This window comes from Zwartia vadi, assembly GCF_030410375.1.
Taxonomy (GTDB): domain Bacteria; phylum Pseudomonadota; class Gammaproteobacteria; order Burkholderiales; family Burkholderiaceae_B; genus Zwartia; species Zwartia vadi.
Genome location: NZ_JAUHHE010000006.1, coordinates 113,403 through 168,188, shown reverse-complemented (window position 1 = coordinate 168,188; position 54,786 = coordinate 113,403). Strand labels below are relative to the sequence as shown.

Here is a 54,786-nt window from a genome sequence, read left to right as displayed (position 1 = left end):
CGGAATTTCATGAACGTCGACACCCTGATAGCGAGTGGAAACGGTCCCCACCCAGTCGCAACGATTAGCGGCGAGATCCGCTTCGTTCAGGACAGCGCCATGTTCGCGTGCGAAATCAGCGATCATTTTGGCTAAGCGGCCGCGATAAAAAGATTCACCTTTTGTGCGTGCGATGTCTTCAAGCGTATCGGCCTGATCGGCAAATTTCCAGATTTCACCTGCGGCTGGTGTGCGGCCGTCTTTCATGAAGGCTTCTTTAAAGCCTGGCTGGACGTGAAGCTCGGCTGCCTGATCTTTCCATTGGCGGGCAATCACCGGGCTAACAGGAAAGCCTTCACGTGCATGGCGGATGGCATCCGCGAATAAATCTTCGAAGGGCAGCTTACCGAACTTGTTTGACAGCTCGACCCATTGCGACACGACACCGGGAACGGTGACGGACTCCCAGCCGCGATGAGGCATGGTGGCCATGCCTTTGAAACGCTCCGGAGACCATGCGGCCGGTGCGCGACCCGAGGCGTTCAGGCCGTGCAGCTCTTTGCCGTCCCAGATGATGGCAAAGCCGTCACCGCCGATACCGTTCATGGTTGGCTCAACGACAGTCAAAGTGATGGCGGCGGCAAGCGCGGCATCAATGGCGTTACCACCGCGTGCGAAAGCGGCTGCGCCGGCTTGTGAGGCGAGCGGCTGCGATGTGGAGACAAGGTTGCGTGCGAGGACGGGTTGACGGCCAGATTGGAAGGGCAGTTGCCAGTTCATGAGAAGAGGGAATCCAAAAATGAAAGAGGAGAAAAATTATAAAGGGGCGCTCGAGGGCGCCCCTTGGTTTGATTCACCGCGGGTTAGGCGGTTTCGTGTAGTGCTTTTCTGACTGTAGAGAAAATCTCTTCGATCTGGCCTTCGCTCACGATCAGTGGTGGCGAGAAGGCCATGATGTCGCCTGTGAAGCGCGCCAGGACACCTTTTTCCAGGCACTTCAGGAAGACATCATAGGCGCGTGCCCCGGGGGCGCCGTCGCGTGACTCAAGTTCAACCGCGCCCATCAAGCCGAGATTGCGGATATCTTTGACGAAAGGCTCGCCACGCAAAGAATGGATTTCTTTTTCGAATTTAGGGGCAAGCGCCAGTGAGCGGTCGAACAGTTTTTCTTTACGGTAAATTTCCTGTGTTGCCAAACAAGCCGCTGCGGCTGCAGGGTGGGCAGAATAGGTGTAGCCGTGGAAAAACTCGATCGCTGTGCCGGGACCGGCGTTGACGATTGCATCGTGCACGTGGCGGCTGGCTGCGATGCCGGACATCGGAATGGCGGCGTTGTTCATTGCCTTGGCCATCGTGATGATGTCTGGTGTCACGCCAAGCAATTCGCTGGCTGTGGCTTTGCCCAAACGTCCAAAGCCTGTGATGACCTCATCAAAAATCAACAGGATGCCGTGTTTGGTGCAAATTTCGCGCAAGCGCTGCAGGTAACCCTGTGGAGGCACCAATACACCCGTGGACCCTGCAACGGGCTCGACAATGACGGCAGCGATCGTTGAGGGATCGTGTAGTGCGCACAAACGCTCAAGATCGTCGGCAAGATGCGCGCCCCAGGTTGGTTGGCCTTTGCTGTAGGCCATCTCGGCCAAATTGTGTGTGTGTGAAATGTGGTCGACACCAGGGATCAAGGCACCCGAATACGCTTTACGGTTCGCCACGATGCCACCCACAGAGATGCCGCCAAAACCCACTCCGCTGTAGCCGCGCTCTCGGCCGATCAGGCGTGTACGCTGTCCTTCGCCACGGGCGCGATGATAGGCCAGTGCGATTTTCAAAGCGGTGTCAACGGCTTCGGAGCCGGAGTTTGCAAAGAAGATTCGGTCCAAGCCAGCGGGCATGACAGCTGCGATTGCTTTAGCAGCTTCGAAAGCGACTGGGTGCGCCATCTGAAACGGTGGCGCATAGTCGAGTTCCATCATTTGCTTGTGCACGGCTTCCGTGATTTCTTCGCGGCCGTGTCCTGCGTTGACGCACCACAGACCGGAACTCGCATCGAGAACTTTTTTGTCATCGATGGTCGTGAAATACATGCCTTTGGCACTTTTCAGGATACGAGGAGCCGCTTTGAACTGCTTGTTTGCAGTGAAGGGCATCCAGAAGTTTTCCATGTCCACTTCTTTGGACAGGCTGACTTTTTCGGTAATGGCGTTCATGGAAATCTCCAGTTAGCAAGACGAATGCACCACTTTAACGGCTATGCTGAAATAATTACCAGTACAGTTGATGCGATTTATGGCAAACTGTATTGAATTCAGGGTCTAAACACTCAAAACTGTACTGGTTTGTAAGCGGGCAAACGTAATGACCAACACTTTTTCGCTTTCTTTGGATCGACAGTCTTCCCGCACATTGGTTGAGCAAATCGTCGAGGCGGTGAATGTGGCGATTGAGCGTCGCAGTTTGCGGGTGGGAGATGCCCTGCCTTCGGTGCGCGCGTTGGCGGGAGCCCATGGGTTGAGTGCTTTTACTGTGGCTGAGGCTTATCAGCGACTGGTCATCGCGGGCCGCCTGAGTGCGCGTCGAGGTTCTGCTTACCGCGTAGCCGATTCGCGGGCGACTTTGCCGAGCCTGTCCCCTGTCTGGTCAGCCCCGAGTTTGAACGCAGCATGGCTGTTGTCGGATGTGTTTGCGGATCATTCCGTACCGACCAAGGCGGGTTGCGGTTGGATCCCCGGCGAGTGGATCAACGAAAGCGGCTTGCAGCATGCATTGCGCGCGCTGAGTCGTGTGCCGGGGCCTCGCTTTGGCGGATATGGGCATCCTTTCGGGATGGCATCGCTGCGTGAGCAAATCGCAACCTCGCTGCGTCGCATTTCCGTTCCTGCGGAGACTTCAAATATTTTGTTAACGCAAGGTGCGACACAAGCTCTTGATTTAGTGGTGCGTACCTTGTTGAGGCCCGGCGATACCGTGGTTGTCGAGGATCCCTGTTATTGCAACTTGTTACAGATTTTGCAGTTAGCGGGGCTCAAGGTGATTGGTGTTGCGCGCACATCCGAAGGTCATGATGTTGAACAGCTCGAGCGCGTGCTGAAGGAAACAAAACCCAAAGCGATGTTCGTGAATACGGTATTGCAAAATCCCTCTGGCTCATCGTTGTCAATGATGAGTGCCCAGCGTTTGCTGGAGTTGGCGACCCGAGCAGGTCTGTGGATCATTGAAGACGATATTTACCGAGAGCTTGCCCCACCAGAGGCACCATGTTTGGCAGCACTCGAGGGGTTGAGTCGTGTCATTTATGTTTCCGGCTTTTCGAAAACGATTACACCAACCTTGCGCGTTGGCTTTGTTGCGGCCCATGCAGAGGTGTTAGCTGATCTCGCCCGCACCAAAATGGCGGTCGGTCTGACCTCCTCCCAGGTGACGGAGCGAATAGTGTCGAATGTCTTGAGCGAGGGACATTACGCCCGCCACATTGAGTTCTTGAAAGAGAAGTTGCGTATGGCGCACACTCATGTCGTGGAAAAAATGCAGTCACTGAATATGGAAATTTTTGACCAGCCTGGCGCGGGATTATTTCTCTGGGCGCAGTTGCCCATTGCGGCTGAACAGAGTGCGAGTGTCGCGACGAGGGCATTGGAGAAAGGGATCTGGCTCGCGCCAGGTTCTTACTTCCACCCTGGGGATCGACCCTCCAACTGGTTTCGCTTTAATGTCGCCACCTCGGACAATGACGTGTTGTGGGAGTTTGTCCAAACACTCGCTCAAACTGATCGATCAACGAGCACCTAGCGATCAACTGCCAAATAAAGCGTTTCCTTGATTTCTTCCATGACAACATAGCTGCGCGATTCGGCTGAGCCTGGCAGTCGTTTGAGGATCTCGCCAAGTAATTGACGGTATTTATTCATTTCGGGCAGACGTGCTTTGATCAGGTAATCAAAATCTCCGGAGACCAGGTGGCATTCCATGACCTCAGGAACATAGCTGAGTTCTTTTTTGACCTTTTCAAACACATCATCGGACTTGGCCGAAAGCTTGATTTCAAGGAAAACGAGCAGATTTTTACCCAGTGCGGCGGGATTGACACGGGCGTAGTAACCCATAATCACGCCCTCGCGTTCAAGCCGGCGCACCCGCTCCGAGCAGGGCGTGGCGGAAAGATTCACTCGCTCGGCAAGGTCGGTCATTGAGATACGACCATCGCGCTGCAGGACATCCAGAATTTTGAGGTCAATACGATCAAGCTCGCGCATAGCGCCTCCTAAGAGTCTTTATTTTAGTGTTTTCCTCTGGAAAGCTGTCAGAATGAAGTATTCCACCCGATTTTCATATCGTTACTGAGGGAGAGCACATGTTTATAAAGAATGCCCCGGAGTTCAATACCGCTGATGTTTTCACCGAAATGCCCGCTCATTTCCGGCGTACGGGTGTGCGCTCAGAGTGGGCGGATGTGAATCGCGGCGGCGTAGCCATGGATTCCTTCCTTGAAGGTCCGGTGTTTGACAAGGCTGGAAACCTCTATGTGACAGATATTATTTTTGGCCGAGTCTTTCGTATCGATCCCAAGGGGGAGTGGACACAGATCGTCGAATACGACGGTGAGCCAAATGGAATGAAGTTTTTGTCTGCAACAGAGTTGCTGATCACAGACTACAAAAATGGCTTGATGCGACTCAATATCGAGTCGGGCGAGATCAAACCATATTTGATTCGCCGTAATACGGAGGGTTTTAAAGGGGTCAATGACCTGACGTTTGATTCCCAGGGTAACTTGTACTTTACAGACCAGGGTCAGTCAGGTCTGCATGATCCAACCGGGCGTGTGTACCGTTTACGCGCCTCGGGTCAGCTTGATCTGCTGCTCAGCAACGTGCCGAGTCCGAATGGTCTGGTCTTGTCGCTTGATGAGCGGGTGCTCTTTGTCGGCGTCACACGTGGCAACTGCATCTGGCGCGTTCCATTGATGCCGGATGGGGGCGTGGCCAAAGTGGGGCAGTTTTTTACTTCCTATGGTCCGAGTGGCCCAGATGGCTTGGCGATGGATGCCGCGGGCAATCTCGTCATCGCCAATCCCGGTTTGGGTTATGTCTGGCTCATCAACCCTCGCGGCGAGCCGGTCGCGATCTGGTCAAGCCCACGGTCTTCTGCCGTGACTAACATTGCTTTTGGTGGAGCGGATGGAAAGAGTTTGTTTTGTACCGAGTCCGAGTCCGGGACGATTTTGACAATGCGAATGCCTCACCCCGGCGCTAAGGTGCATCAACCAAAATAGTAGAAAAGATAGTGGGTTTTGTGGGCCTGTATGCGAAAATATCAATTGATTTATCACCCTCTATTTTCGCTTCTGGCCGCTCATGAACACTGATTTTTTTAAACGTCGGCAATTTATTGCTTGTGCACTCGCTACGGCTGCGTTTTTCGGCCATGCCCCACTCGTTCTGGCAAAGGCCAATGCACCGATCTTGGTGCTCAACTCGCTGAATGCCAATGTTAGTGTGATTGACCCGGTGACCTGGACCGAGGTCAAGCGCGTACCAGTCGGCAAGGAGCCGCATCACCTCTATCTCACGCCAGACGAAAAGTCTGTGATGGTGGCAAATGCCGAGGGCGACTCGATCACGTTCCTCGACCCTAAAACTGCGCAAATTCAACGCACGATGACAGGGATTGTCGACCCTTATCACTTGCGGTTTTCTCCCGACATGAAGTGGTTTGTCACAGCGGCCAATCGTCTCAATCACGTCGATATTTACAATTGGGATAACAAAGGTGGCGAGTTCAAGCTTCAACTCGTCAAGCGAATTTCTGCGGGTAAAACCCCTAGCCATATCGCCATAGACAGCAAGAGCAAAATTGCCTACATCACTTTGCAGGATAGCAACGAGTTGACGGCAATCGAATTAGCCACGCAGAAGCGACTCTGGACGGTCAAGGTAGGAAAAATTCCTGCTGACTTGTACTTGACCCCTGACGATAAAACCTTGTTGATTGGATTGACAGGCGAGGATGGGGTCGAAGCCTATGACGTCTCCAACGGTAAAGCTGTCCTCAAAACTCGTATTCCAACGGGTAAAGGTGCGCACGCGTTTCGCTCTCAGGGAGACAAGCAGCACGTATTTGTCAGTAATCGGACCGCCAACACGATTAGCCGCATCGACTGGAAGACTCTCAAGGTTGTGGATACCTACCGTACCCCGGCAGGTCCGGACTGTATGGAAATGATGGCCGATGGCAAGACATTGCTGGTGACCGCGCGGTGGGCTGGGCAGTTAGCTGTCATCGATCTTGAGAAAAAAGCGGTCGTCAAACGCATCCCTGTTGGCAAGTCTCCGCATGGTGTGTGGACGCTCAATCATGCGAGCCGTGATTAGGCGCTCTTTGTACGGACGCGCCCTCTTGGTTGTATGCGCACAATTATTTTTTGTGTCGCCATCTGTGGTGCTTGCTCAGAATGAGACTGAGCAGAACAATCAGTTTGTTCTGGAGGTTCCTCTACCTGCACCTGAGACAAACCCTCCAGCAGAAGCTTTGGTTGAGAGTGGAGCGGTTGCGACAGCTGCACCCGCCCCGGCGGTCTGTACAAGACCGCTCTATCTAACTTTTGATACGGGCCATATGGAGATCGCACCCTTTGTCGAGGAGGTTCTGAACCGGCAACAGGTGCGCGCCACTTTTTTTCTGGCCAATGAGCGCACCCGGACAGGGGGAGGCAGTCTGGATGATGTGTGGGCACCCTGGTGGAAAAAAATGAGTGAGCAGGGGCATGTTTTTGCTTCGCATACCTACGATCATGTCTATTGGCGGGCTGACTTGCCGGATGGTCAATTCAGGGTGCGGGCGAGTGCGGGGCCCCTGGAAGGAAAAGCCCAAATTTGGTCCGCTCAGGACTACTGCCGCGAGCTGAATCGTCCTGTCGAGCGTTTTAAGGAAATGACTGGCAAGCAAATGTTGCCTCTGTTCCGTGCAGCGGGTGGTCGCACTTCGCCCGCTTTGTTAAAAGCCGCCGCCGAATGTGGCTACACCCATGTTGGCTGGTCTCCCGCAGGGTTTTTAGGCGATGAGCTGTCAAGTGAACAGTATCCTAATCAAATGTTGCTTGATCGCGCCCTGCGCAACATCCGGAGTGGCGATATTTTATTGGCGCACTTGGGTATCTGGTCTCGCAAAGACCCTTGGGCACCGGCCGTGCTGGAGCCCTTGATCCAGGGGTTGAAAGCAAAAGGATTTTGTTTTGAAACGATCGACAATCACCCAACGTATCGCGCTGTATTAAAACCTCAGTTGAAGCAATGATGATGAATACTGTACTTGAATTATTTGATTCCGCTCAGCAATGGTTGTTTGAAACGATTGTGCAGCCCGTGATGTTTCATCTTGGACTCAGTGGCTTTATTGAAGACGCCTACGATGGCACCATGTGGCTGTTGATCGGGATGCTGCAGATCGCACTGATTGCTTTAGTGTTTGGTGCCTTGCAGCGTTGGCGTCCTGTCGAGCCCATGGTGGATCGACATCAGGTGCGCATTGATATTCTGTATACGTTGATCCATCGTCTCGGTTTGTTCAGAGTGGTGTTGTTTTTTTCGGTCGTGCCCCTTTGGGACGCGCTGTCGGGGCAGGCAAGTATTTCCGGGTTCACCACATTCCACGTTGATCAGATTTGGCCAGGCGTGACAGATATCGCATGGGTCAGTTTCATCATGTATCTGTTGATTTTCGATGCGGTCGATTATTTTTATCATCGGGCCCAACACCGCTTTGCCTGGTTCTGGAGTTTGCACGCGGTGCATCACAGCCAGCGGCAAATGACAATGTGGAGCGACAACCGTAATCACCTGCTCGATAGTCTCTTGCGCGATACGGTCATTGTGCTTGTATCCAAGTTGATCGGTGTGCCACCTGGACAGTTCATTTTGTTGGTCGTATTGAGTCAATTGGTGGAAAGCTATTCGCACGCCAATATCCGGATGTCTTTTGGAAAGATCGGTGAGCGTTTGCTCGTGGGCCCAAAGTTTCATCGCTACCATCATTCAATTGAATACAACGAGTCCACTGCAGGACCTGCGCGTGGTCACAATTTTGCAGTGTTATTTCCCATCTGGGATATTTTGTTCGGTACTGCGCGCTACAACACTGGCTACGCTAAAACAGGTATCCATGATCAAGAGCCTTCAGGCGGCAACCGTGATTACGGGCGCACTTTTCTTTCACAGCAGTGGCTGGGATTGCGACGGATGTTGGGTTCCAAAACCGCGGGTTTTGAAAGTCAGCAGAAGTAAAGAGGTGAAATAAAAAACGCGCTGCGTGGATTGATATCACGCAGCGCGTTTTTTATTTGGAGGCGATCAGTCCGAGCCGAGGGACAGTTTATTTGGCATACGCTTTTCGATCGAGGACTTCAGCAGTGCCGCGCAGCGATAGAAGCCATGTGCGAATTTGCCGTAGGGCATTGTCAGGAACAAGGCCATCACAAAGCCCAGGTGTATCGCCAGGAGCAGTGCCATGGCGCCTGTGTCTCGCCAAACCAGTAGCGCGAGTCCTGTCAGACTGGTCCAGAACAGCAGTGCGATAAAGCCGCGATCCATTGGTTGTTGCGCCTTGTCTCCATGGAGAGGGGAGCGTCTCTTATTGAGCCAGAACAGACCCGCCGGGCCAATTAATAGCCCGATGCCACCGACTGTACCGAGGATCACTGGCAGGCTGGTATAGCCGTAAGGGGCTTCCCAGCCGAAAACATAGTGATAGATTGTGGCAACCGAGGTTGCGGCAAAGCACAGCATGAAGCCGTAGAAGGTAAAGTGGTGATACATGCGACGTCGTAAGGTGAACTTGTCATCTTCGTCGTTACAGCCCTCTCCATGGCCGCCGTCCAGATACTTGAGCTTGAGCGCGTAGTGCGCCGCTTCACCTACTGCGGCGCCGCTTGCTTGTCCCGGTGTGATTTCTCGCCAAAACCGAACCACTCCAATAAGGAGTGACAAAATGGAGAAGCCAAAGACCGAGCCGAATAATACGACCAGGGTATTGTGCGGGAACACAGCATAAAAATTGCCTGCAAGAGGCTCATGCCACAGTGTGCCTTGTGAGATCAGCGCCAGCACCAGAAACAAGGCGAGTCCAAATGCCGTCGCCATCGAAACGGTTAGTCCATTGCGTTTGTACAAGGCTCCCATCGCAGCGGGCCACGCAAAGTCTGTATAGGTCTCCATGCGAACTTTAGCCATTGCCTGGGGGATATTGACCATGAACTCGTGCGGAGGTGCGTACTGGCACGCGTGTAAACAAGCACCGCAGTTGTGACAGAGGTTGGCCAGATAATTCAGGTCCGCCTTGCTGTCGAACTGAAGGCGACGGGTCATGGCGGGAAACACCGCGCAGAAACCTTCGCAGTAACGACAGGCGTTACAGATTTGCATTTGTCGCGCGACTTCGGCTTCGTTTTCAGTGATGCCTTTTTTGTGCCATGTCACGGAGTGCTCAGAGGCGCCCGCGAGATTTTGTGCTTCGCGGGTCAGTGATTCAAGCTGCTGCATGCTGGACTGCTCCTTCTTTCATCTTTTTCGCTGCCAGGGCTGCTTGCGTTCCGGCGATCCGGCCAAAGGCCGTACCGATCGACATGCCAACTCCTGCTGTATAACCTTTGCCTAAGACGTTGCCGGCATTAATCTCTCCGGCAGCAAACATGTTGGGGCTGGCTTTGCCGCCAAAAAACACGCTCGCCTTTTCGTCGGTGGTCAGGCCGAAGTAAGTAAAGGTTACGCCTGGACGCACGGCATAGCCATAGAACGGTCCGGTATCCAAGGGGCGTGCCCAGTGTGTTTTTTCAGGCGTAATTCCTTCGGTGTAGCAATCATCCTGGATCGTGTGATCAAAGGTGCCGACCCGGCAAGCCGCGTTGAAACTATTGACCGTTTCCATGAAAGTGTCCACATCGAGCTCGAGCTTGCGCGCCAGCTCAGGGAGAGTATCGGCTTTGACGCCATCAAACACTGGAGGCATGAAGCGTCCAACGGATTTCGCATCAATAATGGAGTAGGCGATTTGTCCGGGCTGCATGGCGACTAAGCGACCCCATAAAGCATAACGCTTGGGCCAAAAGTCTTCGCCCTCGTCATAGAAACGTTTGGCTTCACGGTTGACGACGATCCCGAGTGAGACACAGTCGATACGTGTACAGATTCCGCCATCATAGAGGGGGGCGCGTGCATCGATTGCGACGCAATGGGCCTGTGTGGGATCGCCCATTGTGTCAGCGCCTTCGCGCATCATGACTTTGAGTACTACACCCATGTTGTAGCGGGTGCCTCGAATCAGGAAATTATCTGCCGGCCATTCGCCACGCTCGTTTTGTCCCCAGGCTTCACGCAGCCAGGCACGATCAGATTCAAAACCGCCGCAACCCAACACTACGGCATGTCCTTCGTAGCGCTTGTCACCGACTCGGGCAGCGATGAATTTTCCGTCTTTGATTTCCAGGTCGTCAACCGGGGAGTCGTACAAAATATCGACGCCGAGTTTTTCAGCGCTTCGGTAGTAGGCGTTGACGAGTGCTTTGCCGCCGCCCATAAAGAATGCGTTCGTGCGCGCGACGTGAAGCGTACCTGACAGGGAGGGCTGAAAGCGCACGCCATGCTTTTCCATCCAGGGGCGACAAGTCGAAGACTCGCGGATGACCATGCGGGCGAGTTTTTCGTTGGTGATGCCGCCGGTGACTTTAAGCAAATCTTGCCAGTATTCTTCTTCGGGGTAAGCATCGACCAACACATCTTGCGGCGCATCGTGCATGCAACGCAGGTTGCGGGTGTGCTGGGAGTTTCCTCCGCGCCACTCCTTGGGTGATGCCTCCAGTATCAGTACGCTTGCTCCGGCTTCTCGAGCCATTAATGCGCTGCACAGGGCGGCGTTACCACCCCCGACTACGACTACGTCCCACATGTTCTTGCCTCGCGGTGTTTTTTGTTCGCGTTGAGTTTGAATAAAAACGTGGCACATTGTAGGGGAATGTGGGGGTGTCGTGCGGGTAGAGGGGCGGGTTTTGGGGTATTTGGGAGTCCGCGAACCGGCTCGGCCTGCTGGCTGGGGACGCGGCGGACGGGTGGGCTTTGCCCACTTCCCTCGCTGTACGATTACTGGCTGATCGGCTCCGAACTCGGCCCGTGCGGGCCTCAGACAGGCGGAGCCGATTTGTCGCCAGTTGCTCGTCCAGCTCGGCCTGTCCTTGACGCGCCTCCAGCCAGCAGGCCGAACCGGTTCGCTTGGATCAATGTTGCTTAGGGGGGAGGGCACCGCCTATCTGAGGGGGAGAGCAACGCCTATCTGAGGGGGAGGGCACCGCCTATCTGAGGGGGAGAGCAACGCCTATCTGAGGGGGAGGGCAACCCCTATCTGTCCGTCGAGTCTTTCCACTATGGCCGAAACCTTTCTCCATGGCTCAAACTTAGACGGAAAGATACCTTCGTACATCTTCGTTATCCATTTCAGATCGGTCCCCAGACACAACGACTTCCCCTCTGGATAACACCACAAAGCGGTCGGCTAGTTCTCGTGCAAAATCAAAATATTGCTCGCACAACAGGATCGCGATATCCCCTCGGTCGCGCAGCAAATTGATCACGCGACCGATGTCTTTGATGATTGAAGGCTGGATACCCTCAGTCGGTTCGTCAAAAATAATGAGTTTGGGGTCGGCAACGAGTGCCCGAGCAATGGCGAGCTGCTGTTGCTGACCGCCCGATAAGTCACCACCCCGCCGTTTCAGCATGGCGCGAAGTACCGGAAATAAATCAAATACTTCTTCCTTGATGTCGTGGGCCTGTCGACTGGGTTTGGTTGCCATGCCCATCAAAATATTTTCCTCGACCGTCAGGCGCGCAAAAATCTCTCGACCTTGCGGGACATAGGCGATCCCCAGCTTGGCTCTGGCATGGGGGGAAAGATGACTGATTTCATCACCTAAAAAAGAAATTGAACCTGAAGAGATATGTTGAACACCCATGAGGCATTTCAAAAGTGTTGTTTTACCTACGCCGTTACGGCCCAGCAAACCTAGGCACTCGCCTTGTTTAATGCTCAAGGAGATGCCTCTCAAGGTGTGGCTGCTGCCGTAAAACTGATTGATGTCGTGAACATCCAACATGATGCTATCGCCCCAGGTACACTTCAATCACACGCGGATCTTCTTGCACTTGTTGCATGGTGCCTTCAGCGAGCACAGAGCCTTCGCACAGAACAGTGACTTTGCCGCCTTGCGCGATTTGTGTGACAAAGTCCATGTCGTGTTCGACGACAACCAGAGAATGTTTGCCGCGCAATTCGTTTAAAAGCTCGCCCGTTCGCTCTGTTTCTGCATCGGTCATTCCGGCGACAGGTTCGTCGAGCAGAAGCAATAGAGGCTCCTGAATGAGCAGCATGCCGATCTCAAGCCATTGTTTTTGACCGTGCGACAGGAGTCCTGCCAGACGCTGATGTTCGGCAGTGAGACGAAGCATCTCGAGAGTCGAAGCGATTTTGTCACGCTCTGTGCTGTTGAGTCGGGCAAAGAGAGTCGACTGAACCCCTTTATTGGCTTTCATGGCGAGCTCAAGATTTTCGAATACCGAGTGATGTTCAAAGACGGTCGGTCGTTGAAATTTTCTACCAATACCAATGTCAGCGATTTGGGCTTCGCTCAATGTCGACAGGTCGTAATTTTGACCAAAAAAAACAGAGCCAGAGGTTGCCCGCGTTTTGCCGGTCATGACATCCATCATGGTTGTTTTGCCTGCGCCGTTTGGTCCGATAATGCAGCGCAACTCTCCTACATCAATATCAAGGGACAGATTGTTGAGGGCCTTGAAACCATCAAAGACAACACTGACCGACTCAAGATAAAGAATTGCACCATGGGTCGTATCGACCCCCGAGTGTTTTGGGCGACCATAGGAAGCCTCGCCGCCCGCGCCACCTTCCAGGACTGCGTCTTTATCTGTCATGACTGTCGGTCGAGCGGTCATATCTTTAAACCCTTGATGCGATGTCCCAGATTCCGTGCCAGTCCCACAATGCCTTGTGGTAGGAAGAGGGTCACAAGAACAAAAATGAGGCCGAGCGCGTAAAGCCAGAACTCAGGGAAGACGCTCGTGAACCATGTCTTCAGACCATTGATCGTGCCGGCGCCAATGATCGGACCAATGAGAGTGCCTCGACCTCCCGTCGCAACCCAAATGACCATCTCGATGGAGTTTTCAGTCGACATTTCACTAGGATTGATAATGCCGACCTGAGGGACATATAAAGCGCCTGCAATCGCACAGAGAATGGCTGATACAGTCCAAATAAAGAGCTTAAAACCCAACGGTTCGTAGCCTAAAAAGCGCAGCCGATTTTCGGAGTCGCGAATGGCTGTGAGTACCCTGCCCAGTTTGGACTGAGTAATGGCGCGTGCGAGGATGAGCGAACATAAAAGGGTTGCAAGACTCACCCAGTACAACACTGCTCGTGTATCTGCAGACGTAATATCAAAACCAAGGATTTTTTTGAAATCAGTAAAACCGTTATTTCCGCCAAATCCTGTTTCATTGCGGAAAAATAACAACATCGCAGCAAAAGTCAGTGCCTGAGTAATGATCGAAAAATAGACACCTTTGATACGTGAGCGAAAGGCGAAATATCCGAATAGAAACGCGAACAGGCCGGGCACGAGCATGACGAGCAGCATGGCATACCAGAAGTGCTCAGTGAACGACCAGAACCATGGAAAAGTTTTCCAGCTTAAAAAACCCATGAAGTCAGGAAGAATCTCTGGCGATAATTTCGCAGCGCGCATCAGATACATGCCGTGCGCATAGCCACCGAGAGCAAAAAACAAACCATGCCCAAGCGACAAAATACCGGTATAGCCCCAAACAAGATCGAGTGCCAGAGCCGCGAGGGCATAACATAAAAACTTACCGATCAAGCTGATCGCAAAAGAGGAAACATGTAAAGCGTGACCCGCAGGAAACAGCAAGTTCAATGCTGGCAAACTTGCCAACAGGATTGCCACAGCTAAGATGGCAGTCCAGGCTTGACGCGAATAAAGACCTGCTGATTGAGCGAGCGGTGCGTGCATAGTGAATGTGCTCATTCCGCGCTCCTGCCTTTCGGCGCGAAGAGTCCTTGAGGGCGTTTTTGTACGAACAGAACAATGAAAAGCAGAATGGCGATTTTGGCGATCACGGCACCCCAGAAAGGCTCAATGATTTTATTGAGTATCCCCAGGCCAAGCGCTGCGACAACCGTTCCAGCCAGTTGACCGACGCCGCCCAGCACAACCACCATAAAAGAGTCAACGATATAACCGCGTCCGAGATCAGGGCCAACGTTGCTCAACTGAGAGAGCGCGACCCCCGCAAGCCCAGCGATGCCTGAGCCCAAACCAAAGGCCAACATATCTACACGGCCAGTTGGTACGCCGACACAGTCCGCCATACGACGATTTTGAGTAATCGCGCGAACAAATAAGCCCAGACGGGTGAAATTGAGCACAAGCCATACTGCAATCATGACGCATAAGGCAAATCCAATAATGACAAGCCGGTTATAGCTCAAGGTCAGATCACCCAAAATCCGGATGCCACCACTCATCCAGCTTGGGTTGGCAACCTCGACGTTTTGAGCGCCAAAAATGCTGCGCACCGCTTGCATCAAAATCAGACTGATTCCCCAAGTAGCAAGCAAAGTTTCGAGGGGACGACCATAGAGCCAGCGAATGACGGTGCGCTCGAGTGCCATGCCGACTATTGCAGTGATTAAAAATGCGACGGGTAATGCCGCCAAGACATACCAGTCGAACCACTGGGGTAGCCATTGCTTAAATACACCTTGGACGATGTATGTTGCATAGGCACCGATCATGAGCAGTTCGCCATGCGCCATATTGATCACACCCATCAAGCCAAAGGTAATGGCGAGACCTAATGCGGCGAGAAGCAAAACACTTCCAAGACTCACCCCAAAGAAAATATTACCTACCCAGCTGACGAGTGTTTGGTGTTGCTCGATTTGTGACAGAGCAACGTTGGCTGCGGCGCGAACTGTTTCATCGGTTTCACTGTATCGTCCTGAGCGATCCGCTTCGATCAATGCAAGCAGTGCGGGTTTGAACGCGGGATTTTTGCTTTCGCCCAATGCGATGACAGCATTACGACGCACTGAGGCCTCGGTGCTTTTCAGCGCGGCGCTGGCCAGTGCGACTTCCAGTGCGCGCCTGATGGTCTGATCTTTTTCTGTACCGAGCGCGCGCTCGATTATCGGGACCCGGGAAGGATCCGCTTCTTTTTGTAGTCTTTGCGCGGCAGCGAGACGAACGCTCGCTTGCAAGGAAAATAGTTCCGAACTGGCAAGCGCAGATTGCAACGCGCGGCGCAAGCGATTGTTGAGCGTCAGAGGCTGAGCATCGCCAGGGACGGTGATGGTTTGGCCGGTGACGGGATTAAATGCTTGCTCGCGAGTACGCGCAAGCAAGACTGTCGCGTCAGAGGTAATCAGAACGTTGCCGTCCCCCAGAGCAGCCAACACTTCGGCTGCGCCAGGAGTCGAGAGAAGTCCCAGTGCAGTAATCGCTTTGGCTCGCTCTTCGTTGCTGTCGCCAGCCAGACCGCTCAGTATTTTCCGATCGACCAAGTCGGCGGCAAAACTGAACTGCAGCGGTAAAGCTAGCAAAACGGCCAGCAACCATCTTTTCCAAGAAGGATAAGTCAAAGACATAGAGGGAGATTCTCATGTTGTGAAATTAAAGCCCTTGTTTACCTTCATTGCCAGCGATATAGGGACTCCAGGGTTGCGCACGGATGGGTCCTTTGCTTTTCCACACAACGTTGAACTGACCATTCGCCTGAATTTCGCCGATGTAGACTGGTTTATGCAGGTGATGATTAGTCTTGTCCATTTCGATCGTGTAGCCATCCGGTGCGGCGAACTTTTGTCCGGCCATTGCCGCGATCACCTTATTGGTATCGACGGACTTCGCTTGTTCGACAGCTTGCTTCCACATGTGAATGCCGATATAGGTGGCTTCCATCGGGTCGTTGGTAACCGCAGTAGCGTTATTCGGCAGATTTTTTGCTTTTGCATAAGCTTTCCACTTTGCGACAAATTCTGCGTTGACTGGATTTTTGAGAGACTCAAAATAGTTCCAGGCAGCAAGATGCCCCACGAGTGGCTTTGTATCCACACCACGAAGTTCTTCTTCACCTACAGAGAACGCAACAACAGGGACATCGGTCGCCTTTAGCCCTGCATTACCCAATTCTTTGTAGAACGGAACGTTTGAGTCGCCATTGATCGTCGAAACAACGGCTGTCTTACCGCCTGCAGAAAACTTTTTGATGTTGGCGACGATGGTTTGATAATCAGAGTGACCAAAGGGGGTATAAATTTCCTCGATGTCGCTGTCTTTGACACCCTTTGAGTTGAGAAACGCACGCAAAATTTTGTTGGTTGTACGTGGATAGACGTAGTCCGTGCCGAGCAAGACGAAACGCTTGGCGCCGCCGCCATCTTCGCTCATCAGATACTCGACGGCGGGGATCGCTTGTTGGTTTGGTGCGGCCCCTGTATAAAACACATTTTTCTCAAGTTCTTCGCCCTCGTACTGCACGGGATAGAACAAAAGACTGTTGAGCTCTTTGAAGACGGGCAGTACTGATTTGCGTGATACCGAAGTCCAGCAGCCGAAGACCACTGATACTTTATTCTGGGCGATCAGCTCCCTTGCCTTTTCCGCGAAGAGTGGCCAGTTTGATGCAGGATCCACTATGACGGGCTCGAGTTTTTTGCCCATCACGCCTCCTTTTGCATTGATTTCCTCAATGGTCATCAGTGCGACATCTTTAAGCGACGTTTCTGAAATCGCCATCGTTCCGGATAAGGAATGCAAAATTCCGACTTTGATTGTGTCTTGCGCAAAAGCAGTCGGCATCCAGCCGGCCATGGCTAAGAGACTGACGACTGTAAGTTGTTTGAGTGCGAGTCTGCGTTGCATCTTTAACTCCTGGTTCTGTGCATGCTGGGTTCGCCAGCGAAATGGGAAGACCGCATATCGACCGAAGAGGCAGGCAGCTATGCTCAAAATAGTCAAAGCAAGACTCGTGCCAGTTCCGGGTCGTTCTTATTTAATTGCAGCTGCTTGGGCGGGAGTGCCTGTGGGTAGGGGCCTGACGACGGGTGGGCTTTGCCCACTCCCCTCACAAAACACTGTGCGCATGCAGCGGCTCCGAACTCGACCCTGTCGGGTCTCAGACAGACGGAGCCGCTTTGCGCGCGCACAGTGTTTTGCTCAGCTCGTCCTAAGGCGCCTACCCATAGGCACTCCCGCCCAAGCGGACTTGAATTCAAGATTTGCGCAAGAAAATGAGGCATCAATGCCCCCCTTTGGAGCATAGGCATGCATCACAAGACGCTATTTCAATGGCGTAACATAAGAACTCGAAGACCCATCACCAAGAAAGCTCAAAACATGAATACAGATTTGACTCAAGCCCAACACGTGAACGATGAAGCCACTCTTGCCATGTCCAAGCGCATCGCGGCGATCAAGGCGCGCATGGAACAGGCCTGCTTGCGGGTCGGACGCGATCCCGCCGAGGTCACCTTGCTGCCTGTGAGTAAAACCTTTGATGATCAGGCGATTCGGCGTGCTGTGAGCCTGGGCTATAAGCGCTTTGGGGAAAATCGTACGCAAGAAATCGGCCAGAAAGCGCCACTTTTGGCCGACTGCGGGATCGAATGGGTTGTGATCGGTCAACTTCAGACGAACAAAGCCAAAGAGGTTGCTCGCATGGCCCATGAGCTTCAGTCGCTTGACCGACTCGAGCTTGCCGAGGCGCTTGAGCGTAGGCTTCAGCTAGAGGGCCGGGCGATTGATGTTCTGGTTCAAGTCAAAACCTCGCCCGAAGAGACCAAGGCCGGACTTGAGCCAAGTGGGCTGATCCCCTTTTTACGCCAGCTCAGTGGCTTTCAGACTTTGCGTGTACGCGGCCTGATGACGATGGCGATTTTGTCAGACGATCAGAGTGCCGTGCGCCGTTGTTTTGCGCAATTACGTCAGTTGCGTGATCAAGCGAGGCTTGAAGGGATCGCGGGGATCGAGCTTGAGCGCTTATCTATGGGGATGAGCGGCGATTTTGAGCTGGCGATCGAAGAAGGTTCGACAGAAATCCGGGTGGGTTCGGCGATTTTTGGCGCAAGAGATTATTCCGGATAAGTGTCAACCTGTGAGCCGTGCGGCTTACTTTAAAACAATCGTGCCTCGCATGACGGGCGAGTGTCCTGCGAACGTACACACAAAACCATAGTGTTCGCCTGGGACGAGTGTCGACACATCAAATGTGACAGAGCTTGATTCGCCCCCTCCCACTACGCCAGTATGCGCAAGAACGCGGGCGTCTTTGGGATCGACATAGCCAGTGTCGGCGCCTGCAAGCATGCCCGTGCGCGAGATTCCATCGAGGTCGCTGAGCTTGGCTAGCACCCAATTGTGTCCCATGGCAAGTTTGGGTAGGCGACCAGTATGTTTAAGTGTGACAGTAAATGTTTTGCAAGACGTCGGGATTTCAATTTTGTCTGGTGTAAAGCGTAGTGCATCGTCGCTTTGAATCGTTGTGGCGCAGCCCTCCTGTGCTAAGGCGAGAGTGCTCGACAAGCACAAAATCATCGCGCTTAGAACATTTATGAACAGCTTTGGTAGAGGGAACAGTATTGGGAACAGTATTTTCATGTAGTCAATCACTTGTTGAGAGCCGCTTGCGCGCGCGAACAATTCGGCCATTAGGGCGGCGTTCAATGTCGCCATTTAACTCCAGGGTCAACAACTCGCACTGCAGGATAGCGGGCAACATGTTTGTTCGCTGTTGCAAAGTGTCTTCAGTAATAGGATCGTAGCCGATTGCGTCCCAAATCGGTGAGCGTGGTGTGGCTGCGCGCTGCGCTGCCCTGTCTACATCGGGTGCGTTGGATGGTGACAACGCCGCGACACTGGTGACTTGCACACAATACGCTTTGAGTTCGTTCAAAATATCATCTGCTGTTTCGACCAGTTTTGCGCCCTGTTGAATTAATGCGTGCGGTCCGCGAGAGAGTGGTGAGTGGATGGAGCCTGGCACCGCGAAAACTTCCCGGTCCATCTCGACGGCAAGCCTGGCGGTTAGCAATGAGCCACTTTTGAGTGCGGCCTCAACCACCAGCACGCCGTGCGCCAGACCTGCCACGATTCGGTTGCGTCTGGGAAAATGCTGAGGCCGAGCAGGTGTGCCAAGGGTGAACTCCGACAGGACAAGGCCCTCCTGCTCGAGTATGTTTGCCAAGAGCTCGGTGTGTTGACGTGGGTACACCACATCTGCGCCGGTACCGAGCACAGCGATTGTCCCCCCGCCACCGAGTCCGGCTTTCAGCGCGCCTCGATGCGCGGCGGCATCTACGCCATGTGCCAAACCGCTCACGACACACCAGCCTCGTCTGGCCAGGGCGCAGCCAAAGTCATTTGCATGTGCGAGTCCATCCGCGGTGGCGTTGCGTGCACCGACGACTGCGAGGGCGGGACGTTGCAGACACGCGAGATTGCCTTTTGCATACAAAACTATCGGTGCATCGGCCATCTGTTGGAGCAAGCCAGGATATTGAGGCTGATCGGGCGTCAAAATGGTCTGGTCGCATTGCTCTGCCCAGTGTAAAGCTTGAGTGATGAGCTGGGTCACGTCTTCGCTTTTGGCGCGCTGCAAACCCTCATGTAGCGCTTGAGGCACGCAAGCCGCGAGTTGTTGCGGCGTGCTTTGTATGAGTGCCAAGGGGTTGGGAAAGTGGCGAAGTAGACGTTGAGCCTGGATAGGCCCCAGTCCTGGAGTCATGCTCAGGCGCAGCCATGCGGAAAGCATTTCGGTAGATAGAGTGTGTGGCATGCCATGACTTTGACATGGCTTTGACTCTAAACAAGGCTCAAAAGGTCCTGAAAATCCCTCCCAAATCATGCGGAATGCATCGAAATTGCAGCGTTATTAATTTAAAATGAAAGCAATTCGTGTAAATACGTGATTTTTAGTTATGGCTCTGCTCAAAATTCTGAACTATCCCGACAAGCGCCTGCATACGGTGGCCAAACCGGTGCGCGTGGTGGACGATCGTATTCGTCAGCTCGTAGCCGATATGACTGAGACAATGTATGAAGCTCCCGGTGTGGGTCTAGCCGCGACTCAAGTTGATGTGCACGAGCGTGTTGTCGTGATCGATGTCAGCGAAGATAAAAGCGATTTGCGCGTGCTGATTAACCCTGAGATTTTGAGTTTCAGCGACGAAAAAAAGACCTACGAAGAAGGCTGCCTGTCTGTTCCTGGCGTGTATGACGAGGTGGATCGACCCGCCAGGATCCGGGTTCGTGCGCTTAATTTGCAAGGCGAGACAATCGAATTTGAGGCCGATGGCCTTCTTGCAGTATGCGTCCAGCACGAGCTGGATCATCTTAATGGCAAGGTGTTTGTGCAACACCTGTCGATGCTCAAGCAGACACGTCTGAAGGCCAAACTCAAAAAAGAGCAGCGCGAGCTGGAGCGAGTCTAGTGGCCATACACATTGAGACACTTGGGTATATCGGTGCTTTTTTAACGACAGCGGCTTTTTTCCCGCAGACAATCAAAACGATTAAATCCCGCGACACCGCCGCAATTTCTCTTGCGATGTACGTGATGTTCACTGCGGGGATCGGTTTTTGGTTGGGTTACGGCGTGATGATCGAGTCACTGCCTTTGATTTTCGCAAACACCATCACCTTTGTGCTCTCGGGCATTATTTTGGTGCTCAAGCTCAAAGAGAAGCCGCAGACCACCCTGAAATAAACGCTGCGGCGGGTTGACGTTTGCCTCCCGGTCTTTGCAGTTCCAACAGTCTAAGAGTGCCCTCACCGGTGGCGATATCGATCCCATCAGCGCTGACACCCAAAATGTGCGCAACGCCTTCGCGATCTGGCGTGGGCACTCGCTGTCCGTTTGTCAGTGCTACGGCATCCCACACTTTGACGGGCTCAGCGATCCCTGGCAGCCTCAATGTGGCACCTGGTGCGGGATTGAACGCACGGATGCGGCGGGCCAGCAACGCTGCCGGTTCGTTTAGAGCAAGCGCGGCTTCAGCCTTGTCGAGCTTTGCGGCGTAAGTCACCCCTTCTGAAGGCTGAGCGCTGGCGGTCAGTGTGCCTGAGGGCAGAGCCTTCAGGGCTTGGACAATCAGTCGCGCACCTTGTTCGGCGAGTTTGTCATGCAGGGTAGAGGCATTGTCTGTTGATGCGATGGGTAAGCTCTCAACAAGCAACATGTCGCCAGTATCGAGGCCTTCGTCCATTTGCATGATAGTCACGCCCGTCTGGTCGTCACCTGCTTCAATTGCACGCTGGATGGGCGCGGCTCCCCGCCAGCGCGGCAACAAACTCGCATGGATATTCAGGCAGCCAAAGCGAGGCGTTTGCAGCACCCAGGCGGGCAAAATCAAGCCATAGGCTGCGACCACTAAAACATCCAGTCGTGCTTCTTGCAAGGCGTGTTGGGCTGCGCGTGCATCGTCTGGGTATTTGCCATCCAGCCGCAAGCTGCGCGGCTGGATGACGGGTAGCTTGTTTTCAATTGAGAGCTGCTTGACCGCGCTTGGCGTGAGTTTGAGTCCGCGTCCGGAGGGACGATCAGGCTGGGTGAGCACCAACGGCACTTGAAAGCCAGCGTTCAGGATCGCTTGCAGGGCAAGTTTGGAAAACTCGGGCGTTCCGGCAAAACCTACGCGCATGGCATCAGGAACCAATCTTTTCCGCCCACAAATCGTATTCGTCAGAGTCAGTCACGCGTGCGCGGATGAGATCGCCTGGCTGAAGGGGTGTGTCGCTGTCGATATAGACGCAGCCGTCAATTTCCGGGGCGTCGGCACTCGAGCGTCCAACGGCGCCTTCCTCGTCGACTTCGTCGATCAGCACGTCAATCTCGCGCCCGACGCGTTTAGCCAAGCGCTCGGTGGAGATGGCTTGTTGATGCGCCATGAAGCGATCCCATCGTTCCTGTTTGACCTCGTCGGGAACGGCGCCCGCCAAAGCATTGGCGGGGGCTCCCTCGACGGGCGAGTACTGAAAACAGCCGACGCGATCGAGTTGTGCCTCAGACATCCAGTCCAGTAGGTACTGGAAATCACTCTCAGTCTCGCCGGGAAAGCCCACAATGAAGGTCGAGCGCAGCGTGATGTCCGGGCATTGCTCACGCCAGCGATGGATGCGTGCCATGGTTTTGTCTTCGAACGCGGGGCGTTTCATGGCCTTCAGAATGCGAGGACTGGCATGTTGAAAAGGAATGTCGAGGTAGGGGAGGATTTTGCCTTCCGCCATAAGCGGGATCACCTCGTCCACATGCGGATAGGGATAGACATAATGCAGACGCACCCATATGCCTAGCTCCGAAAGAGCCGAACATAGCTCTGTCATGCGGGTTTTGACGGGACGACCATTCCAAAATCCACTGCGATATTTGACGTCCACGCCATATGCACTTGTATCCTGGGAAATGACGAGCAGCTCTTTGACGCCAGCCTTTGCGAGTCTTTGCGCCTCGTCCAGCACATCACCGATCGGTCGGCTGACCAGATCGCCTCGCATGGAGGGGATAATGCAAAAGCTGCAGCGATGGTTGCAGCCTTCGGATATTTTCAGATAGGCGTAATGGCGGGGCGTGAGCTTGATCCCTTGTGGTGGCACGAGGTCCAGAAAAGGGTCATGCGAGGCATTGGGGGGCGCAGCCTCGTGCACGGCGCGCACGACCTGCTCGTATTGCTGAGGGCCGGTAACAGCCAGTACGCTGGGGTGTACGGACCGGATCACGGACTCTTCCACACCCATGCAGCCGGTCACGATCACGCGACCATTCTCGGCAATCGCTTCGCCGATGGCATCAAGCGACTCGGCTTTGGCGCTATCGATGAAACCACAGGTGTTGACCACGACCACATCGGCATTGTCATAGTTGGGGACGATCTGATAGCCCTCAGTGCGCAACTGCGTGAGGATGCGTTCGGAGTCTACGAGTGCTTTAGGACATCCGAGACTGACAAAACCGACTTTTGGTGACGACATATTGAGTGACCTAGCGGGCAAGTACCCGCATTAAACAGGGACTGATTTTACCCTGCGCTATGGTCAAAGCGGACGTTGACAGGGTAGAAATGGCGAGCCTCGTGAACCATCGCGCCAAAGCCCCATACAATTGAGGGATGAATCCAGTTACTCCTGCCTTATCGCATTCCCTGCTGGCCGCGGCCAGTTCCGTGGCCGCAGTCGAGTCCGGCCAGTCCCTGACTGAAGCCCTCGCAGACGTTCATCCTGATTTGCGTCCCGCCGCGCAAGCCCTGGCGTTTTACGCGATGCGTCATTGGGGGAAGGCAAAAGCCCTGCGACGCACGCTTGTTGAGCGTGAGCCTTCCAGTGCAACCATGTATGCCTTGATTGGACTGAGCCTGTTGTTACTGGATGCTTCCATGCGTGCCCAGCAAGAACCCCCTGAAGCGGATACACCCATTTATGGGGCGCATACTTTGGTTGATCAATCAGTTCAGGCCACGCAATGGCATCGTTCGACAGCTTCGTTTAAAGGCTTGGTCAACGCCGTGCTCAGACGCTTTCAACGCGAGCGTGACAGTGTTCTGGCAAAGGTTCAGGACGATTTGGAAGCGCGCTGGAACCATCCGCGGTGGTGGATTGAGAGTCTGCAACAGTCATACCCCCAAGATTGGCAGGCGCTGTTAACTGCCGCCAATTCCCACCCACCGCTGACTTTGCGTGTCAATCTGCGCGCGATCACCCGCGAAGCGGTTGTGCAGGCCTTTGCTGAGCAAAGCATTGCAGTCAAGTCTTTTGGTGAGGCAGGGCTGGTGTTGGAGGCGCCGCGACCGATTACATCCTTGCCTGGTTATGCGCAAGGCTGGTGGTCTGTGCAGGACGCGGGGGCACAGTTAGCGGCTCCCCTGCTTGCAGTCAAAGATGGGATGCAGGTGTTGGATGCCTGTGCAGCGCCCGGGGGCAAGACGGCACACCTTTTGGAACTGGCAAAGGTGGATTTGACGGCGCTTGATGTGGATGCCGCGCGTCTCGAGCGCGTGCATCAGAATCTGAAGCGTTTGGGTTTGATGCGTCGCGGGATCCGGTTGGTCGCAGAAAGTGCGATCAAAACCCATATCTGGTGGGATGGCAAGCCTTTTGATGCGGTGCTGGCCGATTTGCCTTGTACCGCATCAGGCATCGTGAGTCGGCATCCTGATATCAGGTGGTTGCGCCGCGCACAGGATATCGGTCAGACAGCCAAGCTGGCACGAGAAATTTTAGATTCCCTCTGGAGTGTGGTCGCACCTGGTGGCAAACTACTCATGGTGACCTGTTCGATTTTTCCGCAAGAGGGTGAGATGCAGGCGCAAGCTTTTGCGGCTCGCCACGCGCAGGCAGAAAGATTAAGCGCGCCTGGACAGTTATTGCCCCATCTGCCAGACTCCGAACACCCTGCGGGCTACGATGGTTTCTTTTATGCGTTGTTTACCCGAAAGGCCTAGGTGTTGAAAAATGAACGCTGAGTTGAAAGCCTGGACTTTGCTCAGAGGCGCACTGCTGGTGTGCCTCTTGGTGATGGGTGCTTTTTCTCATCACAGCGTGTCCGCGGGCGAGGCTCAAATCAAACAGATCGAGCCCCTGATTGGCGAAGGACATCTCACGATGGACCTGGATGTCAATCTGACGCTTAGTCCAATTGTTCTCGAAGCGGCAGAGCGCGGCGTCCCCCTTTATTTCACGCTTGATGTGAAAATCACAGCTCCGCGTTGGTGGTGGTGGGACAAGCCCATTGTCGAAACCTCGCTGACCCGTCGCATGTCCTACAACACCTTGACACAGCAATGGCGCGTCGCGACGGGAGATTTATTTTTGCCAGTTGCATCGCTGCAGGAGGCGTTGGCTGTGCTTGAAAAAGTGCGTGGCTGGCCGGTTGCGCCTTTGGATCGTTTTGAACCAAACGTTCGCTACGATGGCGCTGTCCGCATTCGACTCGACACCTCTCATCTGGCTAGACCTTTGCAACTCGATGCACGGAATCGAGGCGCCTGGTCGCTGGCCAGTGCCTGGAAGCCTTTTGATTTTTCAATTCGCCAGTCAGAGGCCGCCAAATGAACCCTCTCATGCGACTTGTTTCTGGGGTTGGTATAGCCAGTGCGGTCGTCTTATTCATTTTGCTCGCGTGGTCGACAGGCAACGCCTCGCTGCTGGCGCAGTATCAGACACTCTTGCTGTGGCTCAATGGTGGTTTGGCCCTGACATTGTTTGCGTGGGTGGTTTGGCTAACGTTTCGACTGGCACGACAATTCTCGATCGGCAAGTTTGGTTCGCGACTGACCGCCCGTTTTGCTCTGGCGTTTGCGCTCATCGGCGTGTTGCCCGGGGCGCTGATTTACACGGTCTCTTTGCAGTTCATGTCGCGCTCGATTGAGTCATGGTTTAACGTTCGCGTCGATACTGCGCTGGAGTCGGGTTTGGCATTGGGCAGGGCTGCATTGGATTCTCAGCTTGCGCAGCTTGACGCGCGGGCGCGTTCAATGACCCCTGACTTGAGCGGCACTCCGGATCCCGATATCGCCGCTGTCCTGACACGGTTGCGTGAGACAAGCGGCTCGATCGATGCCATGGTGTTTACAACGAGTGGCCGGTTGATTGCTTTTTCAACAGACAATATCGGCACGCTCTTACCCCCTCTACCACCGGCTGCAGTACTGAACCAATTACGAACTGCGCGTGGCTATGCCGCGGCGGATTCGGATGATCCTACGGCTAATTTGGGTGATGCGGGGCTACAGCTCCGCGTGATTGTTCCGGTCGGTTCGCCCGAGCGGACAGAAACGACACTGGGTGTAACGTCAGAGTCGCGTTGGTTACAACTGACTCAGCCTGTTCCGGACAAGATTGCCCAAAATGCCCGCGAAGTCCAGAACGGTTATCTGGACTATCAAGAACTCGCTTTGTCTCGCCAAAGCTTGCGTAACCTGTTTGCGGTCACCTTGACGCTGGCCCTCTTGCTGACAGTTTTTGCGGCGATTGCCGTGGCGTTGTATCTTTCCAGAAAGCTGGTGAGGCCTTTGCTGACGCTTGCCGCGGGTACGCAAGCCGTGAGTGTGGGAGATTTCCGACCGCTTCCCGAGCCACCTACCAGGGATGAGGTCGGACAGCTCACTCGCTCTTTCAACGATATGACCCGACAGCTTGAAGAGGCGCGTCGCATGGTCGAGACCAATCGTGCCCAGCTGGAGCGATCGAACGTTTATCTTGAGAGCGTTCTATCTAATCTGTCGGCGGGCGTGCTGGTCTTTGATCAGCAATTCCGCTTGACCACTTTTAACCATGGCGCCCAAGCTATTTTGAGCGTTGATTTGCGCTCCGCTCCCGGTCGGCCGCTGGAGACTATTGACGGGATGATTGATTTTGCCGGCATGATCCGTCAGGCGTTTTCGCAGCATGCTGCGGTAGGCTCTGAGCGTACGCACTGGCAGGAGCAATTCGAACTTAAACTTCCAGATTTGAGCGACGACTCCAAGTTTTACACGCTGACCTTGCTCGCGCGTGGCACGCAATTGCTTGTGGATGGGCGCGATAATGGCTACATGGTCGTTTTTGATGACATTACGGAGGTCATGTCCGCCAACAGAAGCGTTGCTTGGGGTGAGGTCGCGCGTCGTCTGGCGCATGAGATTAAAAATCCGCTGACACCCATTCAGCTCTCGGCAGAGCGTTTGGCGATGAAATTGGCACACAAGCTGGATCCGGTCGATGCGGCGCTTTTAGAAAGAGCGACCAATACGATCGTCAATCAAGTCAGCTCCCTCAAGCACATGGTGGACGATTTTAAAGAGTATGCGCGCAAGCCGGCCGTTCTGATGACTCCAGTGGACTTCAATGCCCTCGTCGATGAGGTGTTGGGTCTTTATGGCTGGGATCCAATCGATGGTATGGTGAGAGATGAGCGGCATGCTTGGCATCTTGAGGTGTCTCTTGATCCGGCTTTACCGCCGGTTTTGGGTGATCCAACGCAGCTGCGCCAGGTGATTCACAATCTGTTGGCGAATGCGCGTGATGCCCTGGCTGAAAAGCCGGAGGGGGGAGTGATCGAAGTCACGACTAAACTCATCCAGGCGGGTAGTCGGGAAAATACCGAAAGTCCCGATAAGCCTGCCATGAGATTTACGGTCTCGGACAACGGCCCCGGCTTTGGATCTCAAGTGTTGCAACGTGCTTTTGAGCCTTACATTACAACTAAGGCGCAGGGCACAGGTCTAGGGTTGGCGATTGTTCGAAAAATCATTGACGAGCATCAGGGTCGTATCGATTTGTCCAATCGGCGAGAAGGTGGTGCCAAAGTTTCTATTTTGTTGACGCAGCTGGCGGGACCGCTGGACGCGTCGCCGCAAGGCAACGATAATGCTCATGTGTAAGGGGTGGTGAAAGATATATGGCCAGAATTTTGGTTGTCGATGATGAAGTCGGGATTCGTGAGTTGCTCTCTGAAATCTTGTACGACGAGGGGCACACGATTGAGCTTGCTGAAAATGCGGCGCAGGCGCGTGCTGCCCGCCTGCGCGGGCGCCCTGATCTCGTTTTGCTCGATATCTGGATGCCCGACACGGATGGCGTGACGCTACTCAAAGAGTGGGGTTCACAAGGGCTGCTGGATATGCCTGTGATCATGATGAGTGGCCATGCGACGATTGATACGGCTGTCGAGGCGACGCGCATCGGTGCGATTGATTTCCTGGAAAAACCGATCACCTTGCAGCGTTTGCTCAAAACTATTTCGGCGGGTTTGGCGCGTGGTCGTTTGCCTGTTGCCAAGTCTGCAAATGGTACGTTTGTTCCCGTGGCGCCACCGAGCCACGTCGCACCACAAGCTGTGGAGCCAGTGATTCAGGCTGAAGTCGCGGCGAGCCCCGAACCGGTTGATCACAGCCTCCTTGGTGACATCACGCTGGACCAGCCTTTGCGAGAAGCGCGTGACGCATTTGAGAGGGTGTATTTCGAATACCATCTCGCCCGGGAAAATAACAGCATGACCCGCGTTTCGGAAAAAACAGGCCTTGAGCGTACGCACCTTTACCGCAAGCTCAAGCAGCTCGGCATTGAGTCACGCAAGCGAGGCGGGTAAAGCCTCTGCGCAAGCTTAAGCTGTTGATGCAGGTGGCTGGCTGAGTCCGCTGACACGCGCGTCGTCGAGTGCGCGTCTGACTTGCACAAGCTGGGCACCCACAGCAACGGCGATCTCTGCGGGCGTACGGCTGCCGATTGGCAGACCGACCGGACCGTATAGCCGATTCACTTCCTGCTCTGAAAGATCAAAACTGAGCAGGCGCTCTCGTCGCTTGGACTGATTGCGGACCGAGCCCAAGGCTCCGACATAGAAGGCCTCAGATTTCAACGCCTCCAAAAGTGCCATATCATCGAGCTTGGGGTCGTGGGTAATTGCGACGATTGCGGTGCGGGAGTCGGTTTGAATCTCCAGCACGGCATCGTCGGGCATACCTGGCAGAAGGCTCACACCCGGCATATCCCAATCCGCAGTGAACTCTTCTCGTGGATCGCAAATGATGACTTGAAATTCAAGCATGGTGGCGATTTGTGCCAGCGCGCGCGCGGTCTGGTTTGCGCCGATGATCAGCAGTCGCCAATGTGGTCCATAGACAAAGTGACAACCGTCTTCTTTGACTTCAGTGAGTTGGCCAGGTCGTGCATCGGTGAGCGTGGACACGCCTGTGTACATATCGAGCCAACGACCAATTAATTTCTGTTCCTGGGTCGTTGAGACGACTTTTTCGAGCCACGCACCCGGCGTCAGGGGCTCGATGACCAAGCGTAGTGTGCCTCCGCAAGGTAGGCCAAAACGGGCGGCTTCTTCCTGCGACACACCATAGCGCGCCCATTCAGGTTTGCTTGGCAGCCTGCCTTGTTGCGCGCGCACAATCAGATCGTCCTCGATGCAACCCCCGGAGACCGAGCCTACTACCCGTCCGTCTTGGCGAACGGCAAGCATGGCACCAGCCTGACGGGGAGCTGAACCCCAGGTTTTCACGACTGTTGCCAAATGAACAAGGTGGCCATCAAGCACCCATTCTTGGGCTTGTTTCAACACTTCGGTATCAAGAGAGTCCATGCTGCAAATTTTCAGAATTGGGGTGGAGTTGGGCACGGGAACGATCCAATCAGTATACTGAGCCCCTTTCCCAGCGTCGAGAACGAGTTAAACCTCATGGATCCATTGTTTATCCTAGCTCTTGCCATTCTAGGCTGTGTCACCGGTTTTGCCGCCGGATTATTGGGGATTGGCGGCGGCATGCTGCTCGTGCCCTTCCTCACCTTCCTGCTGACATGGCAAGGCCTGCCGATTGAGTTGACCGTGCATGCCGCGATTGCCACCTCAATGGCTTCGATTTTGTTTACCTCTGTCTCGAGTGTGCGGGCCCATAACAAAAAGGGTGCGGTCCGCTGGGATCTTGTCGCAGCATTGACCCCGGGCATTGTGGTGGGTGGGCTGGTTTCAGGCGGTGCAATTTTCTCTTTCCTTAAAACAGGTTGGTTGGCATTGTTCTTTGCCTTATTTGTGGGCTATTCGGCCTACCAAATGTTGCGTGACAAAAAGCCCAAGCCCTCTCGTCAGATGCCCGGTAAGGCAGGCACAGTCGCTGCGGGCGGTACGATTGGCTTCCTGTCGGGACTGGTCGGTGCAGGGGGAGGGTTCATCTCCGTGCCCTTTTTGCTCTGGTGTAATGTCCCTCTGCATCAAGCTGTTGGCACCTCTGCGGCACTTGGTTTCCCGATTGCCCTTGCTAATACGATTGGCTACATCTGGTCGGGTTGGAACAAAGAAGGCTTGCCCTTTGAAATGGTTGGTTATATCTACTGGCCCGCATTGATTATTTTGGCCATTTGCAGCGTGATTTTGGCGCCTGTTGGCGCACGCGCCGCACACAATCTTCCTGTCAAAACACTCAAGCGTATTTTTGCGTTCTTGCTGTTTGGCTTGGCGGCATACATGGCTTACAAAGCGTACTACTCATTTTTCGGCTGATTTTCGCTGAATCGCGCTCACGCTAATGCGTGTCTCACCCGCCGCGCTACGTCTGGTGGCGCTACGCCAGGCGTGTCCGTAAGCGACTTCAATTGTCAGGTGCAGGCGTCCATCCGGTTTGCGCTGTGTCTCCAGAGCATCGAGCAGGCGTTGACGCCAATGACGGGTGGTCAGGCTTGCTCGTCGACCGACAGAGGGATTGCCGCCAAGATTTTTCACGTCTTGCAAAAGCTTCTCAGCAGAGGCGTAGGTGAGTGTCAACACCTCTTGATCCATCACTGGGTCCGCAAAACCTTTTTCGATCAATAGATCGCCAAAGTCATGCATATCGACAAAACTAGGCGTAGCAGTAGTGAGATTTGCCGTCACAAGCGCCTGGCGAAGTTCTTGCATCGTTGCGGGACCAAAACAAGAAAAAAAGACTAGGCCATTGGGACGAATGACGCGTCCCCATTCTTGCAGGACTTCATGCGGAGCAGGGTGCCAGTGCAAAGCGAGATTGGACCAGACCAGATCAATCGATTCGGGCGCGAGTCCTGAGTGAGCCAGATCAGTGTCGAGCCAGGTGGCGGCGGGTGTCTGACCGCGTAAACGTTTACTCCACTCACGCCATCCTGTTGGAAAGACTTTTTTTGCCTGTTGTTGGGCGCGTTTGAGGAGTCCCGCGTTGTGATCCTGACCAATGTAATGGGCCGACGGGTAGCGGGTATGGAGGAGTGAAATTTGTGCGCCTGCGCCACAGCCTGCGTCGAGAAGCTGGTTGGGGACGAGTCGAATAAGTCTCAGACGCTCATCCATTCGACGCGCGACTTCGCCATATAAAAATTGAGCCGAGCTGAGATTGCCTCTGCGATTGAACTGTCGCAGCACGTGTTCAGTGTGGATAGGTAGGCGATTCGGCGTGGATGTTGTTGTCATAGCTCAGAAAATAGACTGTTCGCGCTGAGGCAGAATGCGCGAGGGAGATATGAAAATGTACTCTATTCGCGAGAAAATCCGGCAAATACTCCGCACGTCTTGTCCCTTATGTGGGTTATCGGCAATGGGCGGCGATCTTTGCCAGCTCTGCGAAAAGGATGTCCGTTTCGTTTTTGACGCCCGTCGGCAGTGTGTACGCTGTTTATTTCAAGAACCGCTTGCGATGCCTGCTGCGTGCGTGGAATCAAGCATGCTGTGCGGCGCATGTCAGCTACGCACGGCGACCTATGCACGGGCCATCGCTGGCGTGCGTTTTGCGCCACCCGGCGATCAGCTGATGCGTCGCTTTAAGGCGCAGGGTCGTCTGGTCGATGCGGGCTTGTTTGCCAGATTGTTATGGCGCAATATGCAAGGTGCGCAACCTGCCTTGCCGGTGCTGGAGGCTTTAATACCCATTCCGTCCAGCCGCGAGGCGATCTTGCAGAGGGGCATGAATCCCGCAGGTGAAATTGCGCGCGAATTGGCGCATTTGAGTGGAGTCCCCTTGCGGGGCGGATGGCTAGGTCGCACGCGTGAGTCGAATCGCCAGAAAACCCTGAGCTTGCAAGCCCGAAAAGACAGCGTGCGCGGACTGTATATCGGACGTGTGCGTCTCCAAGGCGGCTGGGTAGGGTTAGTGGATGATGTGCTGACAACGGGCAGCACGCTTGAACAAGCGTCGGAGGCGTTGCTTCAGGCAGGTGCGCAAGGCGTGATTGCACTTGTTGCCGCCCGGACTCTGGCAAAATAGCGCCCATGTTTGATGTCATCCTTGTTCAGCCTGAAATTCCTCCCAACACGGGCAATGTGATCCGCTTGTGCGCCAACACGGGCGCACGCTTGCACCTTGTGCGACCGCTTGGTTTTGAGATTAACGACACACGCCTGAAACGGGCCGGTCTTGACTATCATGAGTGGCAGCCTGTCAAAGTGCACGACAGCTTGTCGCTGGCGATCGCCGCGACTGGGGCCCCCGCTGATCGGGTGTTTGCCATGACGACCAAGGCAACGCAGCTGGTGAGCGCAGTCAGCTTGCAAGAGGGAGATGTTTTTGTTTTTGGTCGAGAAACGGCCGGGCTCTCGGTTGAGCAAATGGCCTTGTTTCAGCCTGCACAGCGTGTGCGACTACCAATGATGCCAGGGCAACGCAGCTTGAATCTTTCGAACGCTGTCGCCGTTGTCGTATTTGAAGCATGGCGACAGCAAGGCTATCCAGGCGCTGTCTAGCACCTCTTACGCGTGCATCCTGTGAGGAGTTCTTTCTTTGACGGGGGCACGCGTTTGGCGAGATGCTCAGTCCAGAGACAGCTTAAGCGTATCAATCACCGCATCCCATCGCTGCTTTTCCTGTTTCATCAGTCGCTCAAGTTCGGCTGGGCTTGAGCCGACAGTTGAAAAATACTGTGTGGAAAATTTTTGTTTGATTTCATCGCTATTTAAAATTTCCGCGAGTGCGGTGTGCAGTCGTGCGAGGATGCCGGGCGGGGTACCGGCAGGCGCAAGAATGGCATTCCAGGAAATAGCTTCAAACTCCGCGAATCCTTGTTCCGAGAGCGGGACGATGCCCGGTAGTGCCTCCACAGCGGAGCGGCTAGTGATCCCCAGCGCTTTGACCTTGCCTGCTTTGATTTGAGTCATCGCAATCGCGGGCACCATGAAGGCTGCCTGGATGTCTTGGGCGATCACGGCAGTGGTGACTTGAGGAAAACCGTTGTATGGAATGTGTGCGAGCTCAATGTTTGCTTGTTTTTTAAAGAGCTCCATCGCGAGATGTGAGGCGCTGCCCGGACCAATAGATCCGTAATTCCAGCGCCCAGACTGTTGTCCAGCCTGTTTCACAAAATCTGCCACGTTATTGCCAGGAAACTCGGCATTGACGATGAGGACGTTGGGGCTGGTGGCAACCAGCGTGATGGGGGTTAGATCCTTGAATGGATCGTAACCGAGTGTCTTTTTGTAAAGAGTCGGTGCGGTGACAAGCGGGCCGTTGATCGTGTAGAGCAGGGTGTAGCCATCAGCTGGCGCACGGGCCACAAAGCGGGTGCCGATATTGCCGCCCGCTCCGGGCTTATTTTCAACGATGATGTTTTGGCCGAGTTTTTTTGCCAAGGGGGTGGCAAGGGTACGCGCCAGAATATCCGGAGAGGAGCCGGCGGGAAAGGGAACGACGAGGTGAATCGGCTTTTCGAGGGGCCATGCGGTTTGAGCGGTAGCGGTGCTCGCCAAACCGATACTTGCTGCAAGGCTTGCAAGGATAGGCAAAATAAGAAGCAATCTACGTGAAATGAGTCGGGCGGTCACGGCAAGTCCTAAAGGGTCAGTAAAAGCATGGCGGGGTTATTCAGATGTTGCCACGCGAGAGAGTAGGCGCGTGACCGCTTCAAACGGCGCGACGCCTTCGAAAAGTACTTCGCAGACTGCATGGGTGATGGGGAGTTCGACACCTAGTCGCGTGGCGCGTTCAAGGACGGCCTGTGCGCAGCGTGCGCCTTCGGCCGTCAGTCCGGTGGCGAGGACTTCATTCAAAGACTTGCCGCGCCCGATCTCTAGGCCGACTTGCCGGTTACGGGACAGTTCGCCCGTTGCGGTTAAGACCAGATCACCCAAGCCTGTCAGGCCGTAGAAAGTGGCACTCTGCGCACCGAGTGCTTCACCAAAGCGAGTCATTTCAGCCAACCCGCGGGTAATTAGCGCAGCGCGTGCGTTGGTTCCGAGACCGAGACCCTCACTGATGCCACAGGCGATCGCCATGATGTTTTTTAGCGCACCACCGACCTCGACCCCGATGACATCTTGATTGGCATAGACCCGCATGGCACCGCCATGCAAGGCAGCGATGACCGCGCGGCGTAATGCGGCATCTTGACTGGCGATGGTGAGCGCCACCGGCAGACCTTGCGCGACTTCGCGGGCAAAGGAAGGGCCGGAGAGGACACCTGTCGGAATATCGGGCACGGCGCTGAGGGCTTCGCGCGCGATCTCACTAGGGAGTTTTCCAGTTTCAGCCTCGAGGCCTTTGCAGGTCCACACAATGCCTGCCAACGTTTGTGGTTTGGGCTTCAGTTGGGCTGGCAGTTGTCTGGACAATTTTTCGCCGAGCTCTTGGCAAAGCATGCGAAGCCCTGCCAGCGGCACGCCTAAAATCAGTAGCCCCGATGGTCCAGATGTTCTGGCAGCTGTGTGCGCCAGGGCTTGATCGAGGCTGGCAGTAAAAAGCAGACTGTCAGGCAACGAGATCCCTGGTAAATAACGTGGATTGACATGCTGATGAGCGAGTTGCTCGGCGAGCGCCGGATCACGCGCCCACAGCATCGTGGGCCCTTGGCGACTTGCCGCGCAGGCAAGCGCTGTCCCCCAGGCGCCCGCACCCAACACGGCGACGGGTCGCGGGAGTTGATCGGCTTTATGCGGGGCCATGGGGCATCATGCAGGTCAATGCAATACGGGTCGATCGCGTTACTGGCGTGTCACACCGGGGGGCAGAATCAGTCCCGACTCCTCCTGGGCACCCTGGCCCTCTTGGGCAGCCTGAGCAATGCGTTGCTCGTAAAGCGCCTGAAAGTTGACTTCGGCCAGGTGGAGAGGGGGCAAAGAGGTGCGTGTGATCGCATCGGCGATATTTGAACGCAAGTAGGGATACAACATAGTTGGGCAAACGATTCCCATCAGTGGATCAATCTGTTCGGCAGGAATGTTGACCATCTCAAAAATCGCAGCCTGAGTGGCTTCAACCAGGTAGAGGACTTTGTCTTTGATGCGCGTGGTGACAGTTACGGTCACAGTGGATTCGAAGACAGTCTCTGCCAGGGCCTGGCCGCCAATGTTGATGGAGACCTCGACTGCGGGAGCGTCTTGCTCGAGGAAGATGCTCGGTGCATTAGGCATCTCAAGTGAGAGATCCTTCAGGTACACGCGTTGCATGTTGAAGGAGGGGGCGTTGTCAGCTTGAGTATTTTGTTCGGCCATGAAAATTCCAGTAGAGGCTGTGCTTAGAAGAGACGCTTCATTCAGAAGAGGAAGTCGTCGTAAAAGAAAGTAAAAACACCAGAGGTGGCGAGAGGGCCTTACCCGTTTAGCAAGGGCACGAGCTTGCCCTCGCGATCAAGCGCGGACAGGTCGTCAAACCCGCCCACGTGAGTCTCTCCGATGTAAATCTGTGGGACGGTTCTGCGTCCGGTGCGTTCCATCATGATTGCGCGTTGAGCGGTGTCCTCGTCGATCCGGATTTTTTCGATCTCAGTCACGCCGCGCTGGTTAAGCAGCATTTCGGCGCGTGTGCAGAATGGGCAGTAGCCGGTGGTGTACATCACGACTTTATTCATGTTGGGCTCCGTTAGAGATTATTTCGTTGACAGGGGCAGGCCCGCAGTCGACCAGGCGCGCATCCCGCCACCAAGCACGCTGACTTGCGTAAAACCGAGCGCACGCAGACGGACGGCAGCAGCGCCCGCGGTACGGCCGAAATCACACACAACGATCAAGGGCTTGTTTTTAGGCAGGTTTGCCGCTTTTTTCTCGATGTCGTTGGCCGGGATGCTGCGTGCCTGGGGGATGTGGCCCGCGGCAAAGACTTCGCCAGGACGAATATCGATCAGGATGGCGTGCTGATGATTCATCATTTGTACGGCCTCCGTGCAGCTAATGCTTGCGCCTGCGCGTTTGCTTTGAATCATGGGCCAGGCGAGTGCCAAGCCAGAAATAAGCGCCACGCCGATTAACAACAGGTTATTTTGACTTAAAAAGAAATCCACGGTGTATCCAGAAAGGCTGTTCAGAAAGGCGGTTGCACCCCTAATTCAGGGTGGGTTATGAGTTATTGCACAGACAATTATAAAATGATGCTTTATCCACACTTTAACCTGTGTCTGCCATGTATAAACTTGTATTGATGCGTCACGGCGAAAGCCAATGGAATCTTGAAAATCGTTTCACAGGCTGGACCGATGTGGATCTGACCGACCTCGGGCGCGACCAAGCCCGCAAAGCCGGCCAACTCCTGAAAGAACAGGGCTATGAGTTCGATATCGCCTTTACTTCGGTCCTCAAGCGCGCCATTCGCACGCTCTGGATCGCGCTGGATGCGATGGACGCCATGTATTTGCCCATCCATAACAACTGGCGGCTCAATGAGCGGCATTATGGCGCACTCCAAGGGCTGAACAAAGCCGAGACTGCTGCGCAATATGGCGATGAACAGGTGCTGATCTGGCGTCGTGCATACGCCATTGCTCCGAATCCTCTGGCGCTAGATGACCCCAGGCATCCAAAGTTTGACCAGCGATATGCGCGTTTAACCCCTGAGCAGCTGCCTGCAACAGAGTGTCTAAAGGATACTGTTAACCGTGTGTTGCCGTTTTGGGAAGAAACGATTGCTCCTTCTATCCGTGCTGGCCGGCGTGTCCTGGTGTCCGCGCACGGGAATAGTTTGCGCGCGCTCATCAAGCATCTGGACAATGTCTCAGAGGAAGAGATCGTGCATTTGAATATTCCCACCGGTCAGCCACTGGTGTATGAGTTGGACAAGGATTTACGCCCGCTTCGCCATTATTACCTTGGCGACCCGGCCGAGATCGAGGCGGCGATGGCTGCTGTCGCCGCGCAGGGTAAGGCGAAAAAGGACTAGCGGTATGCGTCTGGCCTTGCGCTGGGGGGGTGGGGCAATGGTCATGTTGGCCCTCTCAGGCTCGCCTCTGGCTGCGCCCGACGCCCAAGACCTGGCAAATCGGCGCAGCGCAGTTGAGCGCCAGCGTGCGGATTTAAAAGCGCGCATCCAGACTCTTCAAAAGGAGCTCGATGCACGCGAAGCGGTGCGCAAAGAGGCGGCAGACGCACTAAAAGCCTCCGAGGTTGCGATTTCTCAGACCACTCGCCGCTTGGATGAACTCGCCACGCAGCTCAAAAAGGCGCGCACAGAGCTTGAAAATCTAAAAAAACAAATCAAGCGTCAGCAAGTCGTCCTTGAACAGAGGCGCGAGGAGCTTGCAGACCAGTTGCGAAGGCAATATGCCAGTGGTTTATCGCCTTGGGCAGCGCTACTCTCCGGGGATGATCCTCAGGCGCTGAGCCGGAATTTGTCATATCTCGACTACGTTTCCCAGGCTCGGGCCAAAACCGTTGCTGCGCTGAAAGCGGACATCGAGCGTCTGGCTCAGCTTGAAGCACAGCAAGAGGCGCGTCAAAAAGAAGTTACGCAATTGGTTGAGGAGACGTCGCAACAGCGCACGGCGTTGGAAACACAGAAAAAAGAACGTGCAACGGTCTTGGCGCGTATCGAGGGACAGATTCAGGCTCAGCGTTCCGAGGCGGTCCGCTTGGGGCAAGACGATCAGAGATTGGGTGGTCTGATTGAAAGTCTAGGCTCGCAGATTCAGGCGGCAAAAAAGGCCGAAGAAGCTCGTAAAGCGGAGGAGGCGCGAAAAGCTGAAGAAGCCAAACGCGCGGAGCAGGCCAGATTAGCCGAACAAGCCAAGCGTGCCCAGGAAGCCAAGCGCGCCGAGCAGGCACGTCTCCAGCAGGAGCAACAGCGCAGCGCCCAAGCACTTCAGTCTCAAGAGGAGGAGCAGATTGAGCGGGCACGCCGCCTAGCTCAGGCGCAGGAGCGCTCGCAAGCCGCCCGTGCTTCCGAGGCTGCGGCGGCACCTCAATCTGGGGAGGGGTTGAAAAAAGGCCTGCGTTGGCCCTTGCGAGGCACTGTGATGGCTCGCTTTGGTACAGATCGACCAGAAGGCGGGATGTGGCGAGGTGTTCTTATTAAAGCGCCTGAAGGGGCGCCCGTTCATGCTGTGGGAGGCGGGACGGTTGTCTACGCAAACTGGCTCAGGGGCTTTGGCAATCTCTTGATCGTGGACCATGGTGAGCAATATTTGAGCGTTTACGCCTACAACCAGAGTCTGTTGAAACAAGTCGGCGATTCGGTCCGAGCGGGGGAATCCTTGGCGCTTGCGGGAAGTACCGGTGGGCAAGTGGATTCGGCCCTATACTTCGAGATCAGGCATCGCGGCGCGGCTGTTGACCCTTTGGCGTTCCTGGCACGCTGATTTTTGCTCTACGAGGGATTGCCATTCCTTTCAGTGGCTATTACCCTTTGTTTTTGTATTGATTTGATATTGTTTAAGTTTGATCGGCATTCAACTCGGGAATGTGCATGAGCACTCGCAAAATTCGTAGTTTAGGTTTGGTCTCCGTGGGCGTCATCGCTGGCGTACTCTTGAGCGTAGGACTGAGCGCGGTCGCTCAGCGTGGTGCGCCTCTGCCGCTTGACGAACTGAGACAGTTTTCGAGTGTGTTTTCCGCGATTAAAAATAATTACGTTGAGCCTGTTCCTGATAAAAAGCTAATCAGTGGCGCGATCTCTGGCATGTTGTCAGATCTGGATCCCCACTCCGCCTATCTTGATGCGGATGCCTTCAAGGAGATGCAGAGCGCGACGCAGGGTGAGTTTGGTGGCCTGGGTATTGAAGTCGGTACTGAAGACGGCATGGTCAAAGTGATCTCCCCGATCGAGGACACGCCTGCTGCCCGCGCGGGTATCCGTGCCGGTGATGTGATTACAAAAATCAATGACACATCGACTAAAGGTTTGTCGCTCACTGATGCCGTCAAAATGATGCGAGGCCCTGTCAAGACGCCCATCACGCTGACGATTTCGCGTCAAGGACAGGCCCAGCCTATCGTGATCAAGATTGTCCGCGATACGATTCGAGTGCGTAGCGTGCGCAGCAAAATGTTGCCTGACAATATTGGCTACATCCGTATCGCACAGTTCCAGGAAAAAACCGGTGTGGATCTGGTTCGTCATTTGAAGGAACTCGGTGAGAAAGGCGCGCCCCGTGGACTCATCCTTGATTTGCGTAACGATCCGGGCGGTTTGCTGACGAGTGCGATTGGTGTGTCTGCCGCTTTCCTCAAGCCTGACACGCTGGTGGTTTCTACGGATGGTCGCGCACCGGACTCCAAGCAAAAGTATCTTTCCAATCCGGCCGACTATGCACGTGGCGAACGTGATTATTTGGCAGGTTTGCCAGCCTGGGTCAAAACCGTTCCGATGGTGGTTCTTGTGAACGTGGGCTCGGCTTCGGCGTCTGAGATTGTCGCAGGCGCTTTACAGGATCACAAGCGCGCCACCGTGATGGGTAATCGTACCTTTGGCAAGGGCTCGGTTCAGGTCATCCTGCCTATTTCTGACACCACCGCCATCAAGCTGACCACGTCGCGCTATTTCACCCCTAAGGGGCGTTCGATTCAGGCTACGGGCATCATGCCGGACATCGTCGTGGCAGATACTGCCGAAGGTGACTTGTTCCGTATGTCGCGCGAAGCCGACCTCAAGCGCCACCTCAGCAATAACCGCGCGGGCCAGCCTGAGTCTGACAAAAAAGTAAAAGAAGAGGAGGAAGCACCTCTTGCTGATACGGATAAAGTCTTCCAGTTTGGTTCACCCGAAGATTTCCAATTGAACCAGGCGGTCAATTTCCTTGAAGGCAAGCCCATCCAGAAGGCGGTGCCGCGTAAGAAAAGCGCGAGTGCTGAGTCGGCTGGGGGGAATGCCAAGGGCAAATGAAGGACAGCCAGCTCCTGCGCTATGCCAGACACATTCTGCTGGATGAGTTTGGCATCGAGGCTCAGGAAAAACTACTCGCCGCGCGCGTGTTAGTGCTTGGTGCGGGTGGACTTGGTTCACCCGCCGCTTTGTATCTCGCCTCTGCAGGAGTCGGTCAGATTATCCTGGCTGATCACGATACGATCGAGTTAAGCAACCTGCAACGGCAAATCTTGCATACCGATGCAAGAGTGGGTTGGCTTAAGGCCGAGTCCGGCCGCCAAACGATGCTTGCCTTAAATCCAGATATTTCGGTTGAAGTGCGCACGACCCGTATGGAGCCCGAGTCCTTGCGCTCGGAGATTGCGATGGTCGATGTGGTGCTGGATTGCACGGATAATTTCGCGACTCGTCATGCAGTCAACCGCGCCTGCGTGGAGCATCGCAAACCTCTAGTATCGGGTGCAGCCATTCGTTTTGAGGGACAAATCAGTGTGTTTGATCCCCGAGATCCTGAGGCACCGTGTTATCACTGTTTGTTTCCCGAGGCGGATGATGTCGAGGCCTTGAGTTGTGCGACAACGGGAGTCTTCGCACCGTTGGTGGGTATTATCGGCAGCATGCAGGCTGCCGAGGCGCTTAAAGTGATTGCAGGAATTGGTCGAACACTGAAAGGACGTTTATTGATGCTTGATGCGTTTGATATGCAGTGGCATAGCGTGCGTGTCAAACGTGATCCTGCATGCCCCGTGTGCGCGAACCGAACCTAGTTGCCCTGGTTCAGAAGCAGTTTGAGTTGGGCGTGCATGTGTGTGGAGGGCGCCGCCTGCCAGCCGCTTTGCGCAAAGCGCAACCAGCTACCCAAGACCATGTGTGTCAGTGCCGCGGACAGGGGAGTAATTTCCACCGTTGGATCAAGTGTGCCGCTTGTGACAGCATGTCGCAGTGATTGTTTGAATACCGCGTCAATGCGATCGGTGATCTGACTGACCCGGCCTTGCAGTCTTTCATCCTCGGTTACGAGCGCATCACCACACAAGACACGTGTCATCCCTTTGTTGCGTTCGGCAAACGTCATCAGCATGCAGGCGATCTTGCGCGCTTGTTCAACGCCATTCGGTTCGTTGGCAATGATCTGATTAACAAGTGAAAAGATGGTTGTTTCGATGAACTCGAAAAGACCTTCGAACATCTGTGCCTTGCTGGCAAAGTGTCGATAAAGCGCGGCTTCGGAAAGTTGCATTTTTGCGGCCAGCGCGGCAGTGGTGATGCGTGCCGCGCGTGGCTGCTCAAGCATTTCTGCGAGTGTTTGCAGAATCTGGTGTTTGCGTTCGCCTGTTTTGACCGACATACACTCAAATCCAAAATTAGCTGTTAGAGGGGAAACAGCGCTGAACGCGAGAGAATTTACATACCTTGCATCGTGCGCTTTTGCAGCAACAAATCACCCACGCAGTTTACCCGCAAGTCTACATAGTTGGGACGACCTCGCTTGCCTTTCGCAAAGGGCGTACCGGGGTGAAATACATGAACGGTACGCAAGCCCGCGCGCCTGGCACCGCGCAAATTGGCTGTGGTGTCTTCAACGAGTACGGCTCGTCTTGGATGAATGCCTTCGTGGGCCAGAATGTGCCGCATCAACGAGACGGAGGGTTTGGGCCTAAAGTGTCCATGCAGTCTCATTTGTTCAATTCCCCAAAAGCCATCGAAGCAATGCAGGATCTTGAGGTGTTTCATCACTGCGCGTGCATAATGCAAGGGAGCGTTGGTGACAAGAATTTTTCTGCCTGGCAGACGGCGCAGTTTGTGTGCCAGACCTCGCTCGGCTCGCACAAGCGGCGCGACATCGAAGTCGTGACTGCGCTGTAAGAACTGATGGGGATCGATGCCATGGTGACGGACGAGACCGATCATGGTGGCCCCGTAACGTTTCCAGTAGCTTGTCCGTAAGTGATTGGCAGTGTTCTCGTCTACGTTGAGGCTCTCCATCACGGCGGCGGTCATGCCAAGGTTGATCTCACGAAAAATTTTGTGAGAAGTGTCGTGCAAGGTGTTATCGAGGTCGAATAGCCACACCCTCTCTTTGGCTGTTGATACCGCCGATGAGCGAGCGGGCGTGTGCACGCGGGCTCGCCGCGTGCGAATGGGGGCATGGGGTGCGAACCGCTTGTGAATCACTCTGAGGTGATCATGGTGCCTACGCCGCGATCCGTCAGGATCTCGAGGAGCAGACAGTGCGGAACACGGCCGTCGACGACATGAACCGACTTGACGCCTTTGCGCGCGGCATCCAGTGCAGAGGAGATTTTGGGCAACATCCCTCCGGAAATCGTGCCATCCGCAAATAGCGCGTCAATAGTTTGCGCTGACAAGCTGCGCAGCAATTGACCATCTTTGTTAAGGACGCCGGGCGTGTTCGTCATCATGAGTAGCTTTTCAGCTCCCAGCACTTCGGCCATTTTGCCGGCGACAATATCAGCATTGATGTTATAGGCCAATCCATCCTCTCCGTAACCGATCGGTGAGATCACGGGAATGAACTGGTCGTCCTGCAAGGCCTTGACGACTGCAGGCTCGACCTGTGCGATATCTCCAACAAAACCGATGTCGATCGGATTGGCGGGGTCGTCCTTGTTGGGCATCATTTTTTTACGCGCCTGGATCAGACAGCCGTCTTTACCGGTCAGGCCAACGGCTTTGCCGCCCGCTTCGTTGATCATCAGCACGATATCTTGCTGGACCTGACCACCCAGCACCCACTCTACGACTTCCATCGTTTCGGCATCCGTGACACGCATGCCCTGAATGAACGTGCCTTGCTTGCCGATGCGTCGCAAGGCTTCGTCAATCTGAGGGCCCCCACCGTGCACGACGATTGGATTCAGACCGATAAGCTTGAGCAAGACAACATCATGCGCAAAGCTGCGCTGAAGCACTTCTTCGGTCATTGCGTTACCACCGTACTTGATGACGATGGTCTTGCCATGAAATCGCTTGATGTAAGGCAGGCTCTCGGAGAGCACTTTCGCGACGACTTCGGGAGGCATGGAAGCTGAATGTGGCTGGCTAGTCATGTGGTTGAGGCAACGAGTGTGAGCAAGCGGTGAGTCGGGAGGGTGTGTGGTGCTTTGCGGATTTAGCCCGCCAAGGCTTTTTCAATCGACCTGCGTAATTCGGTTTTGTCGTACAAACCCAAATAACGTTTGATGATATTGCCATTTTTATCGATCAGGAATGCCATTGGGGTGAGTTTGACGTCACCAAAGGCTTTTGCGACCTTGCCTTGTGTATCTAGCGCAACAGTAAAGGGCAGTTTGCGGCTGTCAACAAAGTTGCGAACGAAGTTTGCCGGATCGTATTCCATGGCTACGGCGATCAGATCAAAGCCTTTGTCGTGATACGTGTTGTAGTTTTCAATGTTGTCTGGCATCTGTGCGACGCAGCTGACACAGCTTGTCGCCCAGAATTTGACCAGAACAACCTTGCCACGCAGCTCAGAAAGCTCGATCGGTTGACCGGACAGCGTTGTGAACGTGACGGCTGGTGCTGGTGTTGCCCGGGTATTCATGAGCCAGGCTGTCAGTCCCCCGACAACGACTAACAGCGCGAGAGCAAAGAGCTTTTTCATTGGATAGGGATGGCTTGAGCGCCACCTGTTGGCGGTGCATCGGCACCCATGGAGCCTGATGACCCAGCGGGACTTTCACCAAGGGGCGTCGTTGTCCGACTATTGGTGTTGTTGCCGCCACGTGCCAACTCGTCGAGGCGTTTAGCTTCTTCGGGGGTGATGATTTGGAAAAGTTTCTCGACGCGTCTGACTCCGCTGACCTTGGCAGCCGTGGCTGCGGCCAGATCACCTTCGCGTTGTGTCACCAAGCCCATGAGGTACACCACGCCTCGATCCGTTGTGACAACGATCGTGCGCGAAGGAACGTTTTGGGTGGTTGCAAGCGTTGTCATGACCTTGGAGGTAATCCAGATGTCATTACTCACAACGCTGAAGGATGCGAGTTGCTTGACTACGTCGATTTGATTGGAGACGGATTTGACATTCTCGACTTTGCGGGCAATCTCGGTGGCTCTACTTTTGAACTCTGAACTGATCGTATCGCCAGTCAGCAGGACAACACCATCGTAGGCTGTGACACTGGCCCGAACCGCATCACCGAAATCGGCGCGGAATTGAGCGCTGATTTTCATTTCGATGGATTTGTCTTCGACTTGTTCGCCAACGGTGCGGCGATCAACTACGACGGCGCCTGTCGTAGCGGCAGCGCCGCCAATCAGGAGCGGCACGCAAGCTGTCAGTGTGGATCCTGTGGCGATCAGGGCAGCGCACACGACCAAAGGACGAAGCAATTGTCGATTTAGATTCATGCGGGATCTCCAAGTAGCAGGGTATCTATGCCGTCGCACAAAATGTGCAGCAGAAGAATGTGAATTTCCTGAATGCGCATGGTGCGCTCATGCGGCACGCACAGGTGAATATCATTGTCGAGCAGCATATCCGTGATGCGGCCGCCACCCTTGCCTGTCAGGGCGATGACACGCATGTCGCGTTCGTGCGCAGCCTCAATGGCGTGGATGACATTTGAAGAGTTGCCGCTGGTGGAAATCGCAACAAGTATGTCTCCCGGTTGCCCGAGTGCGTTGATCTGGCGCGCGAAAATCTGATCGAAGCCGTAGTCGTTGCCCACGGCGGTCATGATCGAAGTATCGGTATTCAGTGCGACGCCCGCAAGAGGGAGACGATCCCGTTCGAAACGACCCACGAGCTCCGCAATGAAGTGCTGAGCATCCGCTGCGGATCCGCCGTTGCCACAAGCAAGAATTTTTGCATTGTTGGTCACGCAGCCAAAACACAAGTCGATCGCCTGCGAGAGCGGTTCGACAAGGGTGTCCATGCTGCGACGCGTCGCAGCGATGTTGTCCTCGAAATGGGCGACTAGGTTGTCAGCAATATCCATGGCAATCAACAAGTTCCAGAATCTTTATTATCTCACTTATCTGGGTCCAGACGCAGGGCATCGCGATGCCAGGTCAGGTTGTCTGCATCGAAGGTTGCGAAGTCTATTCGGCATTGGGGCATATGACCGTCAAAGGCCTCCCGGACTAGCTTGGGGAGCCACCAATCGATGGTTTTGAGGAGTCGCTCTTGCTTGGCACGCGTGATGCTTGCTGCGGCGCCGCCCCAGCAGCGACTGCGACGATAACGCACCTCAACGAACACGAGTGTTTGACCATCACGCACGACGAGATCAAGTTCGCCAAAAGGACAACGGAGCTGTGTGCCCAGTAGGTCGCAGCCTGCCGCACGAAGCGCTTCCCATGCGCGGGCTTCATAGTGGTTTCCGATACGCTGGCTCTGACTGCGGTTTGTGTCTTTTGGGTGGCAGGCTTGGGCGCTTGCCTTGTTTTTTTTCGCGAGTCGTTTTTGCCTGCGTCGCCTGGCAAGCGCGGCACGTTGTTGTGCTTGCCAGGCGAGGATAAAAGGGGTCAGGTCTTGTTCGGGAGTTTGCGACATGAAAAGAGAGGCTAGGCGTGACGAAGGGTGATCAGGCGGTCTACACTGACACAATGAATGACACTCGCCAATCCGCAATATCCGAAAATCCCTTGCCAGAAGAGCTGCCGAGCGCGTGGGATCGGCTCGGCAAGCGTATGGAGGGCCAACAATGGCCAACTCAGGCGTTATATGTCGTTGCGACACCGATTGGTAACCTTGGTGACTTGAGCTTGCGTGCCTGGCATGCCCTGAACCGGGCGGACGTCATTGCGGCGGAAGATACGCGCGCGACCAGAAATTTGCTGGAGGCCTGGGGTATAAATACGCCATTAATGGCCGCCCATCGGCATAACGAATCGAGTGCTGCGATCGAAATTGTCAGCCGACTTCAAGCGGGTCAGCGTGTGGCACTGGTTTCTGATGCGGGCTCTCCTGCGGTGAGTGATCCCGGAGGACTGGTTGTCCAGGTTGTGCGGGCGGCTGGTTTGCGTGTGATTCCTTTGCCGGGGGCGAGCGCATTGATCACGGCGCTGATGTCGACAGGGGTGACGACGGATGAGTCGCCGGGGTTTGTCTTTGCTGGTTTTGCACCGACAAAGTCCGGAGCAAGGCAGCGGTGGTTCAGACAATGGACGCAGTTACCCGTTGCCACGGTTTATTACGAGGCTCCCCATCGCATCATCGCCAGTACGATGGATTTACTGGCGGTTGTGGGACCTGCCCGTCAGCTGAGTTTTGCCCGCGAATTGACTAAACGGTTCGAGGAAATTGCCTCGATGCCTGTTTCTGAGGCGGCTGCCTGGTTGGGCGCTGATCCACATCGCGTACAAGGTGAGTATGTGGTGGTTGTTCATCCCGAGCAGACCGTGCAGGATGAAGAACTTGCGCATGAGACGCGCGCGTCGGTTGACGCCTGGCTCGATGCCTTGCTTGAGACGATGTCGGTGCGTGATGTGGCCCGTGTGGCTGCGCAGGCAACCGGCCTGACTCGCGACGCACTGTACGCCAGAGCGTTGGCGCGTAAAGCGCAGCGGGAGTAGTATCGGCCGACTGGTTTGGGCGCGCGCTGTCCTAGGGGGCGGCAGCTATGCTTGTTGACAGGCCTGTGGTGCTGCGCAAGCGCTCACCAGCTTGTGTGGCGGCCTCTCGGTTGGCGAAGGGGCCGATCCGGACTCTGTATAAATTACTCGTGCTTTGGTCAATATTGATCCCTGCGCCGAGATCGGCAGGCACTTTACCGCTGAGTTCTGATACAAGGGATTGCGCGCGAGCCGGATCGCTAAAGGCGCCTGCTTGCAGATAAAAACTGACTCCGCCAACTGCTGGCGTAGAACGTGACACCGCTGCGACAACTGGCGCCACTGCAGGTGTTTGTGCGGGTGCTTGTACAGGTGCGGGGGGCGGCACAGGTGAAGGAGTCGGCGCTTGCGCTCGCCAGCCACGAATTTCCTCGGGCATGATGCGTTCGACGATCACCTCGGCGCTGCCCGGCGCAAGGACGCCAAGTTTGTAGGCCGCCACATAGGAGAGGTCAATGACCCGACCCGCTAAAAACGGTCCCCGATCATTGACGCGCAAGACAACGGTCTTGCCCGTGGACACGCGCGTGACGCGCACATAACTTGGAATAGGTAAGGTCGGATGCGCTGCTGTCATGGCATACATGTCGTAGCGCTCACCACTCGAGGTGGGCTTGCCGTGAAATTTTCTGCCATACCATGAGGCGCGACCCTGAACGCGGTAGGGGCGTCCACTTGTATCAGGGGTAAAACTTTTACCGAGAGCCGTGTAAGGGCGATTCGGTCCGCGGGCCAAAGGCTCGATTTTGGGTACGGCATCTGGCACGCGGTCGAGATTTGCCGGAGGATTATCTCCTGGACCGTCGTCCTTGTAATAGCCGCCCCCTTTGCGAGAGCCACACGCGGCGATGAGCCCACACAGCGCGCAGACGCCCAGAAGACGCAGCAAGCGGACGATCGGGCGACTCATCCGGCGAGCTCGGGTTGGTGGCGATGCCGAACGAGCAGTTGCTGTTGATCGGCAAAGCGTTTGGCAAGGGCTTCCACGATGTATACCGAGCGATGCTTGCCACCCGTGCAGCCGATCGCGACGGTCAGGTAGCTGCGCGTGTCTTCTGTATAGCGCGGTAGCCATGTGCGGATGAATGTTTCGATATCCTTGATCATGTGAGCGACGTCCGCAAAACTTTCGAGCCAAGTGGCGACTTCTGCGTCTTTACCGGTCAAGGGGCGAAGTGTCGGGTTGTAATGAGGATTCGGTAGACAGCGAACATCGAAGACCAGATCCGCATCGCGGGGGACCCCTTCTTTGAATGCGAAGGATTCGAAGGTCAGTAAAAGTGGTTTACGGTCGGCTTTGATCAGGTCACGAATCCAGGCGCGCAACTGGCCTGGCATCAGTCCGGAGGTGTCAATCACGTGGCCTAAATTGCGCAGGTCGCTTAATTGATCGCGCTCGAGCTGTATGCACTCCTCCAAGGAGGCGTTGATCCCTTTTTGAGTCAGACGTTCAGCCAAGGGGTGTCGACGGCGTGACTCCGAATAGCGGTGCACCAGAGTTTCATCATCCGCATCTAAAAAAATCAGGCGAAATTCAGTGTGCGCAGCTTTCAAAGCGCTGATCACAGCAGGCATCTCTGCGAGCTCGCCAGGAGAGCGCACATCAATCGCGACAGCGATGCGGTTGGCCGCGTCGTCCCGCATGGAGGTGATAAAGTCTTGCAAAAATTTGAGCGGGAGATTGTCGACACACACGTAACCAGCGTCTTCTAGCATGCGCAAGGCGACAGACTTGCCTGAGCCAGAAATACCTGTCAGCAGAACGACCTTGAGCTGTGACATGTCAATCCTGTCCTTGCGCAATGGCGGCGGATTGGCGCTCCATGAATTCGGCGAGCGTATCAATACCGCGAAGTTTAAGAATCGTGTTTCGCACGGCTGCTTCGACAAGTACGGCGAGGTTGCGACCGGCGGCAACTTGCAGCATGACTTTACGGATCGGACAGCCTAGCATGTCTTGTGTCATATCTTGTAGCGGCAAACGCTCGAACTTGTCTTGCGCAGTCGCACGCACGAGATGCACAATGAGTTTGAGTTTCATTTTGCGGCGTACGGAGGTTTCGCCAAAAATCGTCCGTATATTGAGCAAGCCCAAGCCGCGCACTTCGAGCATGTTGCGCAGCAACTCCGGGCAGTGCCCTTCGATCGCATGCGGTGCAGTACGCGATAACTCGACTGCGTCATCGGCAACGAGTCCATGGCCGCGCGAGATCAGTTCCAGCGCGAGTTCGCTTTTCCCTAGACCTGATTCACCGGTAATCAGTACGCCGAGGCCGAGCACATCCATGAATACGCCGTGCACGGTTGTGGTGGGCGCCAGACGCCTGCCTAGATAAATTCGCAGCAGATCAATCAGTTCGGCAGCGGGTACTGTGGTCGACAGTAACGGCACATGGCTATTTTCGCAATTGAGAATCAAATCCTCAGTAGCCGGTAAATTGTCTGCGAGCAAAATCGCAGGAACGCCACCCGCAAGCAACTCTTCGAGATGGTGTCCACGCCTGCGCGTATCGAAGCGGGTGTAATAGTCCATTTCTTCGCGTCCAAATACCTGGATACGCGAGGGGTGAATCAGGTTGAGGTGACCAATAAGGTCCGCCGCAGCCATTCCGTTGTCGGGAATCAGTCGGTCCGCCGCGGACTGTCCGGCAATCCATTTGAAAGAAATGTCTTCGGCGTTGTCATTTACAAGGTCCTGCACCGTCAGCATAGCGACTCCATATTGGGGTGAGGAGGCCGACAGGAATAATGTCTAGGCCTGACCGGTTGTCAAAAGTTGATGGACGACGTTGGGATCGACCTCGATAGCGAGGCGCTCTCGCAGGGAAGCGTCTGAGAGGCGCTGCGCGACCTCGGCCAGTATATCGAGATGTTGCTGGGTCTCAGCCTCTGGCGCGATAATAAAAAGCAATTGATTGACAGGTTCGCGGTCGGGTGCATCGAAAGCAATCGGACGCGCGAGCCTGAAAAAGGCTGCGGCAGGATGTTTGATGCCTTTGACGCGACCATGCGGTACTGCGATGCCGCGACCCAGACCAGTTGAACCGAGTCGCTCCCGTGCAAACAGGTTGTCATATACGGCCGCGCGTTCGATTCCGTTGTTGTTTTCAAATAAAAGGCTCGCCTGTTCGAAGGCTCGCTTTTTACTGGTGACGGAGAGATCGAGCACGATGTTGCTCACAGGCAAGATACGCGACAGAAGTTTCATGTCGACGATTATATGCTGCAGTGCGCTCTAATGATGATCAGTCGTAGTCGGTTTGTGGACACAAAAATGCCCGCCAATTCGGCAGGCATTTGGTTCGCCTTTGGCGAATGAAAGCTATGCGCGACTAAATTTTATGCAGTTTCAAAAATTTGTCGTTTGACAGCGAGATGGTGGTGGTTTTGAGTCCGCGATTTATGTTGCAGAACTTTGCGGTCAACTTTGTCGATCAACAGATCGATGGCCGTGTAAAGATTGTCTTCGGAGGCTTCGCAGTGAATGTCTTTGCCGCGGAGGTGGAGCGTAATTTCCGCTCGGTGCTTGAGTGGCTCGAGTGACAGGATCACCTGCGTATCGATCACATGATCAAAGTGGCGCACGACGCGCGTCATCTTTGTATGGATGTATTCCCGGATGGCTGGGGTGACGTCAAGATGATGACCAGTAATGTTCAGGTTCATTGCGTACTCTCCATAAAAGGGATAAGGCGAATGACAAACATGCACGAATGTTTGACGTGGAGTATTTTTGTCGATGGTTCCTTTGTGTCGTTTGAATAATTTCAGTTTAGTGACTTGCGCAAAGAAATCAAGGGTATAAGCCCTTATTTATTGCGTTCGATCAATCTTTTTACGGTGCAATGCAGCAGAAACGATTGACGGATGGGCAATCGTTCCCTCTTTGGCTTACATTTTGAAATGTTCGCCCAAATAGACGCGGCGAACAGAAGCATCGTTGATGATTTCTTCTGGTTGGCCAGTGGTGAGAACCTTGCCCTCGCTGATGATGTAGGCGCGGTCACAGATGCCAAGCGTTTCACGGACGTTGTGATCAGTGATCAGCACACCGATGCCTCTGCTCTTGAGAAAACGCACGATGCGTTGAATTTCGATGACTGCAATGGGGTCAACACCTGCAAACGGCTCGTCAAGCAGGATAAAGCGCGGACGCGTCGCAAGTGCGCGCGAAATTTCGACTCGTCTGCGCTCGCCCCCCGAAAGCGAGAGTGCGTTGTTCTTGCGAATATGTGTGATTTGTAATTCTTCGAGCAGAGCGTTGAGTTGCTCTTCGATTTTTTTAGAAGAAAACTTTTTTCCCGCGTTGTCGATTTGGAGCTCGAGTACGGCCCGAATATTTTCCTCAACGGTCAAACGGCGAAAAACCGAGGCGTCTTGGGGAAGGTAGGAGAGACCAAGCCGCGCGCGCTTATGGATCGGCATGCTGCTGATCACGGTATCGTCGATTTCGATTCGCCCCGCATCGGCGGCCACGAGTCCGACGATCATATAAAAGCTGGTTGTTTTACCGGCACCGTTCGGTCCCAGCAGGCCGACAACTTCCCCGCTTTTGACCGAGATGGAAACATCTTGCACCACCATTCTTCCACCATAGGACTTGCGAAGACCTGTTGCGCTCAGTTGACCGGGCGTGGCGAGGGCTTGCGAATCAGGGCTGGATGAAGCGTGGGATGTTTGCATAAGTGAAACTTTTTAACGACTGGTGGGGGCGACAGGAGGTGCTGGAGGTGGTGCTGATGGGATCAATGTGGGTGTTGGGTTGCTGGCTTGGGCGGCTTTGCAGGCTGCAACGGCTGCTTCAGTGCGCGCTTTGGGCTGCGCCACGGAGCGTACCCGGCCATCAGGATTGTAGGAATCCGGACCAGAGAAGGCCTGATAGACATCGGTTTTTTGGCTGTAACGCACTTGCTGACCGCTGACGGTGTCAAAATGTTTTCCACAGATGTAGCGCGTCACAACAGCTTGACCAATTAAATCAAAGGTTTCATTTTTACCGTCATAGTCCGCCTTGAGGCCGACACCTTCGAGGACTTCAAAATTTTCGGGTCGCACTTGACGAATAAATACGCGCTTGCCAGGATCGGCTGTCGCGACTCCATACTGATAGCCTTCGGCATCTTCGCGCATGGACAAAACATCGGAGCTCAGTGTCAGGAGTCCACGGGTCATCACGACTTTGCCTGTGAAGGTACTTTCCCGTTTGGTATCGTCATAGCGAAGCGTATCGGACAAAATGGTCGTACTGGGCTCTTCGACAGGCGTCGCTGCTGGTGCGGGTGCTGCTGGCGCTTGCGCCTGAGATGTCTGGGGGAGTGACAGGGCGCCGAAGAAGCCTAGGGCACTCATCGCGCTTGAGGCGAGTAGTTTGCGAAAGGAAAGAAAGGCAGGGTGAATCATCATGGTTTGTCTCACTGTGCAGGAGTCTCGGTGCTCTCGCGCTGGTCTTTAGGTGCAATATCGACGTCCGTCGATTTGAACACGTCCAATTGTTGCGTGGCATTGTTAAAGCGCATACCGACGCCAGCCATTCTGGAGCGACCGCTTGTCGCGACAGCAGGCAAGTCTGTATAAGCCAGATCTTTGTCTACCAACATCGTGATTTCATCACTGCGGAAATTAAGCGGCTGGCGTTCTGCATCGGCCAGACGTAAAAGCACTGCATCCCCGCGCATCACAATACGGTCACCTTGGTCGTAGATAAACGCTACTTTGGAGGTAGCAACGGTCAGGGGATTTTCCTCTTTGAGTGTGTAGGCGCGCGGGGACTGAAGTTCGTAGGATTTATCGTCTGGGAAGTGTTCCATCAGATCGCCTTCAATGCGATGGATCACGATGCCTTTGTCATTGGTGCGCACCAACACAAGCTTTTTCGCCCAAGTGTCTCGCTCGTGCGTCAGGCGGCTGGGAGGGTCGATCAGGACTGCGCGTTGAGAGTAGTCGGCTGCCCACCATGTCCCCATCACAAGAAGGGAAAGGATGAAAATTGAGACAACGATCGAGGCGCGTTCTTTCATGAGTCCACAGTCACTGAACGGTACCGGAACCTAGGCGGCCCGGCTGAAAGAAATATCCAAGGCGACCCTGGGCCGCCAGGATCAAGTCAGAGCATTCTCGTGCCGCGCCCTTGCCGCCTGACTTGGTGGCGACCCAGTGCGCAGCTTGGGTGACGTAGGCCGGCGCGTCCGGGACGCTGGCCGCAAAACCTGCCCGCTGCATCGCAGGCAGGTCGATGAGATCATCCCCCATGAAGCCCGATTCTTCGAGGGTGAGGTGATGGCGGGCAACGAGCTCAACCAACACGGCGCCTTTGTCGCGAACATTTTGTATCACATCGCCCAAGCCTAGTTCCGCGGCGCGGCGATCGACAATCGGACCCTCACGGCCTGTGACGAGCGCAACCTTGATGCCACTGGTGGTCAGCATTTTTAGCCCATGCCCGTCCAGGGCATTGAAACGCTTGAAGACCTCGCCTTGCTCTCCGTACCAGAGACTGCCATCGGTGAGCACACCGTCCACATCGAATACCATCAGCTTGATGCGCGCGAGACGCTCGCGCAAGGCGACCGGTGTGCGGGCAAGCACAAGTGCTTCGGCAGGATGAGGAATCAGGTTTGGTTTGTTCATATCGTATTGTCTCAGACAACCTTGGCAGCCATCAGATCATGCATATGGAGTGCGCCCAGTAATTTTCCACTCGCGTCAGCAACCAGCATCTGATTCAGGCGATGACGGTCCATCAGGGCTGCCGCATCGACAGCCAACGCCTGCGCCGCGATATGCCGAGGGTTGAGCGTCATGCCCTCCGAGACACTCAGACTCCGTACATCACCTTTTCGTTCAATCAATCGGCGCAAGTCGCCGTCGGTGAAAATACCAACGGCACAACCTGCCTGATCCACGACCGCTGTCATACCCATGCCCTTGCGAGAAATTTCCTCGAGCGCCTGAAAGACGGACGCGTCAGTTGGCACGGTGGGCACCGCAGTGCCGTGGCGCATGACATCCGAGACGCGCAGTAATAGGCGTCTGCCAAGTGCGCCACCTGGATGCGAGCGGGCAAAGTCCTCCTGTCCAAAGCCGCGTGCTTCCAGGCAGGCGACGGCAAGGGCGTCACCCAAAGCCAGCGCGGTCGTGGTGCTGGCTGTGGGTGCCAGATTGAGCGGACACGCCTCTTGTGAGACACTGATGTCGAGATGAATATCGGCAAGTCGAGCAAGCTCTGACTGTTCATTGCCCGTCAGGGCAATGACTTTCACCCCCAAACGATGGGCGGCGGGCAGAATAGTAAGTAACTCTTGGCCCGTGCCTGAGTAGGAGAGCGCGATCAACAAGTCATCGCCTGCCACCATACCGATATCACCATGAATGGCTTCGGCAGCATGCAGAAAAAAAGAAGGGGTGCCGGTCGAAGCAAACGTTGCTGCGATTTTGCGGGCAATATGTCCCGTTTTACCCAGGCCGCACACCACCACCCGTCCCGAGCAGGCCAAAATCGCCTCTATGGCTTGCGAAAACTGCTGGTCGAGTCGGTTGTTGAGATCCAGTATGGCTTGCGCCTCGAGCGCGAGCGTGCGCCGCGCCGATTCCAAGGCTGGCGCGTCCGTTTTCGGCGTGTCAGGCGCATTGGCACTGGCTGAGGGCGCCAAGGGTTTTATAGGGGGTGTAGATGACATGTCTTAAGTTTAATCGTTTCAGCTCTGACATGCGGATTTTTGGAGGCTGTTGCGTCAGGTTACGCAGTGTGGCACTCTGCGCCTCTTTGAGCCCTCCACAGGACGCCCGCTATGACAACCCCTATGAATGCTCCCTCCATGTCCCCCGCTGCGGCACGGGCACCCTATGCCGCTGAACTCGGAACGCCTCTCTCGAGCGCGGCGCTCAGGGTGATGTTGCTGGGGGCAGGTGAGTTGGGCAAGGAAGTCATCATGGCCCTGCAACGTCTGGGTGTTGAGGTGATTGCCGTGGACCGTTATCCGGATGCGCCAGGTCAGCAAGTGGCACACCGCGCGTATGTGGTGGCGATGACAGATCACGCTGCGTTGCGTGCAGTGATTGAAAAGGAGCAGCCTCATTTGATCGTGCCGGAAATCGAGGCGATCGCAACGGATTTGCTTGTCGAGCTTGAAGCTGCGGGGGTGGCGCGGGTCACGCCGACCGCACGGGCTGCACAGTTGACAATGAACCGCGAAGGCATCCGGCGGCTGGCGGCCGAAACACTTGGCTTGCCGACCTCTCCCTATCGCTTTGCTGATTCGTTGGCCTCGCTTACGCAGGCGACCACGCAGGTGGGTTTCCCTTGCTTGGTTAAACCCGTCATGTCGTCCTCAGGCAAGGGGCAGTCTGTCTTGAGAGGACCCGAGGATATCGCGTCCGCCTGGAATATCGCCAGGGAAGGGGCCCGGGTGGGTGGCGATCGGATCATTGTCGAGGGTTTTATTGATTTTGAATATGAAATCACCTTGTTAACTGTACGTGCAAGAGGCGCTTCGGGACAGATAGAAACTTATTTTTGCGAGCCGATTGGACATCTTCAAGTTGGGGGCGACTACGTTGAAAGCTGGCAGCCTCAGCCGATGTCTGTGCTTGCGCTTGAGCGGGCCAGGCAGATTG

General features: G+C 54.8%; 60 protein-coding genes (2 of these 60 running past the window's edge). 21 read left to right on the top strand and 39 right to left on the bottom strand.

Annotated elements, in window-relative coordinates:
• Positions 1–759: the beginning of a gamma-glutamyltransferase family protein gene (locus QWY27_RS07230; protein ID WP_290196177.1), read on the bottom strand. Its footprint begins 837 nt before the window's first position; only the first 759 of its 1,596 coding nucleotides appear in the window; its start codon is at positions 757–759; the stop codon falls past the left edge of the window.
• 83 nt (positions 760–842) lie between these two features.
• Positions 843–2,189, bottom strand: a complete 1,347-nt coding sequence (gene aptA / locus QWY27_RS07225) for an omega-aminotransferase AptA (RefSeq protein ID WP_290196175.1) — start codon at positions 2,187–2,189, stop codon at positions 843–845.
• Positions 2,190–2,337: 148 nt separating this feature from the next.
• Between aptA and QWY27_RS07220 the strand changes: the two genes are divergently transcribed.
• Positions 2,338–3,768: an aminotransferase-like domain-containing protein gene (locus QWY27_RS07220; RefSeq protein ID WP_290196173.1), complete on the top strand. Its 1,431-nt coding sequence runs from the start codon at positions 2,338–2,340 to the stop codon at positions 3,766–3,768.
• On the opposite strand, the gene QWY27_RS07215 is transcribed toward QWY27_RS07220, so the two are convergent.
• The gene (locus tag QWY27_RS07215) at positions 3,765–4,232 is read right to left on the bottom strand and encodes an Lrp/AsnC ligand binding domain-containing protein (RefSeq protein WP_290196171.1); all 468 of its coding nucleotides are present in this window, start codon (positions 4,230–4,232) and stop codon (positions 3,765–3,767) included. The genes QWY27_RS07220 and QWY27_RS07215 overlap by 4 nt on opposite strands.
• Positions 4,233–4,330: 98 nt before the next feature.
• On the opposite strand from QWY27_RS07215, the gene QWY27_RS07210 reads away from it, so the two are divergent.
• The 4 genes from QWY27_RS07210 to QWY27_RS07195 all read left to right on the top strand — a co-directional run bounded on the left by QWY27_RS07210 (position 4,331) and on the right by QWY27_RS07195 (position 8,258).
• On the top strand, positions 4,331–5,251 hold the full coding sequence (locus QWY27_RS07210) for an SMP-30/gluconolactonase/LRE family protein (protein WP_290196169.1): 921 nt from the start codon (positions 4,331–4,333) through the stop codon (positions 5,249–5,251).
• A gap of 82 nt (positions 5,252–5,333) precedes the next feature.
• The gene (locus QWY27_RS07205) at positions 5,334–6,350 is read left to right on the top strand and encodes a YVTN family beta-propeller repeat protein (protein ID WP_290196167.1); all 1,017 of its coding nucleotides are present in this window, start codon (positions 5,334–5,336) and stop codon (positions 6,348–6,350) included.
• The gene (locus QWY27_RS07200; RefSeq protein WP_353958766.1) at positions 6,334–7,272 is read left to right on the top strand and encodes a polysaccharide deacetylase family protein; all 939 of its coding nucleotides are present in this window, start codon (positions 6,334–6,336) and stop codon (positions 7,270–7,272) included. The genes QWY27_RS07205 and QWY27_RS07200 overlap by 17 nt, the downstream gene beginning before the upstream one ends.
• A 2-nt stretch (positions 7,273–7,274) precedes the next feature.
• The gene (locus tag QWY27_RS07195; protein WP_290196241.1) at positions 7,275–8,258 is read left to right on the top strand and encodes a sterol desaturase family protein; all 984 of its coding nucleotides are present in this window, start codon (positions 7,275–7,277) and stop codon (positions 8,256–8,258) included.
• A gap of 66 nt (positions 8,259–8,324) precedes the next feature.
• Here QWY27_RS07195 and tcuB read toward each other — a convergent pair whose 3' ends face one another.
• From tcuB to QWY27_RS07155, 8 genes are all read right to left on the bottom strand, one after another.
• The gene (gene tcuB, locus QWY27_RS07190; RefSeq protein ID WP_290196166.1) at positions 8,325–9,512 is read right to left on the bottom strand and encodes a tricarballylate utilization 4Fe-4S protein TcuB; all 1,188 of its coding nucleotides are present in this window, start codon (positions 9,510–9,512) and stop codon (positions 8,325–8,327) included.
• Complete coding sequence (gene tcuA / locus QWY27_RS07185; protein ID WP_290196239.1) at positions 9,499–10,914, bottom strand: FAD-dependent tricarballylate dehydrogenase TcuA; 1,416 nt, start codon at positions 10,912–10,914, stop codon at positions 9,499–9,501. The genes tcuB and tcuA overlap by 14 nt, the downstream gene beginning before the upstream one ends.
• Positions 10,915–11,416: 502 nt before the next feature.
• Complete coding sequence (gene urtE / locus QWY27_RS07180; RefSeq protein WP_290196164.1) at positions 11,417–12,115, bottom strand: urea ABC transporter ATP-binding subunit UrtE; 699 nt, start codon at positions 12,113–12,115, stop codon at positions 11,417–11,419.
• Positions 12,116–12,119: 4 nt separating this feature from the next.
• The gene (urtD, locus tag QWY27_RS07175) at positions 12,120–12,971 is read right to left on the bottom strand and encodes an urea ABC transporter ATP-binding protein UrtD (protein WP_290196163.1); all 852 of its coding nucleotides are present in this window, start codon (positions 12,969–12,971) and stop codon (positions 12,120–12,122) included.
• Complete coding sequence (gene urtC / locus QWY27_RS07170) at positions 12,968–14,083, bottom strand: urea ABC transporter permease subunit UrtC (RefSeq protein ID WP_290196160.1); 1,116 nt, start codon at positions 14,081–14,083, stop codon at positions 12,968–12,970. The genes urtD and urtC overlap by 4 nt, the downstream gene beginning before the upstream one ends.
• Positions 14,080–15,705, bottom strand: coding sequence for an urea ABC transporter permease subunit UrtB (urtB, locus tag QWY27_RS07165; RefSeq protein ID WP_290196158.1), 1,626 nt, complete (start codon positions 15,703–15,705; stop codon positions 14,080–14,082). Before urtB ends, urtC begins: the two co-directional genes overlap by 4 nt.
• A 25-nt stretch (positions 15,706–15,730) precedes the next feature.
• Positions 15,731–16,981, bottom strand: coding sequence for an urea ABC transporter substrate-binding protein (gene urtA, locus QWY27_RS07160; protein WP_290196156.1), 1,251 nt, complete (start codon positions 16,979–16,981; stop codon positions 15,731–15,733).
• Between the two features lie 92 nt (positions 16,982–17,073).
• Positions 17,074–17,358 carry a hypothetical protein gene (locus QWY27_RS07155; protein WP_290196154.1) on the bottom strand — a complete coding sequence of 95 codons (285 nt, stop codon included), beginning with the start codon at positions 17,356–17,358 and terminating at the stop codon, positions 17,074–17,076.
• Positions 17,359–17,455: 97 nt separating this feature from the next.
• Here QWY27_RS07155 and QWY27_RS07150 point away from each other — a divergent pair, with 97 nt between their 5' ends.
• Complete coding sequence (locus QWY27_RS07150; RefSeq protein WP_290196152.1) at positions 17,456–18,202, top strand: YggS family pyridoxal phosphate-dependent enzyme; 747 nt, start codon at positions 17,456–17,458, stop codon at positions 18,200–18,202.
• A 24-nt stretch (positions 18,203–18,226) separates the two neighbouring features.
• Here the strand turns inward: QWY27_RS07150 and azu are convergent, their stop codons facing one another.
• Both azu and dprA read right to left on the bottom strand, forming a co-directional pair.
• Positions 18,227–18,790 carry an azurin gene (gene azu / locus QWY27_RS07145; protein ID WP_290196150.1) on the bottom strand — a complete coding sequence of 188 codons (564 nt, stop codon included), beginning with the start codon at positions 18,788–18,790 and terminating at the stop codon, positions 18,227–18,229.
• On the bottom strand, positions 18,720–19,892 hold the full coding sequence (gene dprA / locus QWY27_RS07140; RefSeq protein ID WP_290196148.1) for a DNA-processing protein DprA: 1,173 nt from the start codon (positions 19,890–19,892) through the stop codon (positions 18,720–18,722). The genes azu and dprA overlap by 71 nt, the downstream gene beginning before the upstream one ends.
• A gap of 142 nt (positions 19,893–20,034) precedes the next feature.
• On the opposite strand from dprA, the gene def reads away from it, so the two are divergent.
• Positions 20,035–20,547 (top strand): peptide deformylase, encoded by a 513-nt coding sequence (gene def / locus QWY27_RS07135; protein WP_290196146.1) that lies wholly within the window; start codon positions 20,035–20,037, stop codon positions 20,545–20,547.
• Positions 20,547–20,822 (top strand): SemiSWEET family sugar transporter, encoded by a 276-nt coding sequence (locus QWY27_RS07130; protein ID WP_290196143.1) that lies wholly within the window; start codon positions 20,547–20,549, stop codon positions 20,820–20,822. Before def ends, QWY27_RS07130 begins: the two co-directional genes overlap by 1 nt.
• On the opposite strand, the gene fmt is transcribed toward QWY27_RS07130, so the two are convergent.
• Entirely contained in the window at positions 20,791–21,756 is a 966-nt protein-coding gene (fmt, locus tag QWY27_RS07125; RefSeq protein WP_290196141.1) for a methionyl-tRNA formyltransferase, read from the bottom strand. The genes QWY27_RS07130 and fmt overlap by 32 nt on opposite strands.
• Positions 21,757–21,760: 4 nt before the next feature.
• Positions 21,761–23,083 (bottom strand): 30S ribosomal protein S12 methylthiotransferase RimO, encoded by a 1,323-nt coding sequence (rimO, locus tag QWY27_RS07120; RefSeq protein ID WP_290196140.1) that lies wholly within the window; start codon positions 23,081–23,083, stop codon positions 21,761–21,763.
• Between the two features lie 137 nt (positions 23,084–23,220).
• On the opposite strand from rimO, the gene rsmB reads away from it, so the two are divergent.
• Genes rsmB through QWY27_RS07100 form a run of 4 tightly spaced genes read left to right on the top strand, consistent with a single transcriptional unit; the run spans position 23,221 to position 28,175 of the window.
• Positions 23,221–24,549 carry a 16S rRNA (cytosine(967)-C(5))-methyltransferase RsmB gene (rsmB, locus tag QWY27_RS07115; protein ID WP_290196138.1) on the top strand — a complete coding sequence of 443 codons (1,329 nt, stop codon included), beginning with the start codon at positions 23,221–23,223 and terminating at the stop codon, positions 24,547–24,549.
• Between the two features lie 10 nt (positions 24,550–24,559).
• Positions 24,560–25,159, top strand: coding sequence for a DUF4390 domain-containing protein (locus tag QWY27_RS07110; protein ID WP_290196136.1), 600 nt, complete (start codon positions 24,560–24,562; stop codon positions 25,157–25,159).
• On the top strand, positions 25,156–27,468 hold the full coding sequence (locus QWY27_RS07105; protein WP_290196135.1) for a sensor histidine kinase: 2,313 nt from the start codon (positions 25,156–25,158) through the stop codon (positions 27,466–27,468). The genes QWY27_RS07110 and QWY27_RS07105 overlap by 4 nt, the downstream gene beginning before the upstream one ends.
• Positions 27,469–27,485: 17 nt before the next feature.
• Entirely contained in the window at positions 27,486–28,175 is a 690-nt protein-coding gene (locus QWY27_RS07100; RefSeq protein WP_290196133.1) for a response regulator, read from the top strand.
• Between the two features lie 15 nt (positions 28,176–28,190).
• Here QWY27_RS07100 and QWY27_RS07095 read toward each other — a convergent pair whose 3' ends face one another.
• Positions 28,191–29,177 carry an XdhC family protein gene (locus QWY27_RS07095; RefSeq protein ID WP_290196132.1) on the bottom strand — a complete coding sequence of 329 codons (987 nt, stop codon included), beginning with the start codon at positions 29,175–29,177 and terminating at the stop codon, positions 28,191–28,193.
• A gap of 96 nt (positions 29,178–29,273) precedes the next feature.
• Here QWY27_RS07095 and QWY27_RS07090 point away from each other — a divergent pair, with 96 nt between their 5' ends.
• Positions 29,274–30,092, top strand: a complete 819-nt coding sequence (locus QWY27_RS07090; protein ID WP_290196130.1) for a sulfite exporter TauE/SafE family protein — start codon at positions 29,274–29,276, stop codon at positions 30,090–30,092.
• On the opposite strand, the gene QWY27_RS07085 is transcribed toward QWY27_RS07090, so the two are convergent.
• The gene (locus tag QWY27_RS07085; RefSeq protein WP_290196128.1) at positions 30,078–31,010 is read right to left on the bottom strand and encodes a methyltransferase domain-containing protein; all 933 of its coding nucleotides are present in this window, start codon (positions 31,008–31,010) and stop codon (positions 30,078–30,080) included. The genes QWY27_RS07090 and QWY27_RS07085 overlap by 15 nt on opposite strands.
• Before the next feature lie 55 nt (positions 31,011–31,065).
• On the opposite strand from QWY27_RS07085, the gene QWY27_RS07080 reads away from it, so the two are divergent.
• Both QWY27_RS07080 and QWY27_RS07075 read left to right on the top strand, forming a co-directional pair.
• The gene (locus QWY27_RS07080) at positions 31,066–31,800 is read left to right on the top strand and encodes a ComF family protein (RefSeq protein WP_290196127.1); all 735 of its coding nucleotides are present in this window, start codon (positions 31,066–31,068) and stop codon (positions 31,798–31,800) included.
• Between the two features lie 5 nt (positions 31,801–31,805).
• Positions 31,806–32,276: a tRNA (cytidine(34)-2'-O)-methyltransferase gene (locus QWY27_RS07075; RefSeq protein ID WP_290196124.1), complete on the top strand. Its 471-nt coding sequence runs from the start codon at positions 31,806–31,808 to the stop codon at positions 32,274–32,276.
• Positions 32,277–32,342: 66 nt separating this feature from the next.
• Here QWY27_RS07075 and QWY27_RS07070 read toward each other — a convergent pair whose 3' ends face one another.
• From QWY27_RS07070 to QWY27_RS07050, 5 genes are all read right to left on the bottom strand, one after another.
• The gene (locus QWY27_RS07070) at positions 32,343–33,335 is read right to left on the bottom strand and encodes a Bug family tripartite tricarboxylate transporter substrate binding protein (RefSeq protein ID WP_435433457.1); all 993 of its coding nucleotides are present in this window, start codon (positions 33,333–33,335) and stop codon (positions 32,343–32,345) included.
• 51 nt (positions 33,336–33,386) lie between these two features.
• Entirely contained in the window at positions 33,387–34,466 is a 1,080-nt protein-coding gene (locus QWY27_RS07065) for an NAD(P)H-dependent glycerol-3-phosphate dehydrogenase (RefSeq protein WP_290196122.1), read from the bottom strand.
• Positions 34,467–34,505: 39 nt separating this feature from the next.
• On the bottom strand, positions 34,506–35,015 hold the full coding sequence (secB, locus tag QWY27_RS07060; RefSeq protein ID WP_290196121.1) for a protein-export chaperone SecB: 510 nt from the start codon (positions 35,013–35,015) through the stop codon (positions 34,506–34,508).
• Positions 35,016–35,113: 98 nt separating this feature from the next.
• Complete coding sequence (grxC, locus tag QWY27_RS07055; protein WP_290196119.1) at positions 35,114–35,371, bottom strand: glutaredoxin 3; 258 nt, start codon at positions 35,369–35,371, stop codon at positions 35,114–35,116.
• An 18-nt stretch (positions 35,372–35,389) separates the two neighbouring features.
• Positions 35,390–35,800, bottom strand: coding sequence for a rhodanese-like domain-containing protein (locus QWY27_RS07050; RefSeq protein ID WP_290196118.1), 411 nt, complete (start codon positions 35,798–35,800; stop codon positions 35,390–35,392).
• A 119-nt stretch (positions 35,801–35,919) separates the two neighbouring features.
• Here QWY27_RS07050 and gpmA point away from each other — a divergent pair, with 119 nt between their 5' ends.
• The 4 genes from gpmA (at position 35,920) to QWY27_RS07030 (ending at position 40,358) form a co-directional block, all read left to right on the top strand.
• Positions 35,920–36,672 carry a 2,3-diphosphoglycerate-dependent phosphoglycerate mutase gene (gene gpmA / locus QWY27_RS07045; protein WP_290196116.1) on the top strand — a complete coding sequence of 251 codons (753 nt, stop codon included), beginning with the start codon at positions 35,920–35,922 and terminating at the stop codon, positions 36,670–36,672.
• A 4-nt stretch (positions 36,673–36,676) separates the two neighbouring features.
• Positions 36,677–38,086 carry a murein hydrolase activator EnvC family protein gene (locus tag QWY27_RS07040; RefSeq protein WP_435433454.1) on the top strand — a complete coding sequence of 470 codons (1,410 nt, stop codon included), beginning with the start codon at positions 36,677–36,679 and terminating at the stop codon, positions 38,084–38,086.
• Positions 38,087–38,193: 107 nt separating this feature from the next.
• Positions 38,194–39,609, top strand: a complete 1,416-nt coding sequence (locus QWY27_RS07035; RefSeq protein WP_290196114.1) for a S41 family peptidase — start codon at positions 38,194–38,196, stop codon at positions 39,607–39,609.
• Entirely contained in the window at positions 39,606–40,358 is a 753-nt protein-coding gene (locus QWY27_RS07030) for a HesA/MoeB/ThiF family protein (protein ID WP_290196112.1), read from the top strand. Before QWY27_RS07035 ends, QWY27_RS07030 begins: the two co-directional genes overlap by 4 nt.
• On the opposite strand, the gene slmA is transcribed toward QWY27_RS07030, so the two are convergent.
• From slmA to QWY27_RS06995, 7 genes are all read right to left on the bottom strand, one after another.
• On the bottom strand, positions 40,355–40,939 hold the full coding sequence (slmA, locus tag QWY27_RS07025; RefSeq protein WP_290196110.1) for a nucleoid occlusion factor SlmA: 585 nt from the start codon (positions 40,937–40,939) through the stop codon (positions 40,355–40,357). The two genes, QWY27_RS07030 and slmA, sit on opposite strands and share 4 nt — an antisense overlap.
• 56 nt (positions 40,940–40,995) lie before the next feature.
• Positions 40,996–41,712 carry a pyrimidine 5'-nucleotidase gene (locus QWY27_RS07020; RefSeq protein WP_290196108.1) on the bottom strand — a complete coding sequence of 239 codons (717 nt, stop codon included), beginning with the start codon at positions 41,710–41,712 and terminating at the stop codon, positions 40,996–40,998.
• A 50-nt stretch (positions 41,713–41,762) separates the two neighbouring features.
• Entirely contained in the window at positions 41,763–42,662 is a 900-nt protein-coding gene (gene argB, locus QWY27_RS07015) for an acetylglutamate kinase (protein ID WP_290196106.1), read from the bottom strand.
• A 62-nt stretch (positions 42,663–42,724) separates the two neighbouring features.
• Complete coding sequence (locus QWY27_RS07010) at positions 42,725–43,216, bottom strand: peroxiredoxin family protein (RefSeq protein ID WP_290196104.1); 492 nt, start codon at positions 43,214–43,216, stop codon at positions 42,725–42,727.
• Positions 43,213–43,965, bottom strand: a complete 753-nt coding sequence (locus QWY27_RS07005; protein WP_290196102.1) for a BON domain-containing protein — start codon at positions 43,963–43,965, stop codon at positions 43,213–43,215. The genes QWY27_RS07010 and QWY27_RS07005 overlap by 4 nt, the downstream gene beginning before the upstream one ends.
• Positions 43,962–44,555 (bottom strand): phosphoheptose isomerase, encoded by a 594-nt coding sequence (locus QWY27_RS07000; protein WP_290196101.1) that lies wholly within the window; start codon positions 44,553–44,555, stop codon positions 43,962–43,964. Before QWY27_RS07000 ends, QWY27_RS07005 begins: the two co-directional genes overlap by 4 nt.
• A gap of 32 nt (positions 44,556–44,587) precedes the next feature.
• Positions 44,588–45,112, bottom strand: a complete 525-nt coding sequence (locus QWY27_RS06995; RefSeq protein WP_290196099.1) for a YraN family protein — start codon at positions 45,110–45,112, stop codon at positions 44,588–44,590.
• 77 nt (positions 45,113–45,189) lie between these two features.
• On the opposite strand from QWY27_RS06995, the gene rsmI reads away from it, so the two are divergent.
• The gene (rsmI, locus tag QWY27_RS06990; protein ID WP_435433456.1) at positions 45,190–46,134 is read left to right on the top strand and encodes a 16S rRNA (cytidine(1402)-2'-O)-methyltransferase; all 945 of its coding nucleotides are present in this window, start codon (positions 45,190–45,192) and stop codon (positions 46,132–46,134) included.
• Positions 46,135–46,165: 31 nt separating this feature from the next.
• Here rsmI and QWY27_RS06985 read toward each other — a convergent pair whose 3' ends face one another.
• The 10 genes from QWY27_RS06985 to QWY27_RS06940 form a co-directional block, all read right to left on the bottom strand.
• Positions 46,166–47,083: a septal ring lytic transglycosylase RlpA family protein gene (locus QWY27_RS06985; protein WP_290196097.1), complete on the bottom strand. Its 918-nt coding sequence runs from the start codon at positions 47,081–47,083 to the stop codon at positions 46,166–46,168.
• The gene (gene rapZ / locus QWY27_RS06980; protein ID WP_290196095.1) at positions 47,080–47,955 is read right to left on the bottom strand and encodes an RNase adapter RapZ; all 876 of its coding nucleotides are present in this window, start codon (positions 47,953–47,955) and stop codon (positions 47,080–47,082) included. Before rapZ ends, QWY27_RS06985 begins: the two co-directional genes overlap by 4 nt.
• 1 nt (position 47,956) lies before the next feature.
• Positions 47,957–48,883: an HPr(Ser) kinase/phosphatase gene (gene hprK / locus QWY27_RS06975; protein ID WP_290196094.1), complete on the bottom strand. Its 927-nt coding sequence runs from the start codon at positions 48,881–48,883 to the stop codon at positions 47,957–47,959.
• A 42-nt stretch (positions 48,884–48,925) separates the two neighbouring features.
• A complete protein-coding gene (locus QWY27_RS06970) occupies positions 48,926–49,381 on the bottom strand; it encodes a PTS sugar transporter subunit IIA (RefSeq protein WP_290196091.1) in 456 nt (151 codons plus the stop codon).
• Positions 49,382–49,512: 131 nt separating this feature from the next.
• Entirely contained in the window at positions 49,513–49,839 is a 327-nt protein-coding gene (gene hpf / locus QWY27_RS06965; RefSeq protein WP_290196089.1) for a ribosome hibernation-promoting factor, HPF/YfiA family, read from the bottom strand.
• Positions 49,840–50,064: 225 nt separating this feature from the next.
• Positions 50,065–50,856 (bottom strand): LPS export ABC transporter ATP-binding protein, encoded by a 792-nt coding sequence (gene lptB, locus QWY27_RS06960; protein WP_290196087.1) that lies wholly within the window; start codon positions 50,854–50,856, stop codon positions 50,065–50,067.
• A 12-nt stretch (positions 50,857–50,868) separates the two neighbouring features.
• On the bottom strand, positions 50,869–51,573 hold the full coding sequence (gene lptA / locus QWY27_RS06955; protein WP_435433455.1) for a lipopolysaccharide transport periplasmic protein LptA: 705 nt from the start codon (positions 51,571–51,573) through the stop codon (positions 50,869–50,871).
• Between the two features lie 11 nt (positions 51,574–51,584).
• Positions 51,585–52,190: an LPS export ABC transporter periplasmic protein LptC gene (gene lptC, locus QWY27_RS06950; protein ID WP_290196086.1), complete on the bottom strand. Its 606-nt coding sequence runs from the start codon at positions 52,188–52,190 to the stop codon at positions 51,585–51,587.
• A 10-nt stretch (positions 52,191–52,200) separates the two neighbouring features.
• Positions 52,201–52,800, bottom strand: a complete 600-nt coding sequence (locus QWY27_RS06945; protein WP_290196084.1) for a KdsC family phosphatase — start codon at positions 52,798–52,800, stop codon at positions 52,201–52,203.
• An 11-nt stretch (positions 52,801–52,811) separates the two neighbouring features.
• The gene (locus QWY27_RS06940) at positions 52,812–53,849 is read right to left on the bottom strand and encodes a KpsF/GutQ family sugar-phosphate isomerase (protein WP_290196082.1); all 1,038 of its coding nucleotides are present in this window, start codon (positions 53,847–53,849) and stop codon (positions 52,812–52,814) included.
• 123 nt (positions 53,850–53,972) lie between these two features.
• Here QWY27_RS06940 and purT point away from each other — a divergent pair, with 123 nt between their 5' ends.
• On the top strand, positions 53,973–54,786 hold the 5' portion of the coding sequence (purT, locus tag QWY27_RS06935) for a formate-dependent phosphoribosylglycinamide formyltransferase (protein WP_290196081.1). 431 nt of this gene lie beyond the right edge of the window; the window shows 814 of its 1,245 coding nt (coding positions 1–814); its start codon is at positions 53,973–53,975; the stop codon falls past the right edge of the window.

Bases quoted from the DNA above. Each gene is read 5' to 3' on its own strand.
- QWY27_RS07105 (WP_290196135.1), top strand. From the start codon at position 25,156: ATGAACCCTCTCATGCGACTTGTTTCTGGGGTTGGTATAGCCAGTGCG.
- QWY27_RS07200 (WP_353958766.1), top strand. From the start codon at position 6,334: ATGCGAGCCGTGATTAGGCGCTCTTTGTACGGACGCGCCCTCTTGGTT.
- QWY27_RS07195 (WP_290196241.1), top strand. From the start codon at position 7,275: ATGAATACTGTACTTGAATTATTTGATTCCGCTCAGCAATGGTTGTTT.
- QWY27_RS07040 (WP_435433454.1), top strand. From the start codon at position 36,677: ATGCGTCTGGCCTTGCGCTGGGGGGGTGGGGCAATGGTCATGTTGGCC.
- QWY27_RS07215 (WP_290196171.1), bottom strand. From the start codon at position 4,232: ATGCGCGAGCTTGATCGTATTGACCTCAAAATTCTGGATGTCCTGCAG.
- urtD (WP_290196163.1), bottom strand. From the start codon at position 12,971: ATGACCGCTCGACCGACAGTCATGACAGATAAAGACGCAGTCCTGGAA.
- fmt (WP_290196141.1), bottom strand. From the start codon at position 21,756: ATGCGCGTAGGTTTTGCCGGAACGCCCGAGTTTTCCAAACTTGCCCTG.
- secB (WP_290196121.1), bottom strand. From the start codon at position 35,015: ATGGCCGAACAAAATACTCAAGCTGACAACGCCCCCTCCTTCAACATG.
- QWY27_RS07075 (WP_290196124.1), top strand. From the start codon at position 31,806: ATGTTTGATGTCATCCTTGTTCAGCCTGAAATTCCTCCCAACACGGGC.
- slmA (WP_290196110.1), bottom strand. From the start codon at position 40,939: ATGTCGGTCAAAACAGGCGAACGCAAACACCAGATTCTGCAAACACTC.
- QWY27_RS06995 (WP_290196099.1), bottom strand. From the start codon at position 45,112: ATGTCGCAAACTCCCGAACAAGACCTGACCCCTTTTATCCTCGCCTGG.
- QWY27_RS06940 (WP_290196082.1), bottom strand. From the start codon at position 53,849: ATGTCATCTACACCCCCTATAAAACCCTTGGCGCCCTCAGCCAGTGCC.
- urtB (WP_290196158.1), bottom strand. From the start codon at position 15,705: ATGTCTTTGACTTATCCTTCTTGGAAAAGATGGTTGCTGGCCGTTTTG.
- hpf (WP_290196089.1), bottom strand. From the start codon at position 49,839: ATGAACCTGAACATTACTGGTCATCATCTTGACGTCACCCCAGCCATC.
- QWY27_RS07005 (WP_290196102.1), bottom strand. From the start codon at position 43,965: ATGAATCTAAATCGACAATTGCTTCGTCCTTTGGTCGTGTGCGCTGCC.
- QWY27_RS07100 (WP_290196133.1), top strand. From the start codon at position 27,486: ATGGCCAGAATTTTGGTTGTCGATGATGAAGTCGGGATTCGTGAGTTG.
- QWY27_RS07110 (WP_290196136.1), top strand. From the start codon at position 24,560: ATGAACGCTGAGTTGAAAGCCTGGACTTTGCTCAGAGGCGCACTGCTG.
- urtE (WP_290196164.1), bottom strand. From the start codon at position 12,115: ATGTTGGATGTTCACGACATCAATCAGTTTTACGGCAGCAGCCACACC.
- QWY27_RS07010 (WP_290196104.1), bottom strand. From the start codon at position 43,216: ATGAAAAAGCTCTTTGCTCTCGCGCTGTTAGTCGTTGTCGGGGGACTG.
- lptC (WP_290196086.1), bottom strand. From the start codon at position 52,190: ATGAAAGAACGCGCCTCGATCGTTGTCTCAATTTTCATCCTTTCCCTT.
- QWY27_RS07065 (WP_290196122.1), bottom strand. From the start codon at position 34,466: ATGGCCCCGCATAAAGCCGATCAACTCCCGCGACCCGTCGCCGTGTTG.
- QWY27_RS07210 (WP_290196169.1), top strand. From the start codon at position 4,331: ATGTTTATAAAGAATGCCCCGGAGTTCAATACCGCTGATGTTTTCACC.
- QWY27_RS06985 (WP_290196097.1), bottom strand. From the start codon at position 47,083: ATGAGTCGCCCGATCGTCCGCTTGCTGCGTCTTCTGGGCGTCTGCGCG.
- QWY27_RS06945 (WP_290196084.1), bottom strand. From the start codon at position 52,800: ATGAACAAACCAAACCTGATTCCTCATCCTGCCGAAGCACTTGTGCTT.
- QWY27_RS07205 (WP_290196167.1), top strand. From the start codon at position 5,334: ATGAACACTGATTTTTTTAAACGTCGGCAATTTATTGCTTGTGCACTC.
- QWY27_RS07080 (WP_290196127.1), top strand. From the start codon at position 31,066: ATGTACTCTATTCGCGAGAAAATCCGGCAAATACTCCGCACGTCTTGT.
- QWY27_RS07085 (WP_290196128.1), bottom strand. From the start codon at position 31,010: ATGACAACAACATCCACGCCGAATCGCCTACCTATCCACACTGAACAC.
- QWY27_RS07090 (WP_290196130.1), top strand. From the start codon at position 29,274: ATGGATCCATTGTTTATCCTAGCTCTTGCCATTCTAGGCTGTGTCACC.
- tcuB (WP_290196166.1), bottom strand. From the start codon at position 9,512: ATGCAGCAGCTTGAATCACTGACCCGCGAAGCACAAAATCTCGCGGGC.
- argB (WP_290196106.1), bottom strand. From the start codon at position 42,662: ATGACTAGCCAGCCACATTCAGCTTCCATGCCTCCCGAAGTCGTCGCG.
- lptB (WP_290196087.1), bottom strand. From the start codon at position 50,856: ATGCAAACATCCCACGCTTCATCCAGCCCTGATTCGCAAGCCCTCGCC.
- rimO (WP_290196140.1), bottom strand. From the start codon at position 23,083: ATGTCGTCACCAAAAGTCGGTTTTGTCAGTCTCGGATGTCCTAAAGCA.
- azu (WP_290196150.1), bottom strand. From the start codon at position 18,790: ATGGCGACATTGAACGCCGCCCTAATGGCCGAATTGTTCGCGCGCGCA.
- rapZ (WP_290196095.1), bottom strand. From the start codon at position 47,955: ATGTCACAGCTCAAGGTCGTTCTGCTGACAGGTATTTCTGGCTCAGGC.
- gpmA (WP_290196116.1), top strand. From the start codon at position 35,920: ATGTATAAACTTGTATTGATGCGTCACGGCGAAAGCCAATGGAATCTT.
- QWY27_RS07000 (WP_290196101.1), bottom strand. From the start codon at position 44,555: ATGGATATTGCTGACAACCTAGTCGCCCATTTCGAGGACAACATCGCT.
- QWY27_RS07035 (WP_290196114.1), top strand. From the start codon at position 38,194: ATGAGCACTCGCAAAATTCGTAGTTTAGGTTTGGTCTCCGTGGGCGTC.
- def (WP_290196146.1), top strand. From the start codon at position 20,035: ATGGCTCTGCTCAAAATTCTGAACTATCCCGACAAGCGCCTGCATACG.
- rsmB (WP_290196138.1), top strand. From the start codon at position 23,221: ATGAATCCAGTTACTCCTGCCTTATCGCATTCCCTGCTGGCCGCGGCC.
- QWY27_RS07030 (WP_290196112.1), top strand. From the start codon at position 39,606: ATGAAGGACAGCCAGCTCCTGCGCTATGCCAGACACATTCTGCTGGAT.
- QWY27_RS07150 (WP_290196152.1), top strand. From the start codon at position 17,456: ATGAATACAGATTTGACTCAAGCCCAACACGTGAACGATGAAGCCACT.
- tcuA (WP_290196239.1), bottom strand. From the start codon at position 10,914: ATGTGGGACGTAGTCGTAGTCGGGGGTGGTAACGCCGCCCTGTGCAGC.
- aptA (WP_290196175.1), bottom strand. From the start codon at position 2,189: ATGAACGCCATTACCGAAAAAGTCAGCCTGTCCAAAGAAGTGGACATG.
- urtC (WP_290196160.1), bottom strand. From the start codon at position 14,083: ATGAGCACATTCACTATGCACGCACCGCTCGCTCAATCAGCAGGTCTT.
- urtA (WP_290196156.1), bottom strand. From the start codon at position 16,981: ATGCAACGCAGACTCGCACTCAAACAACTTACAGTCGTCAGTCTCTTA.
- QWY27_RS07155 (WP_290196154.1), bottom strand. From the start codon at position 17,358: ATGCCTCATTTTCTTGCGCAAATCTTGAATTCAAGTCCGCTTGGGCGG.
- lptA (WP_435433455.1), bottom strand. From the start codon at position 51,573: ATGATTCACCCTGCCTTTCTTTCCTTTCGCAAACTACTCGCCTCAAGC.
- dprA (WP_290196148.1), bottom strand. From the start codon at position 19,892: ATGCCACACACTCTATCTACCGAAATGCTTTCCGCATGGCTGCGCCTG.
- QWY27_RS06970 (WP_290196091.1), bottom strand. From the start codon at position 49,381: ATGAAACTTCTGTCGCGTATCTTGCCTGTGAGCAACATCGTGCTCGAT.
- grxC (WP_290196119.1), bottom strand. From the start codon at position 35,371: ATGAATAAAGTCGTGATGTACACCACCGGCTACTGCCCATTCTGCACA.
- QWY27_RS07220 (WP_290196173.1), top strand. From the start codon at position 2,338: ATGACCAACACTTTTTCGCTTTCTTTGGATCGACAGTCTTCCCGCACA.
- QWY27_RS07095 (WP_290196132.1), bottom strand. From the start codon at position 29,177: ATGGACTCTCTTGATACCGAAGTGTTGAAACAAGCCCAAGAATGGGTG.
- hprK (WP_290196094.1), bottom strand. From the start codon at position 48,883: ATGCTGACGGTGCAGGACCTTGTAAATGACAACGCCGAAGACATTTCT.